The sequence below is a fragment of the Nitrosophilus alvini genome (genome assembly GCF_015100395.1).
Taxonomy (GTDB): Bacteria; Campylobacterota; Campylobacteria; order Campylobacterales; family Nitratiruptoraceae; genus Nitrosophilus; species Nitrosophilus alvini.
This window is the reverse complement of the sequence record NZ_AP022847.1, coordinates 400,803-458,473: the sequence shown is the minus strand read 5'-3', so window position 1 is coordinate 458,473 and position 57,671 is coordinate 400,803. Positions and strand designations below refer to the sequence as shown.

The 57,671-nt window shown below is 36.6% G+C and carries 54 protein-coding genes and 1 tRNA gene (2 of these 55 cut by a window edge); 30 read left to right on the top strand and 25 right to left on the bottom strand.

Features of this window, described 5'->3' with window-relative positions:
* From EPR_RS02450 to EPR_RS02440, 3 genes are all read left to right on the top strand, one after another.
* A protein-coding gene (locus EPR_RS02450; protein WP_200763700.1) for a hypothetical protein crosses the window boundary here: on the top strand, positions 1-116 show its 3' portion. The gene continues 214 nt to the left of window position 1, outside the view; 116 of the gene's 330 nt are visible here — the last part of the coding sequence; the start codon falls outside the window, past its left edge; it ends in the stop codon at positions 114-116.
* 89 nt (positions 117-205) lie between these two features.
* Complete coding sequence (locus EPR_RS02445; RefSeq protein WP_200763699.1) at positions 206-529, top strand: cytochrome C; 324 nt, start codon at positions 206-208, stop codon at positions 527-529.
* Positions 530-603: 74 nt separating this feature from the next.
* The gene (locus EPR_RS02440; protein ID WP_200763698.1) at positions 604-906 is read left to right on the top strand and encodes a c-type cytochrome; all 303 of its coding nucleotides are present in this window, start codon (positions 604-606) and stop codon (positions 904-906) included.
* Between the two features lie 15 nt (positions 907-921).
* Here the strand turns inward: EPR_RS02440 and trxC are convergent, their stop codons facing one another.
* Positions 922-1,359 carry a thioredoxin TrxC gene (trxC, locus tag EPR_RS02435; protein WP_200763697.1) on the bottom strand — a complete coding sequence of 146 codons (438 nt, stop codon included), beginning with the start codon at positions 1,357-1,359 and terminating at the stop codon, positions 922-924.
* Positions 1,360-1,500: 141 nt separating this feature from the next.
* Between trxC and EPR_RS02430 the strand changes: the two genes are divergently transcribed.
* The gene (locus EPR_RS02430) at positions 1,501-1,998 is read left to right on the top strand and encodes a c-type cytochrome (protein WP_200763696.1); all 498 of its coding nucleotides are present in this window, start codon (positions 1,501-1,503) and stop codon (positions 1,996-1,998) included.
* A 1-nt stretch (position 1,999) separates the two neighbouring features.
* Here the strand turns inward: EPR_RS02430 and pgaD are convergent, their stop codons facing one another.
* The 4 genes from pgaD to pgaA are packed head-to-tail and all read right to left on the bottom strand — an operon-like array spanning position 2,000 to position 8,099.
* Entirely contained in the window at positions 2,000-2,458 is a 459-nt protein-coding gene (pgaD, locus tag EPR_RS02425; RefSeq protein ID WP_200763695.1) for a poly-beta-1,6-N-acetyl-D-glucosamine biosynthesis protein PgaD, read from the bottom strand.
* Positions 2,451-3,734, bottom strand: coding sequence for a poly-beta-1,6-N-acetyl-D-glucosamine synthase (gene pgaC / locus EPR_RS02420; RefSeq protein WP_200763694.1), 1,284 nt, complete (start codon positions 3,732-3,734; stop codon positions 2,451-2,453). Before pgaC ends, pgaD begins: the two co-directional genes overlap by 8 nt.
* Positions 3,735-3,737: 3 nt before the next feature.
* Positions 3,738-5,663 carry a poly-beta-1,6-N-acetyl-D-glucosamine N-deacetylase PgaB gene (pgaB, locus tag EPR_RS02415; protein WP_200763693.1) on the bottom strand — a complete coding sequence of 642 codons (1,926 nt, stop codon included), beginning with the start codon at positions 5,661-5,663 and terminating at the stop codon, positions 3,738-3,740.
* A complete protein-coding gene (gene pgaA, locus EPR_RS02410) occupies positions 5,664-8,099 on the bottom strand; it encodes a poly-beta-1,6 N-acetyl-D-glucosamine export porin PgaA (protein WP_200763692.1) in 2,436 nt (811 codons plus the stop codon).
* 182 nt (positions 8,100-8,281) lie between these two features.
* On the opposite strand from pgaA, the gene EPR_RS02405 reads away from it, so the two are divergent.
* The 6 genes from EPR_RS02405 (at position 8,282) to EPR_RS02380 (ending at position 12,499) form a co-directional block, all read left to right on the top strand.
* Positions 8,282-8,452 (top strand): hypothetical protein, encoded by a 171-nt coding sequence (locus EPR_RS02405; RefSeq protein ID WP_200763691.1) that lies wholly within the window; start codon positions 8,282-8,284, stop codon positions 8,450-8,452.
* A gap of 75 nt (positions 8,453-8,527) precedes the next feature.
* On the top strand, positions 8,528-9,739 hold the full coding sequence (locus EPR_RS02400; protein ID WP_200763690.1) for a saccharopine dehydrogenase family protein: 1,212 nt from the start codon (positions 8,528-8,530) through the stop codon (positions 9,737-9,739).
* 87 nt (positions 9,740-9,826) lie between these two features.
* A complete protein-coding gene (gene nspC, locus EPR_RS02395; protein ID WP_200764137.1) occupies positions 9,827-10,981 on the top strand; it encodes a carboxynorspermidine decarboxylase in 1,155 nt (384 codons plus the stop codon).
* On the top strand, positions 10,978-11,763 hold the full coding sequence (locus EPR_RS02390) for an alpha/beta hydrolase (RefSeq protein ID WP_200763689.1): 786 nt from the start codon (positions 10,978-10,980) through the stop codon (positions 11,761-11,763). The genes nspC and EPR_RS02390 overlap by 4 nt, the downstream gene beginning before the upstream one ends.
* Positions 11,760-12,134, top strand: a complete 375-nt coding sequence (locus tag EPR_RS02385) for a hypothetical protein (protein WP_200763688.1) — start codon at positions 11,760-11,762, stop codon at positions 12,132-12,134. Before EPR_RS02390 ends, EPR_RS02385 begins: the two co-directional genes overlap by 4 nt.
* A 2-nt stretch (positions 12,135-12,136) precedes the next feature.
* A complete protein-coding gene (locus EPR_RS02380) occupies positions 12,137-12,499 on the top strand; it encodes a hypothetical protein (RefSeq protein WP_200763686.1) in 363 nt (120 codons plus the stop codon).
* Positions 12,500-12,514: 15 nt separating this feature from the next.
* Here EPR_RS02380 and EPR_RS02375 read toward each other — a convergent pair whose 3' ends face one another.
* From EPR_RS02375 to EPR_RS02365, 3 genes are read right to left on the bottom strand one after another with little or no spacing between them, the layout of a single operon-like run.
* On the bottom strand, positions 12,515-13,813 hold the full coding sequence (locus EPR_RS02375) for a sodium ion-translocating decarboxylase subunit beta (protein WP_200763684.1): 1,299 nt from the start codon (positions 13,811-13,813) through the stop codon (positions 12,515-12,517).
* 11 nt (positions 13,814-13,824) lie between these two features.
* Complete coding sequence (locus EPR_RS02370) at positions 13,825-15,612, bottom strand: biotin/lipoyl-containing protein (protein WP_200763682.1); 1,788 nt, start codon at positions 15,610-15,612, stop codon at positions 13,825-13,827.
* A gap of 10 nt (positions 15,613-15,622) precedes the next feature.
* Positions 15,623-15,862 (bottom strand): OadG family protein, encoded by a 240-nt coding sequence (locus tag EPR_RS02365; protein WP_200763680.1) that lies wholly within the window; start codon positions 15,860-15,862, stop codon positions 15,623-15,625.
* A 179-nt stretch (positions 15,863-16,041) separates the two neighbouring features.
* On the opposite strand from EPR_RS02365, the gene cmeU reads away from it, so the two are divergent.
* Genes cmeU through EPR_RS02340 form a run of 5 tightly spaced genes read left to right on the top strand, consistent with a single transcriptional unit; the run spans position 16,042 to position 19,126 of the window.
* The gene (gene cmeU, locus EPR_RS02360; RefSeq protein WP_200763678.1) at positions 16,042-16,272 is read left to right on the top strand and encodes a CmeU family protein; all 231 of its coding nucleotides are present in this window, start codon (positions 16,042-16,044) and stop codon (positions 16,270-16,272) included.
* The gene (locus tag EPR_RS02355) at positions 16,272-16,871 is read left to right on the top strand and encodes a class I SAM-dependent DNA methyltransferase (RefSeq protein ID WP_200763676.1); all 600 of its coding nucleotides are present in this window, start codon (positions 16,272-16,274) and stop codon (positions 16,869-16,871) included. Before cmeU ends, EPR_RS02355 begins: the two co-directional genes overlap by 1 nt.
* Before the next feature lies 1 nt (position 16,872).
* Positions 16,873-18,375: a DUF1538 domain-containing protein gene (locus EPR_RS02350; RefSeq protein WP_200763674.1), complete on the top strand. Its 1,503-nt coding sequence runs from the start codon at positions 16,873-16,875 to the stop codon at positions 18,373-18,375.
* Positions 18,372-18,719 carry a P-II family nitrogen regulator gene (locus EPR_RS02345; RefSeq protein WP_200763672.1) on the top strand — a complete coding sequence of 116 codons (348 nt, stop codon included), beginning with the start codon at positions 18,372-18,374 and terminating at the stop codon, positions 18,717-18,719. The genes EPR_RS02350 and EPR_RS02345 overlap by 4 nt, the downstream gene beginning before the upstream one ends.
* A gap of 8 nt (positions 18,720-18,727) precedes the next feature.
* Positions 18,728-19,126 carry a CBS domain-containing protein gene (locus EPR_RS02340; RefSeq protein WP_200763670.1) on the top strand — a complete coding sequence of 133 codons (399 nt, stop codon included), beginning with the start codon at positions 18,728-18,730 and terminating at the stop codon, positions 19,124-19,126.
* Here the strand turns inward: EPR_RS02340 and EPR_RS02335 are convergent.
* The 5 genes from EPR_RS02335 to EPR_RS02315 all read right to left on the bottom strand — a co-directional run bounded on the left by EPR_RS02335 (position 19,116) and on the right by EPR_RS02315 (position 25,512).
* Positions 19,116-19,859 (bottom strand): DUF72 domain-containing protein, encoded by a 744-nt coding sequence (locus EPR_RS02335; RefSeq protein WP_200763666.1) that lies wholly within the window; start codon positions 19,857-19,859, stop codon positions 19,116-19,118. The two genes, EPR_RS02340 and EPR_RS02335, sit on opposite strands and share 11 nt — an antisense overlap.
* Positions 19,849-20,301 carry a YbhB/YbcL family Raf kinase inhibitor-like protein gene (locus EPR_RS02330; protein WP_200763665.1) on the bottom strand — a complete coding sequence of 151 codons (453 nt, stop codon included), beginning with the start codon at positions 20,299-20,301 and terminating at the stop codon, positions 19,849-19,851. Before EPR_RS02330 ends, EPR_RS02335 begins: the two co-directional genes overlap by 11 nt.
* Before the next feature lie 239 nt (positions 20,302-20,540).
* A complete protein-coding gene (locus EPR_RS02325; protein ID WP_200763664.1) occupies positions 20,541-21,116 on the bottom strand; it encodes a hypothetical protein in 576 nt (191 codons plus the stop codon).
* The gene (locus tag EPR_RS02320) at positions 21,091-23,100 is read right to left on the bottom strand and encodes a TonB-dependent receptor plug domain-containing protein (protein WP_200763662.1); all 2,010 of its coding nucleotides are present in this window, start codon (positions 23,098-23,100) and stop codon (positions 21,091-21,093) included. Before EPR_RS02320 ends, EPR_RS02325 begins: the two co-directional genes overlap by 26 nt.
* 12 nt (positions 23,101-23,112) lie before the next feature.
* On the bottom strand, positions 23,113-25,512 hold the full coding sequence (locus EPR_RS02315; RefSeq protein ID WP_200763659.1) for a sensor domain-containing protein: 2,400 nt from the start codon (positions 25,510-25,512) through the stop codon (positions 23,113-23,115).
* A gap of 208 nt (positions 25,513-25,720) precedes the next feature.
* Here EPR_RS02315 and EPR_RS02310 point away from each other — a divergent pair, with 208 nt between their 5' ends.
* On the top strand, positions 25,721-27,634 hold the full coding sequence (locus EPR_RS02310; RefSeq protein WP_200763657.1) for an EAL domain-containing protein: 1,914 nt from the start codon (positions 25,721-25,723) through the stop codon (positions 27,632-27,634).
* On the opposite strand, the gene serB is transcribed toward EPR_RS02310, so the two are convergent.
* Positions 27,625-28,245, bottom strand: a complete 621-nt coding sequence (gene serB, locus EPR_RS02305; RefSeq protein ID WP_200763656.1) for a phosphoserine phosphatase SerB — start codon at positions 28,243-28,245, stop codon at positions 27,625-27,627. The genes EPR_RS02310 and serB overlap by 10 nt on opposite strands.
* A gap of 126 nt (positions 28,246-28,371) precedes the next feature.
* On the opposite strand from serB, the gene EPR_RS02300 reads away from it, so the two are divergent.
* Together EPR_RS02300 and EPR_RS02295 are read left to right on the top strand one after the other, a co-directional pair.
* Positions 28,372-29,286: a methylenetetrahydrofolate reductase gene (locus tag EPR_RS02300; RefSeq protein ID WP_200763654.1), complete on the top strand. Its 915-nt coding sequence runs from the start codon at positions 28,372-28,374 to the stop codon at positions 29,284-29,286.
* Positions 29,287-29,377: 91 nt separating this feature from the next.
* On the top strand, positions 29,378-31,885 hold the full coding sequence (locus tag EPR_RS02295; protein ID WP_200763652.1) for a response regulator: 2,508 nt from the start codon (positions 29,378-29,380) through the stop codon (positions 31,883-31,885).
* Positions 31,886-31,895: 10 nt separating this feature from the next.
* Here EPR_RS02295 and EPR_RS02290 read toward each other — a convergent pair whose 3' ends face one another.
* From EPR_RS02290 to EPR_RS02270, 5 genes are all read right to left on the bottom strand, one after another.
* On the bottom strand, positions 31,896-32,606 hold the full coding sequence (locus EPR_RS02290) for a UDP-2,3-diacylglucosamine diphosphatase (RefSeq protein WP_200763650.1): 711 nt from the start codon (positions 32,604-32,606) through the stop codon (positions 31,896-31,898).
* Positions 32,596-33,603, bottom strand: a complete 1,008-nt coding sequence (gene argC / locus EPR_RS02285) for an N-acetyl-gamma-glutamyl-phosphate reductase (RefSeq protein ID WP_200763649.1) — start codon at positions 33,601-33,603, stop codon at positions 32,596-32,598. The genes EPR_RS02290 and argC overlap by 11 nt, the downstream gene beginning before the upstream one ends.
* Before the next feature lie 35 nt (positions 33,604-33,638).
* Entirely contained in the window at positions 33,639-34,127 is a 489-nt protein-coding gene (gene greA / locus EPR_RS02280) for a transcription elongation factor GreA (protein ID WP_234697157.1), read from the bottom strand.
* A gap of 66 nt (positions 34,128-34,193) precedes the next feature.
* Positions 34,194-35,219, bottom strand: coding sequence for a lipid-A-disaccharide synthase (lpxB, locus tag EPR_RS02275; protein ID WP_200763647.1), 1,026 nt, complete (start codon positions 35,217-35,219; stop codon positions 34,194-34,196).
* On the bottom strand, positions 35,216-36,013 hold the full coding sequence (locus EPR_RS02270) for an NHL repeat-containing protein (RefSeq protein ID WP_200763645.1): 798 nt from the start codon (positions 36,011-36,013) through the stop codon (positions 35,216-35,218). The genes lpxB and EPR_RS02270 overlap by 4 nt, the downstream gene beginning before the upstream one ends.
* 84 nt (positions 36,014-36,097) lie before the next feature.
* On the opposite strand from EPR_RS02270, the gene EPR_RS02265 reads away from it, so the two are divergent.
* The 12 genes from EPR_RS02265 (at position 36,098) to EPR_RS02210 (ending at position 51,381) form a co-directional block, all read left to right on the top strand.
* Positions 36,098-37,021 (top strand): AEC family transporter, encoded by a 924-nt coding sequence (locus tag EPR_RS02265; RefSeq protein WP_200763643.1) that lies wholly within the window; start codon positions 36,098-36,100, stop codon positions 37,019-37,021.
* Positions 37,022-37,084: 63 nt separating this feature from the next.
* A complete protein-coding gene (gene surE, locus EPR_RS02260) occupies positions 37,085-37,864 on the top strand; it encodes a 5'/3'-nucleotidase SurE (protein ID WP_200763642.1) in 780 nt (259 codons plus the stop codon).
* Positions 37,861-38,496 carry a tRNA threonylcarbamoyladenosine dehydratase gene (locus EPR_RS02255; protein WP_200763640.1) on the top strand — a complete coding sequence of 212 codons (636 nt, stop codon included), beginning with the start codon at positions 37,861-37,863 and terminating at the stop codon, positions 38,494-38,496. The genes surE and EPR_RS02255 overlap by 4 nt, the downstream gene beginning before the upstream one ends.
* 84 nt (positions 38,497-38,580) lie before the next feature.
* Positions 38,581-39,120: a hypothetical protein gene (locus EPR_RS02250; protein WP_200763638.1), complete on the top strand. Its 540-nt coding sequence runs from the start codon at positions 38,581-38,583 to the stop codon at positions 39,118-39,120.
* A 27-nt stretch (positions 39,121-39,147) separates the two neighbouring features.
* A complete protein-coding gene (locus EPR_RS02245; RefSeq protein ID WP_200763636.1) occupies positions 39,148-40,413 on the top strand; it encodes a PelD GGDEF domain-containing protein in 1,266 nt (421 codons plus the stop codon).
* Positions 40,410-41,411 carry a tetratricopeptide repeat protein gene (locus EPR_RS02240; protein WP_200763635.1) on the top strand — a complete coding sequence of 334 codons (1,002 nt, stop codon included), beginning with the start codon at positions 40,410-40,412 and terminating at the stop codon, positions 41,409-41,411. Before EPR_RS02245 ends, EPR_RS02240 begins: the two co-directional genes overlap by 4 nt.
* Complete coding sequence (pelF, locus tag EPR_RS02235; RefSeq protein WP_234697156.1) at positions 41,408-42,925, top strand: GT4 family glycosyltransferase PelF; 1,518 nt, start codon at positions 41,408-41,410, stop codon at positions 42,923-42,925. The genes EPR_RS02240 and pelF overlap by 4 nt, the downstream gene beginning before the upstream one ends.
* Positions 42,913-44,280, top strand: a complete 1,368-nt coding sequence (gene pelG, locus EPR_RS02230; RefSeq protein ID WP_200763634.1) for an exopolysaccharide Pel transporter PelG — start codon at positions 42,913-42,915, stop codon at positions 44,278-44,280. The genes pelF and pelG overlap by 13 nt, the downstream gene beginning before the upstream one ends.
* Positions 44,258-46,987, top strand: coding sequence for an endo alpha-1,4 polygalactosaminidase (locus EPR_RS02225; protein WP_200763633.1), 2,730 nt, complete (start codon positions 44,258-44,260; stop codon positions 46,985-46,987). Before pelG ends, EPR_RS02225 begins: the two co-directional genes overlap by 23 nt.
* Positions 46,968-48,023: a tetratricopeptide repeat protein gene (locus EPR_RS02220; protein ID WP_200763632.1), complete on the top strand. Its 1,056-nt coding sequence runs from the start codon at positions 46,968-46,970 to the stop codon at positions 48,021-48,023. Before EPR_RS02225 ends, EPR_RS02220 begins: the two co-directional genes overlap by 20 nt.
* Positions 48,023-49,666: a tetratricopeptide repeat protein gene (locus tag EPR_RS02215; protein WP_234697187.1), complete on the top strand. Its 1,644-nt coding sequence runs from the start codon at positions 48,023-48,025 to the stop codon at positions 49,664-49,666. Before EPR_RS02220 ends, EPR_RS02215 begins: the two co-directional genes overlap by 1 nt.
* Positions 49,660-51,381 (top strand): hypothetical protein, encoded by a 1,722-nt coding sequence (locus EPR_RS02210; RefSeq protein WP_200763630.1) that lies wholly within the window; start codon positions 49,660-49,662, stop codon positions 51,379-51,381. The genes EPR_RS02215 and EPR_RS02210 overlap by 7 nt, the downstream gene beginning before the upstream one ends.
* A 35-nt stretch (positions 51,382-51,416) precedes the next feature.
* Here the strand turns inward: EPR_RS02210 and EPR_RS02205 are convergent, their stop codons facing one another.
* The 6 genes from EPR_RS02205 to EPR_RS02180 form a co-directional block, all read right to left on the bottom strand.
* Positions 51,417-52,736, bottom strand: a complete 1,320-nt coding sequence (locus EPR_RS02205; protein WP_200763629.1) for a M14 family metallopeptidase — start codon at positions 52,734-52,736, stop codon at positions 51,417-51,419.
* Positions 52,712-53,677 carry a L,D-transpeptidase family protein gene (locus EPR_RS02200; RefSeq protein ID WP_200763628.1) on the bottom strand — a complete coding sequence of 322 codons (966 nt, stop codon included), beginning with the start codon at positions 53,675-53,677 and terminating at the stop codon, positions 52,712-52,714. The genes EPR_RS02205 and EPR_RS02200 overlap by 25 nt, the downstream gene beginning before the upstream one ends.
* 60 nt (positions 53,678-53,737) lie before the next feature.
* Positions 53,738-55,729, bottom strand: coding sequence for an LTA synthase family protein (locus tag EPR_RS02195; RefSeq protein ID WP_200763627.1), 1,992 nt, complete (start codon positions 55,727-55,729; stop codon positions 53,738-53,740).
* A gap of 77 nt (positions 55,730-55,806) precedes the next feature.
* Positions 55,807-55,892 (bottom strand) — tRNA-Leu (locus EPR_RS02190).
* Between the two features lie 79 nt (positions 55,893-55,971).
* Complete coding sequence (locus EPR_RS02185) at positions 55,972-56,277, bottom strand: F0F1 ATP synthase subunit C (protein WP_200763625.1); 306 nt, start codon at positions 56,275-56,277, stop codon at positions 55,972-55,974.
* Between the two features lie 193 nt (positions 56,278-56,470).
* A protein-coding gene (locus EPR_RS02180; RefSeq protein WP_200763624.1) for a polyribonucleotide nucleotidyltransferase crosses the window boundary here: on the bottom strand, positions 56,471-57,671 show its 3' portion. Its footprint extends 995 nt past the window's final position; only the last 1,201 of its 2,196 coding nucleotides appear in the window; its start codon lies beyond the right edge, outside the window; it ends in the stop codon at positions 56,471-56,473.

The following is a 57,671-nucleotide window of genomic DNA, read 5'->3' as shown; positions in this document are numbered from 1 at the left end:
AAAGATACATATCGGTCTACGGTACAAAAAAGAGGTCGGACCTTTCCGATAAAGAACTCAAAAAAGCCATAGACATATACTGGGAAAAATACAAAGTTTTCGGCAAACTCAAATAATCTTTGAAAAAAATTCTCCATTTTCAATTACTACACAATCATTCCACAATTTTCTCCTACAATTTTCATATACAAAAAAGGAGGGAGAAATGAGAAAGATAGCAGGTATCATCCTGACGGCGATACTGATGACCGGCTTTGTTTCTACTGTAGCTTTTGCAGACGTCGCAAAAGGTCAAAAGCTTTATCAAAAGAAACTTAAAAAGCCGTGCGGTATGACCGGTGCAAAATTTGCCGCTATGCACACCCAGGATGAATGGGAAGAGATAAAAGAGAGTGGCAAATTTAAAGAAGAGATTCATAAAATCTGTCCAAAGGTAAAACCTGAATCCATAAAAGAGAAATGGATTCAGCATCTGTATGATTTCGTATACGAATATGCAAGTGACAGCGGCAATGTTCCGAGCTGTTAAAAAACAGGAACAAAAATTAGTTAATCAATAAAAGATGATTAACTCCCACACCAATCATAAACAAGGAGGATAAAATGAAAAAGATTGCGATTTTGGGACTTATAGCTGCAGGAGCAATAAGTCTGATGGCGGCTGACGGTGCTGCTCTATATAAAAAATGTGCCGGATGCCACGGTGCCAAAGGTGAGAAAAAAGCTCTTGGAAAAAGTGTGGCTATTGGCGGATGGGACAAAGCAAAAACAGTCGAAGCTCTTAAAGGATACAAAGAGGGAAAAAGAAACATATACGGAATGGGCGCACTTATGAAAGGTCAAGTTGTATCATATAGCGATGAAGATATTCAGGCTGTAGCAGAATATATAGAAAAATTAAAATAGAGGATAGGCTTTTGCCTATCCTAGATGAGAGTTTACCCAGTGAACAATCTGCTGCGAATTCAAAGCTCCCGACACTCTGTCTATTTCACGTCCTTTATGAAAAAGAATCATTGTTGGTATTCCTCTGATACCAAACTGTGCTGAAATTTCAGGATAATCTTCAGTATTTAGTTTGCCAAACCTTACTTTAAGAGCAAATGCACGTGCAGCCTCTTCAAAAGCAGGTGCCATCATTTGACACGGTCCGCACCAGGGTGCCCAGAAATCTACCAATACGGGAATATCATTTTTTGCAATATGTATATGAAAAGATTCGGGATTGAGATCAACAGGTTTTGTATCCAATAGATCATTTCCACATTTTCCACATTTTGCTTTACTATATCTGCTCTTTAAAGGCAGTCTGTTAACTCCGTTGCAATTTGGACACACTATATGAATATACTCTGCCATTTTTATTCTCCCGGTTTATTTTTATGATTTTAGCATAATAGAACATTTTATTTAACTATTTAATACTACAGACTAACATTATTCTAATTTATATTTATTATAATACATACAAATGAATTTTGTCTATATTCGGAGAATTTGATGAAAAAAATATTTATCTCTCTTCTTTTGGGGATTTTGGGAATAGTGATCAGCGGATGTAACGAAAAAGAGAAACAGATAAAAACAAATGTCATTGAAAATTCCGTCAAAATAGAAAACAAAAAAATAGATAAAGAAAAGCTAAAAAAAGAGCTTGCAAATATCGATACCGTAGAGTATCTTGAAAACTATATAATAGATGTTATAAACAACGGCTCAAACAGACTGGATTACAAAGCCGGCTCTATGGATGCGGGTTTTGCCTCAAAAGAGGATGCTCCCAAAATTGCCGCGTATGTTGTTACACTTTCAGGCAAAAAACCTTCCGTTCCAGAATACATAAAAGAGGGAAATATGCTATATAACGGTAACTGCGGAGGCTGCCACGGAGATGACGGGAAAGGACTCGGCGGCTCTTTTCCCGACCTTACAAAAAAAAGATTTTCAGGAATTGAAAAGAGAAAAAAAGAGCTCATGTTACTGCTGTCAAACAGATAAATCAATCCTGCAATATCTCTACTTCTTTTATCTCAGCTTTTCTTCCAAATTTCATTATAAGGTGTTTTGCATCTATCCATTTTTCCAATTTTTTTGAATCGACCTTAAAAAAACTGGCAATTTCAGCCGTTGTAACATGAGGAATAAATCTCCTTCTGTTCAGTTTTCCAAATGTTATCCAGTTATAAACCGCCCAAACAACAAATGCTGTACCCAAAACTGTAATAACCATGCTGTAATTGGTTATCACAAGTTTTATCTCATCATAAAGTTCAGGGGCAAAAGACTCCTTGCTAAATATGTGTAGTCCAAATATCCACCATAAAAAAGCGGCAACAAGAGGTCTGAAAAGATAGAGCCAAAAAACCCAGAACAGAAAAGTTATGATCCTGTCTCTGAATTTCAACTTTAGATCTCTGGCATCGGGGGTATCTATTATTATTTTTTTATAATCAATCATTTCTACTCCTCAATCCTCTATCAGGGCTCTCCCAGACTGCTCTTTTACCCGGTTCTTTTAAAACCGCTTTAACAAATCCGACAACTGTGGTAAAGGCATTTATAAGCCAAAAGGCTATAGGGTACCATATCATCCAGTAGTAATATTTTGCAATTCCTTTTTCATATCTAGAATCGATACCGAGACTAACGGCAAACTGTAGCATAAAAGTGATCCCGAGCAGCGTACCGTGCACGGAGGGAATAAGAGTCGGAACATTTACACCCTCTGGCAATTCAACAAATTTGCCCAAAATCCACAAAGATATAGTCAAAACTGCTGAATATGCCCAAAAAAGACTTAAAAAATATTCCATATATATACCCCACATACGCCTGCTTTTTATATCTTTCATTTTTGAGGCGTATTTCAACAGCACTTCGGCTCCTCCCTGAGCCCAGCGCAATCTCTGTTTCCAAAGGCCTTTCAGAGTTTCCGGCATCAAAATCCAGCATAGGGCGTTCGGCTCAAATCTTATATCCCAGTGACTAAGCTGTAATCTCCAACTTACATCAATATCTTCCGTAACCATATCGGTATGCCAGTACCCCACACTGTGCAATGCAGATTTTCTAAATGCTGCCACAACACCTGAAATTGTAAAAACTCTTCCGTAAATCCTCTGTGCCCGTTTTATCATTCCTACGATTGCTGAAAACTCTCCCACCTGAATTTTTCCCAATATAGTCGAACGGGTTCTTATCCTGGGATTTCCTGTAACCGCACCTACTCTTGGGCCTGTAAGAAAATGTGTCATTATCCAGGTTATGGCATCGGGATCTAAAATAGCATCGCCATCTATACAGACGAGATATTCGCCTTTTGATATCATAGCGGCCATGTTTAGCCCCATCGCTTTACCCTGATTTTCCTCAAATTCCAAAACTCTAAGTTCCGGAATTTCATGTTCGAGTTTTCTTAAAATTTCACCTGTTTTGTCACTGCTGCCGTCATTGACGGCTATTATTTCATAATGAGGATAATTTAGTTTTGTCAAATATTCTATAGTCTCTTCTATATGCTCTTCTTCATTATAACAGGGCACTATAACCGATACCATAGGATAGTCAGAAAGCTGAGGTGGTCTGTCGGGTCTGGTTTTTCTCTCCCAGTGATAGTAATAAAAAATCGCCCCGACCATCCATACATATGCCATAAAAAAGGGATAATAATATGAAAAGTTTATCAATCCCTCCGTAAAATTGACAAAAAAACTGCTAATTGTTTCAAAACTCATATATTATCTCCTATTAAAGGGAAAGGTCTGTAGCGACAAAATAGAATGAACCTCTGAGCTTTTTGGATGATTTTTTATAAAATCATCCGGATAATAACCGAAATTTATAGCCCTGTTAAACTGCAAAATCTTCATCTGCCTGACCAAAATCTCAGTATCGATCGGTTTCTTATGATTCCAGTCTATGCTTTGAAGTTCAAATACACTCTTTTTAAGTCCATTGGGATAACTTTTTACTTTTTCTATAAGTTTTTCAAGCCATATTTCCGGATTTTTCGCCTTCTCCATATACGGCATAGCCATAATCGCTGTATAATCATAGGCTTTTAGAAATTTCTCAAAAGATTGTGCGAACCACTCTTCGCTTTTCGGCTCAAGAACAGGCAGAGCATAAATATTCCTTGCACTTTTAAGGGTCGGTCTGTAAAGTTTTACAATACTTTCCAACTCTTTTGTGAATTTTATAATTTCATCTGTTTTAAAAGCCGTCCATTTCGCAAACAGTTTTTTATCTTCTATTATTCTCTTTACAGCAGAAGGAAAGCCTGCTCTCTCATAAACTTTGATCGCCTCTTCGCCGGCATCCTCAAAATCGCTCAAAAAAGCATCATCATGAAACAGAATACCGTTAAAATGAGAATATTTAGCCAAATCTTCATATATCTCTTTTATAATTTCTCTCGCTTCTTTATTAAAAATAGACAATCTTTTATATCTATCCGGATCTATAAAAACTTTCTCACTTTTTTTCTGCAAAGTTTTAACATAAAGATTCTTTTTCCCTTTGATATCAAATGCCAACACAGGCATCCAAGCATAAACCGATTCTACATTACATCTTGTTCTGATCTGCCATGCCACCCTGTTAAACAGATCAGCTCTAAGAGGCAAATGTCTATTTGGAAAATACAAAGCATCAGCTACACCGTCTCCGTCAGGATCCGCAAAAGCTTGAAGATAGACAGTGCTGATTTGATAATTTTTTATCCTGTCTAAAAGTATGCCGAGATTTTTTTCCTGCTGTTTAGGATCTGGATCGTAGATATAATCGAGATCTATATGTACAACTCTTTGAATTTTCTCTTTGTCGGGATTATAGAAACGCCAAACCAAATCACTCAAATCATCATTGGAAAATATTAGAATTCTTTTTAATCTATCACTATTTTTTAGACTATTTGAACCGTCATCAAGTGTAAAAGCTATATCCATTCCATATTTTTTTGCAATTTTAAGAGCTGCCTCGTTATATTCACCAAAAGGCCAGACTATAGCTTTCGGTTTTTTACCGATTTTCTCAAAAATCAGCTCCGAGCTCTTTTTTATATCCGCTTCCACTCTTTTTAAATAACTCTCGTCATCTTCATATGTTCCACTCTTAGGGTTATATATTCTCGTAGTAAGCGCAGGCTGAACATTTCCTTGCGGATTACCTAAAACTCCTTTGTGCATATCATAACTGTGTGAAGCGATCTCTACTAATCCGGAATCGCTCATCTCCTTTATCTCTTTCCAGGTAAGCAGCATGTTTCTGGGCTTTCTTTTGTCTCCATACATAAACGTTCCCTCTTCATCACTCTCCATCCACTTACCTACTACTGCAAGAACAGCCGGATAGTTGAAAGCCTTCAAAAGAGGATAGACCCTTGTATAAAAATTTTTATATGCATCGTCAAAAGTCAAAAGTATCGCTTTTTCGGGCAGAGGTTTTACTCCATTTTTAGCGGCTATCAAATCATCTATACTCACTGGATGATATCCGTGATTGCTTATCCAGTTTAACTGCTGAATAAACTTGTCTGTAGAAATACTCATTATGTCTCTATCTTTTGGATTGTCTTCAATATTGTGATAACAAAGAACCAAAAATCTGTCTGAAGCGCAAAGAGTTGCAAATAGTAGCAGAAAAACCGCCATTTTTTTTAACATTTAAAACCTCCAGTCCAGAGCGAGATAAAAAGAGGTATCATACTCTATGCCATTATCATAGAATGGAGTTTCTGTTATGCCGTAAAACATTCTACTTCTGGATATTCCGTAAATCAGGTCAAATCTGTCATCCGCTTCCCATCTGTGTTCATATCTTACAGCCCAAATTGTTTCCGAACCCGATCCTTTGACCCAATAATCGCCCAGAGTGATTCCTACCACATGCGAAAAAGCCTTTGAATATCTTCTGTAAAGATGCCACACATTTTCCAAATCAATACCCACATATCTGTCTCTTATGGGACTAAAATAGTAGACGTCATTTTCGGAGTTATATGAAATCGAATAATAAAAAGTTGAGTTTAGTTTATAATAGGGTCCTGTCACAATTCTCTCATAGTGTCTCAAACCAAAACTTTCTCTTCTGTTTGTGTCGTTAAAATCCATTCTTTCAAACTCTATATTTGTTTCTCGCGACTCATTGACTCGGTATGTGAGAACAAAATCGGCTCTGTCAGCATAAACACCGTTTTTCAAAGCTCTTAAAGGAGTGTTTTTACTATATTTTTCATAAGAACCATAAAATTTCCATTTGTCATTGAAACAGTAATCCGCATCGACAAACCATCCCGACTTGTCAATATTTTCATTTCTTACAAAACCTATATTACTCTTAATATCGTTTTTTCTATACTCAACAGCCATACCGTATCTGCTGTACTTTTCTAAACCCTCATAAACATCAGCTCTTGAGAAGTAACTCAAAACATATACTCTATAGTTATAGTTAATAGGTTTGGAGTATAGTTTTGTTTCAATATAAAAATGATCACTACCTATCTCTTTTCCGCTGCTTGATCCCACAGCGGTATCTACGGTCAGTTCATATCTGTTTTTATATATATCAAAAAATTTTTTTGCTCTTTTTACATGAATATCCTCCGGATAAGTGCGATAAAGTTTATAAATAACTTTTTCACTCTCCTTAAACCTTTGCAAATTGAGAAGAGATAAACCTTTGATAATATTCGCGTTTTTATGATTTATATCATATGAAAGAGCCATCTCTGCCTCTTCGTAGCTTTTTCTAGGCCAGCCCCTATCTTTATAAACATTGGAAAGTTCCGCTTTTATATCGATATTTGCCGGCGCTATCTTTGACAAATTTTCAAGCCTTTTTTGAGCCTCATCCATATAATCGCTGTAATACCTTGCAAGAGCAGCCGTTATAGCAGATATAGTTTTGTTAAAATTTGGTGTATCTCCTCTCCATGCAGGCTCTTTTTTGTCAACTTCATCTATCCATTTCATAGCTTCTTTGAGTTTAAACATCTCCACGTATGTATAGAAAACTGCAATTTTAATTTCGAAATTTTCCGGACTCTCGGGCATCGATTGTAAAACTTTCATATAAAGTTCTTGTGCTTTTTCCGGATTTTTAAGATAAAGATAAGCATCGGCAGCTGCAGCAAGAGTATAAAACGGCATTTTTATATCTTCCTTTTCTAACTTTTCATACTCTTTTATTGCATCTCTCATTTTAAATCTATCTCTTAGTGCCACCACTTTATCAAATCTTGCCTGTAAGATGTTTGGATTTTCCTCTTTCAAAGAGCGGGCTTTAGACTCTGCGATAATTGCATCAAGCATCCGAATCGCTTCATCCGTTTCTATAAATCTCTTCTCTTCATCAGCTTGCAAAAGCTCTCCCCATCTGACCTTGAATGCAGCTTTATCCTTTCTTACTCTATACCAGTCATTTTTACTAAATAGTTCCGGTCTCTTTTTCATATATTTTTCCGCGAGATAAGGTAAACCCACCATATCAAGCATTCTTGCATAACCTTTCAATCCCTCAGCGTGGTTACTATTTTTCTCCAAAACTTTCTGATAAAGCACAAAAGCCTCAAAATATCTTTTCGACGCTTCCAAAGCATAAGCAAGTGCAAATATCAGATCGGTATAGTTTGAAAATTTTTTTCTATAATTTTTTACTCTTTCTATCGCTTCTCTTAACTTTCCTTCATCGGTAAGAGTAAGTACAAGCCCTGTATGAAACTTGGGATTATCAGGAAACCTTACTGTTCCAAGTTTATATAGAAATTCAGCTTTTTTGAACTCTTGTTTGTTTCTGTAGGATTTTGCCAATGCATCGAGAGTATAAAAAGGCATTTTTAAAGGATCCAGACCGATTGACAAAGCTATAGCCTCATCATCGCGCCCTCCCCATCCAAGAACCGTAATATAGTCATATAAAATCGGCTTGAAATCAGGATTTCTTTTATAAAGCTTTTCCAGCTCTTTTATCGCCTGAGCTATTTTTCCGCTTCTGGCCATCTGAATTGCATATTCATAATTTAATGCAATCTCTGCCTTTGCCCTTTCAGTTACTGCAGTAAAACATAGTAAAAGAAAAATAAACAGAAGATTTCTCATTATCAAACCCTCTTTATCTGTATAGCAACATTTTAGACGATATTGCTTTATAGAAATATTAATCCATATTAAATTTTATAAATTAATATAGAGAAAACACTTTTGTCAAAACTATTACCTAAAAATTTTTATTAAATCGCCGATTATGTTAAAATGAAAAAGGTACATTAAAAGGATCTGCCATGGCATTTTCTGTCGAAGATATTCTGAAAGCTATGCCTGTTTCCGACCAGAGACATTTGAAACAGATGTGGATACTTCGCAAACTGAAGAAAAAAAAGAAGAAAGAGGAAGAGAAAAAAGAGGAAAAGAGAAAAAAACCAAAAGACGGACATATAGATATATATGCCTGATATTTTCTCCTGTTTTTCTTCACTTAAAGCCGTTTACTGCTATAATTTTCAGAAAATTTCATCAAGGATTACAATATGAAAACAGCACTCATTATAGGCGCAGGCGGCGTTGGAAGAGTTGTAGCGCATAAATGTGCCCAAAACAGCGATATTTTTGAAAGAATAGTACTTGCCAGCAGAACACTGGCAAAATGTGAGGAGATACAGCAAGAAATCAAAATAAAATATAACAAAGATATAGAAGTTGCAAGAGTCGATGCGGACAATGTAAATGAACTGATAGATTTGATAACTCTTGTAAAACCCGATATTGTGATTAACGTAGCGCTTCCGTATCAAGACCTGACAATTATGGAAGCTTGTATGGAAACAAGAGTTGATTACCTTGATACTGCAAATTATGAACATCCCGATACGGCAAAATTCGAATACAAAGAGCAGTGGGCGCTACACGAGCCATTCAGGCAAAGAGATATCATGGGACTTCTGGGAAGCGGATTTGATCCTGGAGTTACAAACGTTTTCGTTGCCTATGCTCAAAAACACTATTTTGACGAAATCCACTATATAGATATTTTGGACTGCAATGCAGGAGACCACGGATACGCCTTTGCAACAAATTTCAATCCGGAAATCAACATAAGAGAGGTCAACTCAAAAGGTAAATACTGGGAAAATGGAAAATGGATAGAGACAGAACCTATGGAGATAAAAATGGTCTGGGACTATCCTAAAATCGGTCCCAAAGAGAGCTATCTTCTATATCATGAAGAGGAAGAGTCTCTGGTAAAACATATAAAAGGGCTCAAAAGAATAAGATTTTGGATGACATTCAGCGAAAGCTATCTTACACACCTGAAAGTCCTCGACAATGTGGGACTAACAAGGATAGATCCGATAGAAGTAGACGGGTGCAAAGTAGTGCCCCTGCATGTTTTGAAAGCTCTGCTTCCTGATCCTGCTAGCCTCGGCCCTAGAACAAAAGGAAAAACCAACATTGGTGTGGTATGCGAAGGTATAAAAGAGGGAAAGAGAAGAAAAATATACATATACAACATATGTCAGCATGAAAAAGCTTACGAAGAGGTTTATAGCCAGTGTATAAGCTACACTACCGGTGTTCCGGCGATGATAGGAGCAAAACTGATGCTTGAAAAGAGATGGCACAAACCGGGTGTCTGGAACATGGAACAGTTCGACCCGGACCCTTTTATGGAAGAACTGATGAAACAGGGACTTCCATGGGAAGTTATCGAGATGGATCCGGATGAGACGAGAGAGTGTTAGTGTTACTGTGGGTGTGAGTGTTAGTGTGGGTGTGAGTGTGAGTGCCAATCACCAATCACGAATCACGAACAAAGGAGCTTTTTGAAAATAGAGAGAATCAGCAAAATAGAGACAGTTTTGGACCAAATTCCTACACCCTGCTATGCGTGTGAAGAGCATCTTTTGGAAGAGAATCTAAAGCTTTTGCGTTATGTAAAAGAAAAAAGCGGCGCGAAGATTCTTCTGGCTCTCAAAGGCTTTGCCATGTGGAGCACTTTTCATCTAGTTAAAGAGTATCTCGACGGTGCATGTGCAAGCGGCCTTTGGGAAGCAAAACTGGCGTATGAGGAGATAGGAAAAGAGGTACATACATACTCTCCGGCTTTCAAAGATGACGAGATAGAAGAGATAGCCTCTATCAGTAATCATATCGTTTTCAACTCCTTAAACCAACTGAAAAGATATAAAAATATTGTCAAAAAAATAAATCCCAATATCTCTGTAGGAGTTAGAGTCAATCCTGAATATTCCGCAGCTCCTGTTGATCTATATAATCCCTGCGGTGCATATAGCCGTTTGGGAATTGTTAGAAGCGAATTTAAAGAGAGTGAATTAGATGGTGTAGAGGGTATGCATTTTCATGCCCTTTGTGAAGAGAGTGCAGATGCTCTGGAGGCTGTCTTGAAAGCTTTTGAAGAAAAATTCGGCAAATTCATACCAAGATGCAAATGGATAAACTTCGGTGGCGGACACCACATAACCAGAGAAGACTACGAAGTAGAAAAACTCATATCTATAATAAAAGATTTCAAAAACAGATACGGCGTTGAAGTTTATCTCGAACCTGGAGAAGCCGTTGGATGGAAAACCGGCCCTCTGATCGCGACAGTTGTGGATATAGTTTACAACGGTATGGATATAGCCATACTCGATACTTCGGCTGAAGCGCATATGCCAGATGTCCTGGCTATGCCTTACCGTCCTGAAGTCCGATACGCAGGAAAACCCGGAGAAAAAAGATATACTTACAGACTGGGAGGAAACAGCTGTCTTGCCGGAGACATCATAGGCGATTACTCCTTTGATACTCCGTTAGAAACGGGACAAAAACTTATATTTGAAGATATGATACACTACACTTTTGTAAAAAATACCACGTTCAACGGTATCAGACTTCCCTCAATTGCACTTTTGACAAAAGAGGGAGAGTTTAAAATAGTAAGAGAATTTTCATACGAAGATTATAAAAACAGGCTCTCATGATTATACAAACTATATTGTTTCTTGTACTGCTTTATCTTCTATTGGTTTTAAGACTCTATCTCACTCAAGACAGAAAAATATTTCATCCGGAACTAGCTCCCAAAGAGATAAAATTACCTAAAAATGCAAAAAAAATATACTATAAAACTTCTGACGGGATCACTTTGGAAGGGGCTTTTTTAAAAAACAGGGAAACAAATCCCCTGGTACTCTATTTTGGAGGCAATGCCAATAATGCACTGATGTTTTTGGATATTGCTCAAAATATCAAAGATTTCAATTTTTTGGTTTTCAACTACAGAGGGTATGCAAACTCCACCGGAAAACCGAGCCAAAAGGCTATTTTCAAAGACGCTTTGGAAATCTATGACAACTTTGCCAAAAATAAAGAAGTCTATATTGTCGGAAGAAGTCTGGGATCATCTGTTGCAGCCTACCTCGCAAGCAGACGCAAATCAAAAGGGGTGCTGCTTATCACACCTTTTGATTCGATTCTTGCAATGGCAAAAGAGAAATATCCCTATCTGCCGGTATCATTGATACTCAAACACCCATTTGAAACATGTAAATATGTGCAAAATATAGACGAACCTATTGCTGTTATCGAAGCACACAACGACGAAGTTATACCAGATATTCATATAGAAAATCTTAAAAAAAATATCAAAAATCTGGTCTTCGACAAAGTTATTCATGATACTACACACAACAATATTCTAATCAATCCAGATTTTTTGATAATATTAAAAGATGCGCTTAAGACACTTAGGAGCGAAACATGAAAAAAGTTCTCACTGTTTTTCTGTTTGCCTTGCTGCTGTCAGCTCAGGAATCAAACTACTCCAATATTTTGATAGATGCCTATGCCAACGCTGCCAAATATATCAAAAAACTCTCTGGCATCGAAAAACCTGATCCAAGTGTTATGAAGATAGTTAAAATTTTAAAGGGCTCCGTATCTGAAGAGAAAAACGTGGAAGATATTTTGAAAAAGTTTACAAAATACAATCAAAAAGAACATATCCTCTCTCCGGAAGAGATCAAAGAACTAAGAGAGACGATAGATATTTTACTGCGATATAAGTATCCTTCGGTTGCATCTGCAAGTACATTTGTATTTGCTACAATATACATAAAGCAGCAGAAAGGTTGACTTTGAAAACAGAAAAAAAACATGAAAAATATAAACGGATAAAATATATCAGAGAGCTTGAAAGATTCGTTAACAAAAGTGTAAATTACCTGGGACAAAAAGATATAACTAAAAAGAGTTTCGCCGATTTTATAGATAAAATTTTCAAAAATCTTGAAGAGATAGACAAAGTGATACTCAGCAGTGAATATCTCAGTGAATTGGAACAGTTCGCAGAAAAAATCGCTAATATTCCTGGAAGTGAAAAAAGTATTGAAGAGATAAAAAACGAAATATTGTATGAAGCAAACAGATTAAGAAAACTGAAAAGAAAAAAGAGCTACTCCAAAGATAAATATAAAAATTTAACTGATGATTGGGAATAGGGGTAACCCCCCTATTTAAAACAGTGACAAAAGCACACCTGCTGCTACAGCAGATCCTATAACCCCTGCCACATTCGGTCCCATTGCATGCATCAAAAGAACATTGCTTGGATTCTCTTTCATCCCTTCTTTATTGGCAACCCTTGCAGCCATAGGCACAGCCGATACTCCAGCCGCTCCTATAAGCGGGTTCACTTTGTGTTTACTGAACCTATTCATAACTTTTGCCATTAAAACGCCTGCCGCAGTTCCAATGGAAAAGGCAACAAGGCCGAGCAACAAAATACCTAGAGTTTCAGATACCAAGAACTTCTCTGCCGCAAGCTTAGCACCAACAGCAAGACCCAGGAAAATTGTAGCGATATTGATAAGTGCATTCTGTAATGTATCTGAAAGTCTTTCTACAACTCCTGACTCTCTAACAAAGTTTCCAAATGTCAATGCACCTATCAACGGTGAAGCTTCGGGAACTATCAAAATAGTTAACAAAAGAACAGTAATAGGAAACAGTATCTTTTCTAGTTTTGGAACTGTTCTTAACTGTTCCATTTTTATACTTCGTTCCTCTTTTGTTGTAAGTGCCCTCATTATCGGTGGCTGAATGATTGGAACAAGCGCCATATATGAGTAGGCGGCAACAGCAATAGCACCAAGCATATCCGGTGCGAGCTTTGAGGCTATAAATATAGACGTAGGGCCGTCAGCACCGCCTATTATACTTATGGCAGCTGCCTCTTTGAGACTAAAGTCAAATATTCCCGTATATTGCGATAGCGCAAGAGCACCCACTAATGTTCCGAATATTCCAAACTGCGCGGCTCCTCCCAAAAGAGCAACTTTTGGATTTGCAAGCAGAGGACCAAAATCGGTCATAGCCCCCACTCCCATGAAAATGATAAGAGGAAAAAGTTCGTTTGCAATACCGGCATTATATAAAACCCCTAAAAATCCGTGAGGACCTGCAATATCTGCAATCGGTATATTTGCGAGAAGTCCGCCAAAACCTATGGGAATGAGCAACAAAGGTTCAAATCCCTTTGCAATAGCCAGATAAAAAAGAACCAGTGAGACGCCTATCATGATTATGCGTCCCCACGTATGAACAAAATCATCCCCTTTTTTACCGTGGGCTTCTTTCTCTTCACCATATATAAAAGCATGTATTCCTGTTGTTTTATAAAAATTTGTTAAAATCTGAGTAAAACTTTTGCTCTCATACTCTTCTTTTTGTACCTCTTTTGTTTCCGCCGCATTTAGAGCTAGTGAAAAAAAGAGCAAAAAAACAGTCAACGTTTTTATTAAAACTTTTGCCATTTGACTCCCTCTTATTCTATAACTGCCAGAAGCTGTCCTGACTCTACGGTATCACCTACATTTACGTTTATACTTTTTACTACCCCGTCTTTGGGAGAGTTTACCTCTATCTCCATTTTCATTGCTTCAAGTATAATAACAGGCTCGCCTTCTTTGACCTTTTGTCCTTCATGTGCCAATATTTTAAATACAGACCCGGGAACAGAAGCTTCCACTTTTACACCTTCAGATGAGGATGGTTTTGAAGATGAAGAATCTTTTTTCACCTCTTTTATCTCAAAATCGCCGCCTTCACCTTCCATAACCTGCACACTGTATTTTTCCCCGTCAACAATTACCGTATAGCTTTCAAGCTCGCCTGCTTTTGCAACCGCTTTTTGCTCTTTTTCCATATCACTTTTTTTTCGGACCATAACTTTACCGTTTCCTTTCAGAAACTCTATCCCTTTAACATCACAAATAGCGGCTATAAATATATTTTCATCTGTTACCGGAACTCCTGCGTCTTTGAGCATTCTTTTGGCATGTTCAACACTCTTGTTCGGATCTTCGTTTGCAAGTTCGAGCGGATTTTTGTCAGTAGGTTCGAGATTTAGCTGTTCAGATGCTATTTTTACAATTTCCGGATCGGGCTGGACTGGAGTTTTTCCAAAATATCCAAGAACCATCCTTCCATATCCTTCAGCAATTTTTTTCCATTTTCCAAACATTACATTATTGAATGCCTGCTGAAAATAGAACTGGCTTACAGGCGTCACAGATGTTCCGAAGCCGCCTTTTTCGACAACTTCTCTCATCTCTTTTATGACTTCCGGATATTTATCAAGCATATTGTTGTCTCTCATCATCTGCGTATTTGCAGTAAGTGCACCTCCCGGCATAGGCGAAAAAGGAATCAGTGCTGATACGGCCTTTGCCTCCGGCGGGATAAAATAATCATGCAGACACTCTTCAAGAGTCTGCTCATATGAGAGTATCTTTTCAGGATCAAATCCCAGGTCAAAATTCTTTCCTTTCAAAGCGTGCCACATTGTAAGAAAATCGGGCTGTGAGGTACCTCCTGATACAGGCGAAACGGCAAGATCAATACCGTCGGCTCCGGCTTCCAATGCCGCCAGATAACATGCCACACTTGCTCCGGCTGTCTCATGGGTATGTAGTCTCAAGTGAGTATTCTCAGGCAGCTTTTTTCTCGCCATTTTTATCGTTTCATAAACTTTTTGCGGATTTGCAGTACCTGACGCATCTTTGAAACAGAATGAATCAAAATATATCTCTTTTTCAAGTATCTTATCCAGTATTTTCTCGTAGAACTCTACATCGTGCGCACCGCTACATCCGGGAGGAAGATCCATTATAGTTATGACAACCTCGTGTTTAAGTCCGTGTTTTATGATAAACTCTGAACTTGCTTTGAGATTATCCACATCATTCAGTGCGTCAAAGTTCCTGATAGTGGTTACTCCGTGTTTTTTAAAAAGTTTCGCATGCAAGTCGAGTATATCACTGGATACGGTATCGAGCGCTATACAGCTGATTCCGCGGGCGAGTGTCTGAAGATTTGCTTCAGGTCCTGCCACCTCTTTGAACCTGTCCATCATTTCAAAAGCGTTTTCATTCAGATAGAAAAAGAGAGTCTGAAACCTTGCACCTCCTCCCATCTCAAAATGTCTTATACCCGCTTCTTTTGCAGCTTCAACAGCAGGTAGAAAATCATTCATCAAAACACGTCCGCCAAAAACAGACTGAAACCCGTCCCTAAACGTTGTATCCATTACTTCTACAATTTTTTTAGCCATATAAAATCCTCTATCGATGTTTTTTTCTATATGTATGCAGCGCAGCAGATATTACAGCTGTTATTTTGCTTTCATCTTTTTTGTTACTTTTCTTTTGTGTTGTTACAGTTGACACTGTTTTTGATGCTATTTTTTCTATAATTTTTGCCTGAATTTGAAGAACAAAAATAAGCGTTACGAGAAATAGAAAAACTATTCCCATACCCAAAAACATAAATTTAAAACCTTCAAGTGTCAGATTAAGCTCCATTTAACTACCTTTAAACAAAATAGTTACGTATTTTATAAAAAAAGTGCTATCAAACTTATAAAAGAGAGTAAAAAAGATTATATACGGATAAAATGTTTAGTTTATAAACAGTAACATACCTCAAACAGGAAAAAAAATTATATAATATTCTGTAAAACTTTTAAGGCAAGGGGGTTGTATTGGATAAAGAAAAAGCTATGAAAGAGTTAAAGGCATATGAAAAAATAAGAAATGAATTTTACTCTTATCTCGATTCCAAAATACCTAAAAAAGAGAACGGCATGTTTGACTTTGAAAATGCTGAACAGCTTGATGCCAAAGAGATATACGAACTTTTTTATAAATTAGATTACCAGGCAAGGAAAATAAGAGGAATGGTTGTAAACCTTTTGGGTTTAAAGGCTGAATAGTGAGTAATCTATTTGACGAAGCCGCAAAAGAGTGGGACAATAACCCCAAACGTCAGGCTATAGCAAAAGCTGTTGCAGAGTCTATAAAAAAGGTTGTTAAGCTTCCCAAAGAGATTGACGTGCTTGATTTTGGCTGCGGAACCGGACTGCTCTCTTTTCTATTGGCAAACGAGGTAAAATCTATAACAGGAATAGACACTTCACAAAAGATGCTAGAAGCATTTTCGCAAAAATCATTAAAATATCCCAATGCTAAAGCACTCTTTATGGATATAGAACAAAAACTTCCTAAACAGAATTTTGACCTTATCGTAAGTTCAATGACTCTTCATCATATTAAAGAACCTGAAAATCTCTTCAAAAGACTGAAAAATATTTTAAAACCAGGCGGACTCTTATGTATAGCCGATCTTGAAAAAGAGGACGGCACTTTTCATGACAACGGCAATGAAGGAGTGTGGCACTTCGGCTTCGAAAAAAAAGAAATTGAAAAATATCTGAACAAAAGTGCACTCTCATTGGTCTATTATGATACGATACATATCGTAAAAAAAACAAAAGAGTATCCTATATTTTTAATGTGTGCAAAACGGTTCTAAAATGAAAAAACAATTTTCTATTTTAATAAAAGGGCTCAAAGATTCTTTCAAAGATCTTCTTCCCATAATTGCCGTTATAGCTTTCTTTCAAATCGCCATTTTGCATCAGATACCAGAAAATATCATCTCGACAGCGATAGGCCTGGGTATAGTCGCATTCGGATTAGCCGTTTTCATTTACGGACTCGATATTGCCATATTTCCCCTGGGTGAAAACCTGGCACATGAATTTGTCAAAAAAGGTTCTCTTTTTTGGCTTCTCTTTTTTGCCTTTTTGATCGGCTTTTCCACAACTGTAGCAGAACCGGCACTCATAGCGATAGCTCAAAAAGCGGAAATCATCTCTTCAGGCAGACTTGATGCTTTCTGGCTGCGGATAGTTGTGGCATTGTCTGTCGGTACTGCGATAACTCTCGGAATATTTCGCATAATACTCGGTCATCCTATACATATCTACATAATATTTGGCTACATCATAGCGGTTTTGATAACATTTTTTGCTCCAAAAGAGATAGTCGGACTCGCTTATGACTCAGGAGGCGTTACGACTTCTACCGTTACCGTACCTCTGGTCACTGCACTTGGCGTTGGTATAGCATCCAATATCAAAGGAAGAAATCCGGTGATCGACGGTTTCGGTCTCATTGCATTTGCATCTTTGACACCTATGATATTCGTTCAGCTTTACGGAGTAGCAGTCTACAATTTCAGTGAACCTGTCGAAACCGCCACAGCAGCCATTGCGGCAAAAGAGATCATAGAAACTAGCATAAATATCCATCCGCTTATGGCGATGCTGTATGATTTTCTCAGTATTGCAAAAGATGTTATACCGATAATTGCAGTTATTCTTTTTTTCCAATATTTCATCATAAAAAAACCGCTATCAAACCTGCACAAAATAGCAGGCGGGGTGTTTATGGTCATACTTGGACTATACGCCTTTATGGTAGGTCTGGATATGGGACTTTTTCCTCTGGGCGAGTCAATGGCTTTGCAGTTGACGGAAAAAGGGAATATATATCTGGTGTATCTCTTCGGTTTTTTGATAGGTTTTTCAACTACTATGGCCGAACCTGCACTCATTGTTGTAGCTGCAAAAGCAAAAGAGATAAGCAGCGGCAAGATAAACGATTTTTGGCTTAGGATCTTCGTAGCTCTCGGAGTTGCAGCAGGTATTGCTCTTGGGTGCTATCGGATAGTCCAGGGCGATCCTATTCACTACTATCTCATAGCAGGATATATTGTTGTTATAATAATCACATATTTTGCGCCGAAACATATCATACCTATCGCTTATGACTCGGGAGGCGTTACAACTTCTACCGTTACCGTGCCGCTGGTAGCCGCACTTGGGCTTGGGCTTGCAACAAATATAGAAGGACGCGATCCTTTGATAGACGGTTTCGGTCTTATCGCTTTTGCATCGCTTTTTCCGATGATAACAGTCATGGGATACGGAATAGCCGCACAGAAAATCATCAAAAAAGAGGAGCCGAAATGAAATTTTCCGTACTTGTAGCCATAGTAGACAACGAACTGGAAGAGAAAGCTATAGAGATAGCTAAACAAAACGGTGCCGGAGGAGTAACAATTCTAAACGGAAGAGGCAGGGGACTCAAAGAAAAAAAGATCTTTTTCGGCCTTACATATGAGGGAACCCAAAGTATACTGCTCTTTATCCTTGAAAAAAAGATATCTGTAGATGTAATGAAAGCCATGATAAAAGAACTGGAACTAAAAAAAGAGGGAAACGGCATAGTGTTCAGCCTTCCTGTAGAACACATCGCAGGTATTGATGTAAGCCAGCTATCAAAATTTAAAGATTATGTCATAAACGATATATAGGAGAAACCATGGTAGTAAAAGAGATAATGAAAAAAGAGGTTGCAACCATATCCCCGCTAGCAAGCCTCAAAGAAGCTCTGCAAAAAATGAAAGATTTGAAAGTAAAGTCCCTTGTAGTAGAAAAAGTAAAAAAGAGTGATGCTTACGGTATCATAACCTATTCTGACATCATCAAAGCTATCATCGCGGAAGAGGGAGGGATAGACCTTTTCAACGTTTATGATATATATTCCAAACCTGTCATTACAATAAGTGAAGAGATCGATGTAAAATATGCTGCACAGATGATGATAAAATACCATGTGCGCAGACTCCTGATAACAAACGGCGAAGAGATTAGGGGAATTTTATCTATGAGTGATATGCTTGATGCTTTATGGGAAGAGATGGTAGAACTTAAAGATTAGAATCTTTATTTAACAACTCTATCAGCCTTTTAGCATTTTTAGGAGCATTGCCTTCATAATCGTTGTCAAAATAACAGAAGATCTTTTTGCCTTTATTTGTTGCATTTTTTATAAATCCGGCCCATTCCAAAAGGGACTCTTCACTGTAGCATCCCCTGTAGGGCCCGTCGGGACCGTGAAGCCTGATATATACAAATTCTGCAGTTATCTCTTTAGGAGATTCTCTTTTGTTGAAGTCGTATATACAGAAAGCTGCATTGTATCTTCTTAAAAGCTCATATACCTCTTCTTCAAACCATGTAGCGTTTCTAAACTCAAAAGCAAATCTGTATCCCACTGGCAAAATATGCAGAAACGCGGCAAGAAGGTCTATATCGATTTTAAGCGAAGGAGGAAGCTGAAACAAAACGGCTCCCAGTTTAGCTTTCATAGGCTTAATCAGATGCAAAAATGCATAAAGATCGTTTTTACAGTTTTTGAGTTTTTTATAATGGGTGATAGAACGATTGGCTTTTAAAGAAAAAACAAAATTGTCCGGGGATTTTTCAATCCAATGCTCAATCGTTTTTGATTTTGGCATATGGTAAAAAGTACTGTTTATTTCGAGTGTATCAAATTTTTTTATATAGTAATCAAAAAATTTCGTTTTCGAAAGATCGGCTGGATAAAAAACCCCTTTCCAGTGTTCGTAGTAAAATCCGGATGTTCCTATAAAAACAGCTCTATCTGGCATATCTTCCCATCAACACGGCCTCTCCTATTATATGTCCCCTCATCGCATTTAAAAGATCTGCTTTGGTTATTCCAGGATCTAACTCCATTTTCGTATCTAGAGCATAAAGCTTTATAAAGTACCTATGAACTCCGCCGGGTGGACATGGACCTTTATATCCTATCTGTGAAAAGTCATTTACACCTTGTCTTATATCCATATCAAGATATGGAGCTTTGGGTACATCTTCCGGCAGACCTTCAAGATTCGGAGGAATATTGTATATTACCCAGTGGACAAATGTACCCATCGGTGCATCCGGATCATCCATTATAATGGCAAGACTTTGCGCACTTTGCGGTATGTTTTCAAAAATAAGCTCAGGAGAGACATCTGCTCCGTCACAAGTATATTTTGTAGGTATAAAACCGCCGTTATCAAACGCCGGGGAAAATATATTCATCTCGTTTCCTTCCCCTGCCGTCACATCGGCAGTTGATAAAAATAGCAGACAAACCAAAACAGATAACCAGCGCATTTCTCTTTTCGGTACCTTTTTCTGACTCTTTTAAACTGTTCCATTCTCTGCAAAGAGAGACAGATTGTTTATATTATGTAATAATAAATATTAATCGAGACTTAATTAAAACCAATCAAGAGACAACTTTCATAAAAACGGAGTCAGAAAATTATATCTATCTTTTATCTTTTATATATTTTGCATATAGAGACAAAATCCGCCTTAAGCCTTATACCGGCTTCTTTCACGGCACAGGCATTTAATAGCGGTTTTATATCTCTTCCTATATTAAGGGAAATCATTGCACCGTATTTAAGATAGAGAGGGTCATATACAAAAGAGAGGATTTTTTTTAATTTCGCTATTTTTGCAGCTCTGATTAACTCTTTTTTGGGACCACTGAGAAAAATCACAGCTGTTGCAGGGATGTCAACTGTAAAAATTCTGTATTCATACATTTTAACTTTCAGAGGATATTCCAAAATCCTTTTTCCATAGTTTTTTTCTATAAATTTTTTCATCTTTCTTGCGATATAAAGATCTTTTTTCTCATATAAAATAGCCAATATCACAGTTTTGTTTACTAGTTTCTTTTCATAGTCTTTGTCAAAAAAAATGATTTTGGGATAGACTTTGGCTTCAATTTCAACTACGGTATCGTTATAGTAGTACGCATTGGCATATGAGACAAAAAAGAGAAGTAAAACTGTAATAACCTTTTTTAATACGTTTTTACCAGTTTTTGATGAATTTGACATAAAAAGTTCTGCCTTCCCTATGATAATCGTCCATATATGTTCCCTTTTTTGCAGGATAAACAACATCCGCATCGAAAAGATTTTTAACACTCAGTACAAGTTCGCTTTTTTCACCAAACTTCCAATCTACAACCTGATCAAATACTACATATCCTCTTAGACTATCTCTTGTATCATCAGTTGCTCTTTTTCTCTCCGAAACATATTTTATTACAGATGAGAGTCCAATTCTTTTGCTTGGCCTGTATATTAATGCCCCTTTTGCTAAATGCTTGGCAATATCAGGAAGAGCTCTTCCTTTTTCATCTTCCGCATCAACAAAGGCATAGCTGGCAATTGCCGTTATACCGGAAGAATATCTTTTCTTATATTCAGCTTCAATCCCTTTATGTATACACTTTCCTTCTACATTTTTATATATATTTTCTATCAACTCTATACTATCTATCTGTTCCATATAATAGAAGTTGATATTGAATCTTCCGCTTAAACCCTCTTTGTATACCCATCCTATCTCAAAAGTATCCGTTTTTTCGGGATCTAGATTTTCGTTTCCTATGATTTCCGGGATTTTTTTGCTGTATAATTCCATCCAAGATGGTGCCCTGAATGCTTTCTGGTAAAGCGCCTTTATGTTATTCGACTCGTCTACTCTATATACAAGAGATACTCTCGGATTGAAACTGGAACCGAAATCGGAATAAAAATCTGCTCTTGCACCAAGAGATATATCGAGATTTTTTGCTGCTGAAATTATATCCTGAAAATAGAAGGCTTTGACTCTTCTTCCTATATTTTCTTTTATAAAATTCTCCTCCCCTGTGTATTTTGTATACACTTCCGTAAAAGGCGCACTGTACTCTTTATAAGAATCAATATCGTGACTATAGCTCAAAAATGCTCCGAAAACGATATCGTGGTTATCAAAAAAACTACTTCTTGCCATAGCATCGGCATAAAAGGTCTCCTCTTCGAAATATGCTCCGGCAAGAACATCATTTTTATATGTGTATCCGCTGTAAATATCATACCAGCCGGCAGGATAGAGCATATACTCAACATCGATGGTATATCTTCGGTACCCTGCTTTAAAAGAGTAATCCAAATAATTGTTGATTATATCTTTATATTCCATCTGGGAAAATAGAATAGAATGGGAACTTTTTCTGTCATAATCTCCTTCCAGAATATTCGCAAATCCATAAAAATTGCCATGCTCATAATATTTGTAGCGGGAATTAAAAGAGATCTTCCCTTTCCTCAGAAATAGTCCAGCAGAATACCCCTCTTTGTCTTCATCAGTTTTTCCGGGCGAATAGGAGTTTGCTTCGAGATATGTCCCGTAAAGCGCATCCCTTCCGCTATCAAGACCCTTTTTCTCTCTTGTAAAATAAAAATCGAGTCCTGCAGAAAAATCATCTTTTATATATCTTTTAACAAAACCGGTAGATCTGTTTTTATAAGAGCCGGTCTGAAGAAAAAACAATGCTCCTTTATCATGACGGCTCGCTTTCGTAACTACATTTATTACACCCATATAGGCGTTCGTTCCGTAAAGGGCGGAGCCGGGCCCTCTGATGATCTCTACTCTCTCTATAAGCTCTGCGGGAAAATCAAGATAGTAATAGATAAGCCCGTAAAATGTATCTGTCACCTCTACACCGTCGATCATAAGTTTTATCTTCTCTTTTGTTTCGACTCTAGTTCCTCTGATGATAACGATATCTGCTCCCCCAGAGCCTATGGATATCTCTATACCGGGAACGAAACTGAGAAGATCAAGCAGATTTCTCGCTCCGAGCTCTTTTATCTCTTCATAGGTATAAACACTCATTACAGAGGGTACATCACTAAGATTTATTTTTGTTCTAGTAGCAAGAGTAGTTGCCTCTTCCAGATCTTGTAGAAAGTTTTCAATATTTTGCGAAAAAACTGAAGTATATATTAAGCCCAGACATATTACCTTTTTAACTATCTCTCCCAACCGGACTCCTTATCATGAATAGACTCTAAAAAGCGTTATTTTGCTACTTTTTTCACTCTCCTTAAGAAACTCTTCAAAATCTTTCGCACACATCGGCTCTCCAATATAGTTACCCTGGGCTATATCGCATCCATATTTCTTTAAAAATTCAAGCTGAGCGGCAGTTTCGACACCTTCGGCGACAACTTTGAAACCGAGTCCATGCCCCATAGCTATGATAGTCTGCACAAGCATCGCATCATCAAGATCATTGGGTGTATCCTTAACAAAAGAGCGGTCTACTTTGATTGTATCTATCGGAAACTGTTTCAATATAGAAAGAGAAGAGTATCCTGTTCCAAAATCATCAATAGAAATACTCACTCCCATTTTTTTCAATTTTTTTATTATTTCTATACTTTTCGTTTCATATTTCATCGAGATGTTTTCAGTAATCTCAAGATCTAGACAGCAAGGCTCTATTTTGGTCTGTTCCAAAACCTTTTCAATGGTTTTTGCCAGATTCGCATGCTGGAACTGTCTACCGGAAAGATTTACTGAAACTTTTATCTTTGTCAATCCTTTCTTCTGCCACTCTATATTCTGCCTACAGGCTTCATGCAATATCCACTCACCTATTTTTATAATTGTTCCGGTATTTTCAGCCAGTTTTATAAATTTTCCCGGGCTTATAATACCCAGAACAGGATGCTTCCATCTCAAAAGTACTTCTGCACCTGTAACTTCACCCGTTGCAAGACTGATTTGCGGTTGATAGTATAGAACAAATTCATTATTGCTGAGAGCTTGATGAAGATCGCTCTCGAGTCTTAACTGTTCTCTTATTTTTTTATTCAGTTCGGAGGTATAAAGCTGATAATTGTTTCTTCCCTGCTCTTTTGCATGATACATTGCCGTATCCGCATTTTTTATAAGTTCATCAGCACTTACAGAATCATCCGGAAATATACTTATTCCTATACTTGCAGAGGTATAAAACTCTTTGTTTTCGATAATCCATTTTCTGTTTATGGTTTCGATGATTTTTTCTGCCACATTTACCGCATCGTCAATTTTATCTATCTCCGGAAGCAGAAGAATAAACTCATCTCCCCCCACTCTTGCCAGTGTATCACCATCTCTTATGCATTTCAAAAGCTCGCTGCTTACAGATTTTAAAAATTTATCGCCAATCTCATGCCCCAGCGTATCGTTTATAAGTTTAAAATGGTCAAGATCCATAAAAAGAACAGCCAATCTATACCCGTGTCTTTTTGCCATAGATATGGCGAGATTGAGGTGGTCTTTGAGCAGAAATCTGTTGGGAAGTCCTGTCAAAGCATCATGAAAAGCCTGAAACCTGATGGTTTCTTCCGCTTTTATCTGTGCTGTTATATCGAGAGCAGTTCCGATCAAAAGAGGTTTTCTGTCATACTCCCTTTTGCCGTGTATGTTAAGATACTTTATTTTATCCCCCACTTTGATTTTACATACAATATCAAAATATTCACCCTTGGTGATCGCATTTTTGAGTGCTTTGACAAAAGTTTTTCTGCTACTTATATCGATATAGCCGAGCATCTCCTTGACAGTTACTCTTTTTTTACCTATTTTGAGCCCTGTTATATTGAAAAGTTCCTCACTCCAATAGATATTTTTACTTTTTATATCATACTCCCAACTACCGATATGTGCGATTCTCTGTGCGTTTAGAAGATGTTTTCTGCTTCTTTGAAGTGTCTCATTGAGTTGCTTAAGCCTCTTTGTGTAGTTAATAATCTTGTCAACAAGATGCTTGGAGGCGTTGTTTATTATTACTATCTCATCGGACCCCTCAATTTCTGTAAAAACATTTTTCGGATTTTCCGGATCGAACTGTTCAAGTTTACGAGCAAGCGATTTTAACGGTTTAAGAAGTTTTGCCAGAATAGAGAGTATCAAAACCACAATCAAAACAAAAAATAGAATAGAAACCGCTATAAATTTATAATAATCGTTTATCATTTCTTTATAGTGTTTGTTTGAATAAACTATCTCAAGATAACCAAGATGCTTGTTTGTAAGAGGATCTGTCAGCTTTATCCTTTTGCTAAAGCCGTCCAAATTTTCATTATCCGATTTTACGCCCTCATTTGAACTTATACGAATCATCTCTTTTTCAAATCTGTCAAGTATGCTAAATGATAGGATATTCCCATTCAGTTCCTGCATCTTTTTGAGTATCTCTCTTGCCCCGTCCCAAAAACCGAGACTTACATTCATAGCTAAAGATGTAGAGTGGGATTTAAGTATCTGCTCAATTTTGTCCTGTTCTGCATTTATAAAATTTTTCTGAGCAATTTTTATGTTTGAAACATTAAGATAGATAATATATATAGATGACATTAGAATAATAATAAAAGAGAGTTTGAAAAAAATGGAATGTCGATTCATCAGCCTGCCTGTTGAAAAGCTAAAAAGTCAAAGGAAATTTTTTATTTTTCACTAAAATGTCATACTTAAAATAACAGTATCATATAAAAAAAAGTTTTAAATTGTCATAAAACCTGTTTGTTTAAGAAAGCCGCAGTTTTTTTAAAAAACCCTAAAGGATAATTTTTATAAAATAATACTCAGCAACAAAAGCGCTCTAAGGTAAATAATGAGATTTTTATTATTTTTTATACTTATTTTTACTGCTACTCTTCTATTTTTTGAAAAACCCTTTGACAGCGACTCTCTTTTTGAAAAATTTATATACATTCATTCACTGGCAACAGCTTTTTTAATAAATCTATTTTCAAATACAAAAGATTTATATTTTTCAATGAAACATGACTATATTTATATCTCTATTTGCATATTCTTTCTTTTTACAACATCAGTTTTTTACAAAAGAAAATATAAAGATGCCAAAACCAAATATCTTAAACTGAAAGAAGCTTCAAATAATATTTCCGAAGGTATTCTTTTTTTTGACAAAGATGGAAATATAAAAGAGATAAACAGTGCCGCAGAAAAAATTCTCACTCTTGACAAAAATCCAAAACATCCCCACTGCCTAAATAAAACTGTAAAGATAGTTTCTGAAAAAAAGATAAAAGAACCTTTCGTTAAATTTCTATTGAAAGAGTACGATAAAACAGATCAAATTAGAAAAGAGTTTAAAGGCACACTTGATATATACGGCAAAAAGATTACATGCGACTTTGTTTTAATAAAATTTGAAAGCAAAGAGAAGTATTGTCTAATAATCAAAAAAGACTCAAATCTTGTAAACCTTTCAGCAAACAGTCCTTTTTATGATCCTTTAACCTCACTTCCTAATCGTACCAATTTTCTGAATCATTTACAACACGCGGTCATAACAGCAAAATTAAAAGAGGCAAATTTTGCTGTTCTTTTTATAGATCTGGATTTTTTTAAACTGATAAACGACACCCTTGGGCACCATTTCGGCGATAAGGTATTAAAAGAGGTGGCAACAAGAATTCGACTCTCACTTCCTTCAAACGCAATACTTGCAAGATGGGGCGGAGATGAGTTTACAGCACTTATACCGGAATATAAAAACATAGCACAGATATCATCTATCTGCAGAAAAATCATCGAAAGTATATGCAAACCGTTCAATATAGAAGGACATGAATTTCATCTATCTTCCAGTATAGGAATAAGCATTTTCCCCATAGCGGCAAAAGACCCGCAGTCTCTTATAACCAATGCTGATATTGCCATGTACAGGGCAAAAGAGAGTGGAAAAAGCACTTTCAGTTTTTACACCGAAGAGTTGAACAAAGAGATAAACGAAGATATTCTCATAAAAAACGCCATAAGAAAAAGTATAGAAAATGAAGATTTTATGCTCTATTATCAGCCTCAAATAAATCTTGAAAACAAAAAGATAGTAGGAGCGGAAGTTCTTCTAAGATGGATGCATCCCAAACTAGGCTTTATTTCTCCGGAAAGATTTATACCCATAGCTGAAAATATGGGAACAATTCTAAGTCTGGGCGAATATGTTCTGAAAAAGAGTTGCGAACAGATAAAAAAATGGCAAAAAGAGGGACTTGTTCCCGTAAAACTGGGCGTGAATGTCTCTTTTAAACAATTTCAAAATCAGAATATCGCAAAAAATATTGACGATATCTTAAGAAAGTATGAGGTCAGTCCCAACCTGCTCAAAATAGAGATAACCGAAAGCATAGCTATGGAGAACGAAAGCCTCACTATAAAAAAGATTCATGAACTCAAAGAGCTTGGTCTGGAGATCTCGCTAGATGATTTCGGAACCGGATATTCATCTCTGTTCTATCTGAAAAAACTCCCTATCGACACTTTAAAAATCGATAAAGCTTTCGTAAAAGGTCTGCCACAGAGCCATGAAGATATGACGATAATCAGTTCCATTTCACAGATAGCCCGTACACTCGGCTTTACTCTTGTTGCAGAAGGAATCGAGACAAAAGAGCAATACAGTTTTATCAAAAAGCTTGGGTGCGATACGGGACAGGGCTTTTATTTCGGTCGCCCTATGCCGGCTGAAAAATTTAAAGATTTTCTTCTTTACGCATAATCGAGCAATAATGTAAGGTCTTTTTTCTCTATTTTTACATTTGCCTCTTTTTTAAGTATCTCTTTCGCACAAAATGCCACACGCGTTTTAGCATGTTTGAACATGCTTCTGTCATTGGCACCGTCACCTACAGCTATAGTGTTCTCTTCGGATATACCAAGAAGACCCTGAAGTCTTGCAAGCATATCTCCTTTGCTGAAATCAAACATCATATCGCCACCGACAAGCCCCGTAAGTATTCCATCTTTCGAGTGAAGTATATTTGAAAAATCTGCATCAAATTCTAGAATCTCTTTTGCATATGTGGTGGCGTTTCTAAATCCGCCACTGAAAACCACTACTTTATACCCTCTCTTTTTAAGCTCTTTTATTGTCTCTTTAGCTCCCGGCATATATGGAAGGTTATGACAAATCTCATCCACTTTACTCAGTTCCAACCCTTCCAAAAGTCTCACTCTCGTTGTCAAACTCTCAAAAAAATCGAGCTCTCCTTTCATAGCCATTTCAGTAATAGCAGCCACTTTTTCTTTTAATCCCAAAGCATCTGCCAAAAAATCTATAGTTTCCCCATCCATTAAAGTGGAGTCAAAATCAAATACGCATAGTTTCATTTTGTTCCTTGGTATTTCTTTTTGCGTTTATTTTTGTACTCTAATAGTTCCGATATTTGCCGAAACTGACACCAACCCTCAATCTGATTTGGTATAATACAAAAAATTTCGTAATATGAGGATAAAATGTTTGATACGCTCGTGAAAAAACTTAGAGAGGGCAAGTATATAACGCTTGAAACCACTCCTGCACACCTGCCTACGTTCAACCCTATTATTGAAAAAATAAAAAATCTGAAAATCGCAAATCAAATAGACGGATTTACTACTACAGACAACCCTTTGGCAAGACTCAAATACAACTCTATCCTTGCAGCTATAAAACTGCAGAACGAATTTAAAAAACCAGCCATTGCCACAATAAGTATGAGAGACAGAAATAAACTTGCTCTACAATCCGACCTTCTTGGGGCAAACGATTTTGATATAAGAGCTATCCTCGCCCTTACCGGCGACAGTGCAAAGATAAGCGACCAACCGAATACAAAAGGGGTTTTTGAAGGGGACAGTACCCTTCTGCTCGATATCATAAAATGTTTCAACGCCGGAATCGACTACAGCGGCAAACCATTTAAAATAAAACCAAAAAAAATTTATCCGTTTGCTGTGAGCAATGCATATGCCAAAAATCCAAAAACTCTTTTCAAAAAATTTCAAAAAAAGATCGACTACGGAGCAGTAGGAATAATAACACAACCGGTGTTCGCCAAAGATAATGCAAGAATGCTTATAGAACTTTTTTATGATGCAAGAGAAGAGTTCAATAACGAAAAGGCAAAGTCCGAACTTATTTTGGGATTTTTCCCGATCACAAAACTTCGCACCGCACAGTTTCTCTCTTCCCATGTACCAGGTATAAATGTTCCGAAAGAGTGGATAGACCATCTTTACAAAGCGAATAAAATTTCGGAAGAGGAAGAGAACAGAGTGGGGTTGGAAATGAGTAAAAATCTTTTTAAAGAAATTTTGGAACTGCACCCCAAAATACATATAATGACTGCAAACAGATTCGATCTTGCAAAAAAGATTCTTGAAGAGTAAGTTTTTGTAAAAATTTTTTTTATATATTTTAGGTATAATCGCTTAGTTTAACCTATTTTCCTATAGTAAATTATTGTTAGCAAGGTCATAGATGCTTCTTTTTCGTCTGACAATAGCAGCAGCACTTCTTTTTATACCCGCTTTTTCAAGTCCAGGCAAATATAAAATAATAGTCGCATCATATCTGAAAAAAGAGGATGCAGACAGAGCTTTGCAAAAAGTGAAAAAATTTCTGGAGCAAAACAGTAGTGTTTCAAATCTGAAAAAAAAACAAAACTTTAAGATACTTAGCCGCGCCTCCGGAAAATATTACATTGTCTCGATTGAGCCTTTCATAGAAAAAGATGCTATGCTTTCGGTCCTTGGAGTTGTAAAAAAGCTTTTCCCGGACGCTTTTTGGAACAGATATACTCCATCGTTGACGACAACGGCAAACAACAAAGTTCCCTCAAAAACACCTAAAACAAAAATAGAACAAAAACAGCCTGCAAAAACAGATAAAACAGAAACTGAAAAAAAACCGATATCTGTAGAAACCAAAAAGATACCCCCGCTACAAACACAAACACAAACACAAACAAAAGCAAACACCGAAAATGACAAAGCCGCTTTATGGGGATTTATATTTTCAGCTCTCATAATATTCATATTTCTACTTATTATCCTCGAAACAAGAAAAAAGAATAAAATTCTTTCAAAAGAGAATAGAGAGTTAAAAGAGACTCTTAAAAACAAAGAAGAGTTTCTGGCAAGATTTAGCCATGAACTTCGAACACCTCTAAATGCAATTATAGGATTTACCCATATCGTTTTGAAAAACAACCGCGACCGCGAACTTCACGACAATATAAAAAAGATAGAAAATTCTGCGGAACTTCTTTTAAATCTTATAAACGATATTCTTGATTTTTCGAAAATAAGAGCCGGAAAACTGAATCTGGAAAATAGAGATTTCAATCTTAACGACCTTCTTGAGAATGTTGCCGATATTATATCCATCATAGCAAAAGAGAAGGGTCTCGAATTTGTTTACGATATAGAAAAAGGGATACCCCCTCACCTTGTAGGTGACCCTTTGCGTATAAAACAGATTTTGATAAATCTTCTCAGTAATGCGGTTAAATTTACAGAAAAAGGGGAAGTGGTCTTAAAAATTCGAAAGCTGGAGAATACAGGCAAAAATATTATCCTGGAGTTTGAAGTAAAAGATACCGGCATAGGAATGACGCCAGATCAGATAAAAAAACTTTTCAAATCTTTTTCGCAGGCCGGAAACAGTCTGCCGGGCAGATATTCGGGAACAGGACTCGGGCTTGTGATAACAAAAGAGCTTGTTGAAATTATGGAAGGGAAAATCGACGTAAAAAGTGAATATCTCAAAGGCAGCTCTTTTATATTTGATATTAAACTCAAAGTTCAGGAGAATATAGATAGAAGAATCTACAGACTTCCTTCCAGCACCATGCTTAACAAAAAAATTCTGGTAATCGACAATGAGACAAATATACATGCAATTTCAAATATTCTTGAATATTTCCATTTTCACTTACAGCCTGCATCGACTTTTGAAAAGGCGAAACATCTCATATCTCAAACCGATTTTGATATAGTTTTTGTCGATGAAGATATGATCGATGAAAACGTACTTAATGAACTTGGTATAGTAAAAAAAGAGAGAGGTATAAAAACAGTACTGATAAAAAACCCTTACTGCAAAAACAGAGATGAAGATTATAAAAAATTTTTCGATGCATTTTTGGAAAAACCTTTTACCCATAAATCGGTTTTTGATATTCTGGTAAAAATTCTGCAAGAAAACAAAAATGCGGAAAGAAGATTCGAAACCGAAAGAGTGAATTTTACAGGAGAAAAGATAGTTGTGGCTGAAGATAATGAAATAAACAGGGAACTTATAAAAGGCCTGCTTAGAAACAGCGGTTTAAAAATATATTTTGCAAAAAACGGAAAAGAAGCAGTTGAAGCGGTAAGAGAAGATGATGAGATAAGACTTGTTCTGATGGATTTAAATATGCCCGTTATGGACGGCTACGAAGCGGCCAGAGCCATACGTAGTTTTAAAAGTGAGGATTTTCCCATTATCGCACTCTCTGCAAATACGGCTGAAGATGAAATCCAAAAAATCAGTGATGCGGGTATGCAGGCATATCTAGGCAAACCCATAGATGTTACCACTTTTTTTCAAACACTCTCGAAATATCTCAACAACAAAGATATATCGTCTAAAAAAAGAGTTAACGAAAATATCCAAAAAACTCTCTTTTTGGACGACAGGCTCTCTCTTGAAGGCGAAGAGGGAGAGTTTTTCAAAAATATTTTGAACGATTTTATTGAAATGTTCAAGGATGCAAAAACCGACCTGCAACATTTTGCAAAGAGCGGCAGATTTGAGGAAGGAGAAAGACTTTCGCATGAAATAAAAGGGGTATGTGCAAATATCGGCGCACATGAACTGACCATCATATGCAAAAAACTGGAAAGCGCATTCAAAAAACATGATAGTGAGGAGATCTTTATACTTTTACCGTTTTTTGATATCGAATTTGAAAAGATAGCGAAAAGAAAAGAAGAGTTCAGCTGATTTTATAGCTTTAAAGCCTGTATATTCTTAAAACGCCTTTTTCAAAAACAGCATACTCCCCTTTGCATACAAAAGCGGGAAGATTATAATAAAGACTGTTTTGAATTTTAAAACTTCGGTTTTGGTGAAAATGCCCCTCTATTATAATATCCGCTCCTTTATAGTTTACGGCTCTTTTTTCTATTATTTTCTCAAACCTTTCGATTTTTCTGCAGAGATTTTTGGAATTGTTGTAACACTCTATCCTCCTGACAATAGCATTGTTTGAAATTCTGTTTAAAAATGAAAGAAAATTGAGCACCAATGGATTTTGAATAGTGTTTATATATAATTCATATCTTTTTGTTGTCCATCTGTCTCCATGAGAGATGGCAACTCTCTTTTTTTGCGAAAAGAAATACTGCGGCTGCTCTCTTCTTTTGAAAACTTTTATATTTTTGAAAATCTTTTCCAAAGCAAAGTCATGATTTCCTTCGAAATAAAACGACTGAATATTTAGAGCAATTTTATCCATCAGCCTGAGTATATCTGAATTCTCATCAACCGTTTGTCTGACAGGAGCTACAAGAAGATCGAAAATATCGCCCATCCAGAAAATCTGTGAAGGATTGAACTCTTTTTTTTCTATTTTTTCAAGAAGAGTTTTAAGTCTCTCTTTATTGTTGTTGCGCAGATGCGCATCGGATATAAAAAGCGCACCTTCTTTTAACTCAAGGGACATAGGCAATTTTCGGTATCCCCAAATCTTCAGGAAATGAGTGCATGATGTTGGCATTGACTACCGCCTGCGCACTTGCACCTCTTAATAGATTGTCTATAGCGGAAGATACAAAAAGAGTTTTTCCGTTAGCCATTGAAAATATATCGCAAAAGTTCGTACCAGATACCGATTTTACATCGGGAAGAGTTTCTCTTACTCTTACAAATATCTCATCGGCATAAAACTCTTCCAAAATCTCATTTGCATCTATCTCTTTTTTCAAGGTGGCATAACAGCTTACCAGCATACCCCTTGTAATAGGAAGCAGATGTGGAACAAAAGTAACGTCAAAGTCTTCCTGGGCCAAAAGAGCGGCTTTTTCTTTTATCTCTATCGAGTGTCTATGCTTTATAGGATTGTAAGCAAATATATTTTCGTTTATCGTTACATAGTGGGTCTTTTGGGTACACTTTTTGCCGGCTCCCGATACTCCGCTTTTTGCATCTATTATCAAAGGATGGGAGCTCTCAAGATATGGAAGAAAAGGTACTATCGCTAAAAGCGCAGCCGTAGGGTAACATCCGGGATTTGCTACAAGATCCGCACTCTCGATATTTTGCCTGTAAAACTCGGGAAGCCCGTAAACAGCATCTTTCAAATGCTTTTTATCGATATGGGGGCAGTAGTATTTTTCATAATTTTCCAGGCTCAGTCTGTAGTCAGCAGAAAGATCAACCACTCTAACACCAAGGTCCAGCAACTCTTTTGCAAATCCCATAGATGTTTTATGGGGAAGCGCTAAAAATGCCAGATCACATCTCTTTGCTATCTCTTTGGCATCCGCTTTTTCAACGCTTTTGGCAAATACCTCTTTAAAAGCGGGATGCATAGTCTCGATATCTTCTCCCCCTTCGCTAGTAGCGAGATAAGATATTTCAAATTTGGGATGATTTAAGAGTATCTTTATAAGTTCTAGTCCAGTATATCCGCTGGCCCCGACTATTGCACACCTTATCAAGAAAATCCTTTCGCTGTTAAAAATGGATAAAATTTTTACTTTTCAAACTCAATAGGCTTGTAATAAACCTCTTCTATTTCAAAGTCCATCTCGCCTTTGGGTAGTTTTACCGTAACCTCATCACCCTCTTCTTTGCCTATAAGCTGTCTTGCCAAGGGAGAGTTGAATGATATCAACCCTTTTTGCGGATTGCTTTCGCTAGCTCCAACTATCGTATATTCTATCTCTTCGTCCGCATCCAAATCTATAAGCTTTACGGTAGAACCGAAACTTACTTTGTCATGCGGAAGTTTTGAAGGATCTATCACCTGGGCACGGCTCAATATGTCGCTGATCTCTGCTATCCTTGCATCCGTAAAGGCAAGTTTTTCTCTTGCGGCATGATATTCTGCATTCTCTTTGAGATCTCCATGCTCTTTGGCTTTTTCTATCTCTTTTACTATCAAAGGTCTTTCGTTTTTAAGTCTTTCAAGTTCATTTTGAAGTTTTTCGTAACCGAATACGGTCATAGGCTCTTTTTGCAATTTGACTCCTTGTGTCAAAAAGTTTCAAATCATTATAAAATTATATCCAACTTTAAGCGGCTTTTGCTACCGCAACATATCCGCCACTCTTTTCGCACTTCCGTGCTTCAAAACAGTTCTAAGCCTCAAAGAGTTTTCGAGAAACTTTTCGCGGTCAAGCTCTTTATAATATTTCAGTAGGTTTTGCACATTTACCTCTTCTTGCAAAAGTTCAGGATGCACACTCTCCTCGTTCAAAAAATCCATTATGATATTTGCAAGCCCTACATGTTTTAGTTTCACAAACATTTTTGCAATCATATAATCTATAGCTTTTGCTTTGTATACAAGTACAAAAGGCGTTCCTATAATAGCAGCTTCCAATGTTGCCGTTCCGCTGCACACATATGCAAAACTGCTCCTTAAAAGTACCTCTTTAGCATCTGTGATAATTTCAAAACCGCTCAAATCTCCATATATTTCATCAATCTCTTTTTTTGAAAAATATGAAGGTACGGCAATAAGTTTTTCACCATCCAACTTTGCCGCAACCTCTCTGAATACAGGCATGAGTTTTTTTATCTCGCTTTTTCTGCTTCCGGGCAGAAATGCCGTTATTTTATCTTCAGATACGCTTTTTTTGACATCCTTTATCTCATCCAAAAGAGGATTTCCCACATATACTGCTTTGTTGTAAAATTTGGGCTCAAAAGGCAAAATAGAGGCGAGATTGTTGCAGTTTGCTTCAACCACTTTTACCCTTTTTCGCTTCCATGCCCATACCTGCGGAAGGATATAGTATGTTATCTCTTTTTCGGGATATTTTTTCTTTATCGCTTTTGCCAAAGGAATATTAAACGCCGGGGAGTCCATAAGCAGTACTTTATCCACGTCACCGGCCAAAAAAGCCATCTCATCGATAGCCTCTTTTGCTTTCATTATTTTTGGAATTACATCCAAAAAACCCATCACCCCGAACTCTTTCGAAGAGTATAGAGGCTCTCCCAGACTATCGTCAAATATCCCGGAAATCTCCACGTCTCCAAGCTCTTTTAGCACCTCTTTGAGGTGAATATTTGCAGATGGTTCCAGCGCGGATACAAGAAGTTTCATAAAAGTTCCTGTTCTGTTTCAACGATTTTACAGTTTTCGATATAGTTTAAAGAGAGTTCTTCTCTTTCAAAGCTTTTTAGGTCAAGATGAACTATCGTTCCTTCCTCTGCTATATAGATATCACACTCTTTTTTGGCAATCGCTCTTGGATTTTTGAGATTTTGTAAAATTGTTCGAACATCTTTCGATACGGGGTCGAAAACTTTCAGCTCACCCTTTTTCATATCCGTTATAAAAACCCTGTAGGCTCCGCATCCCCCTTGCCCAGCTGCGATCCCGCCAAAGATACCTGCTTTCAAATCGCCTGTATCTATCACAATCTTTTCGTTTTCAATATGACACAATCTGCCTTCAGTATCGGCAAAATAGAGATCATCGGACAAAAAAGCCATCAGGATTTTGCCTTTGCTTTCCACAACGGCGAAAAGCTCCGTTTTTCTGTTTTGTGTATTGAACGAAAATATTTTATTGTCGGCTGTTGCTATATATAAAATACCATCTTTGAAAGCCATATTGAAAGGACGGTTTATGCCATCCGTTATCGTCGATTTTTTTGAAAATCTGTCACTTATCCTTATGACTCTCTCCTCTTTGATATCGCTTATATAAAGATCCTCGTTAACAAACAGAAGCGATGCAATCGTACCAAATCCTGCTATTATATATTTCACATTTCCATTGAAGTCAGATAACAAAACCGTTGATCTGCTCCTATCGGAAATGGCAATATATCTGCTGTTTACAGCAATAGTTTCAGAAGAAAACTCTGCTGTATTCTTTTTTTGTTTTTTCATCTTTTTAAAACATCCTTTTGGATAAAATAGACATATACGTCAAAAAACACACGATAAGCATATCAAAACAGCAAAAGGTGACAGTTGTCTGCGATACTCTCTTTGCTTTCAATCTACTTCTTTATTTTAGTTGGCTATTTTAGCAAAAAATTTCTGCGCAATAAAATAGACGAAAAGACTCTTATTGTAATTTCTGTCTATATCCTGCAGCCTTTTTTGACATTTTGGGGACTCCTGAAAAGAGATATCGACCTCTCGCTTATCGCAACTCCTGCTGCATTTGCGACGATTACTATTACTGTAATGATTTTTCTATTGATCGCTTCAAAAAGACTTTTTTCAGACCCGAAAGAGCGATCCATCTTTATCATAGCTTCCGTAGTCGGAAATACCGGAAATTTGGGTATCCCTTTGGGAATCGCACTTTTCGGCGAAGAGTCGGTCCCATTTACCACCATGATAAATCTGGCAAACATTTTTATCGTTTATACATTCGGTGTATATTTCTACTCGAGAGGAAATTTCAGCATAAAGGAGTCTATCAAAAATATTTTCAGACTTCCGATTTTATGGTTTGCGATTCTTGCCATTATTTTTAACGTTCTTCACATAGAAGTTTTGCCACAGATAGAGAAAATGCTTCTGATGGGTGCGTATGCGAGTATAGTCATTCAATTACTTATTTTCGGCATATATCTCTATGCTGTAAAAATAAAAGAGATAAATATAAAACTTATAATATCAGTCAATAGCGTAAAGTTTATTTTCCTTCCCGTTTTTGCCTATTTTGTTATCTTTCTGCTGCCGATCGAACCTTTGGCAAAAGCTGTTCTGTTTATGGAGATAATGATGCCTATTGCCGTTACAAACGTAAATCTAGCCGCTCTTTACGACTCAAAACCAAAAGAGGTCACTGCTCTTGTATTTATAACTTCGATTCTTTTTTTGATTTTGATATTCGCCTACTTTCCTCTCATCAATTCACTCCTCGGCAGAAGCGCTTTTTGATATAATTCCAAAAAAGTTTATCTTCTTGCAAATTGTTACATCAACCGATAAAGGAAACGTTTCTTGAAAAAAATATTTATAACAAATGATGACGGATTTGAATCTCTGGGACTTAGAGCCTTGATTGATGCGGTGAAAGATATGGGGGAAGTTCTTATTGTCGCTCCGACTACAGAAAAATCTGCATGCGGACACAGTCTGACGCTTACCAGACCTCTTAGATTTATAGAAATTGACGACAACTTCTACAAACTCGACGACGGAACTCCCAGCGACTGCGTATATCTTGCTCTCAATGCGCTATACAAAGAGGGAGTCAAACCGGACCTTGTTATCAGCGGAATAAACAAGGGTGCCAATATGGGAGAAGATATCACATATTCCGGAACCGCCAGTGCAGCAATGGAAGCTGCTTTGCACGGCATACCCTCTTTTGCCATAAGCCAGGTATGCAAAAGCAGATGCCAGGATGTCGAACTGTTGGGTTACGAACTTGCAAAAAAAGTTGCAAAAGAATTAGCCGAAAAAATTTTAAATGGAGGCTTTCCCATTGGGCACAGAAGATTTTTGAATGTCAATATACCGCCGATAAGACCTGAAGAGTGTAAAGGATATAAAATAACAAAAGCCGGATACAGACTCTACGGAAACGATGCGCATCTTCACAGAAATCCACGAGGAGAGGAGTACTACTGGCTGGGTCTTCATCCTTTGGAGTGGAAGCCCTCAAACGACAGGATGTGCGACTTTGAGGCAATTAACCAGAACTTTGTATCGATTACTCCTATAAAAGCCGATCTTACGGCACATGAAGAGATAAAAAAACTTGAGGAGTGGATTTGAGATATCAAAGATGCAGAATGCTTTTCAAGGATGACTTTGAAAAGCTTCAAAATGCCAAAATACTTCTTTTGGGAGTAGGAGGAGTAGGCAGTTTCTGTCTTGACTGTCTTTACAGAAGCGGCGTAAAAGATATAACCATAGTAGACTTTGACATATACGATATCACTAACCAGAACAGACAGATAGGAAGCGAAAACGTGGGAGAGATAAAAGTGGAGGTCCTTTCGAAACTATACCCCGGTGTAAAAGCGATTCATGCCAAAATAGATAAGGAGTGGATAGAAAATTTCGATTTTTCAAAATACGACCTTGTTTTGGATGCGATAGACGATGTAAAAGCGAAAGTTGAAATTGCAAAAAAAGTCTCAAACAAACTTATTTCCTCTACAGGCTCTGCAAGAAAATGCGACCCGACAAAACTTCAAAGCGCTTCTATATGGAAAACATACGGTGACCCTTTTGCGAAAAAGATAAGATATGAACTGAAAAAAGCCGGATTCAAAGGTGATTTTACTGCTCTTTTCAGTCCTGAACCTACTCTATGCAAAGAAAAAGGAAGTTTTGTGGGCGTCACGGGCTCCTTTGGTCTCGCTCTTTGCTCGGAAGCTGTAAAAAGAATACTGAAAAAATAGAAAAAAACTCTTGTCGTCACTCTTTTGATATATAGATTAAGAATAAGTGTTATATAATCTTGACAAATACAAAAAGGAGTGACAATGCTCAGAATTACTTCATTTTTTCTTATGCTCTTCTTTTTTAGTGGTTGCTCTCTTGTATATAACACGGAAGCTCCAAAAATTACTAAAACTGAAAAATTCGTAATCTTGCCATTTGCAAATTTTACACAGACACCCATGGCCGGGTACAGAGTCGCCGGAATAGCAGAGGGAGTTTTTAAATCCTACGGTCTTGTTATAAAGGGAAGTTTGTGGGATATCGATGAGAGGGACTACACTTTAAAAGAGATAAGAGAAATGATCAAAAAGATGGAGAAAAATGATACAGCATACATTATAACTGGGTATGTAAATGAGTACAGGTACAAAACCGGTATAGACGGTGAACCTGCAGTAAGTATAACACTTAAAATATACGATACTGTACAAAAAAAATATATCTGGGGAAGTGTGGCCTCAAAAACCGGCTGGAGCTATCAGTCTGTAAGCACAATAGCACATGAACTTCTAAACGAGATGGCGTATGATATGATAAAAAGAGACAAAGAGAGAAAAAAATTATCTTTCCTCTTTTTTTAAATATTTTTACCAAAAAGAAAAATTTTTATGAAGTTTATAAATTTTTTCGGGAACGGGAAGCTTAGGTCATATTTTGAAGTTTTTCTTATCAGCACTGTATCGATAGCAATAGGATGGTATATTAACCGAGAAGATCCGCTGCTTCTCCAGAAACATTTTTCATACTATCTTCTGCTTCTTTCTATAATTTCACTCTATTACGGTTTTGGTACGGCAATTCTATGTATGACGATTTTTGCTGTATCTCTTTTAATTTTTTACGAGACGTTTCCTTATGAAATATTTTCCATGTATCTGCTTATGGCTTTTATATTGAGCGAGTTTCATTATTACTGGAAAAGAAAACTCCAGGAGTATGATGAAGTAAATGATTATTTGAAAGAAAAACTGGAAGAGACCGCAACAAACCTTTTCATTCTCAAAACTTCTCACGACCAGCTGGAAAAAAACTATATACTTAAACCTCTGAGTATCAGAGAGACTCTCAAAGAGATAAAAGAGATGCTTTATGAAAACGAAAAAAACTATTTCGAAGAGTTTTTAAAACTCACAGGAAGAGTCTGCGGTATAGAGTCCGCATCTTTATATATAAAAGATAAAGAGGGGAATTTTAATCCGGTTTCTACTTTAGGCAAAGAGAACATTCCATTTCACATAAATGATCCTCTGCTAAAAAGTGCACTTGAAGAGAAGTCAACGGCATATTTTACGGTTGCACATGCTATGAAAAATACAGAATATATTGCAGTTATTCCCGCTGTAACCAGTCAAAACAGTGTAAAAGGCATTCTTCTTGTTAAAGAGATCCCTTTTTTAAATCTAAACAAAGATAATCTTTTGACAATAAGCCTTTTTCTTTCATATTTTATAAATACATACGAAACAGCAAGAGACTACTCCTATCTAAACAAAAAATTCCCCACAATACCGGAAGTTTTTATAAAAGAACTTGACAAAATAGTAGCACTTAAAAACAGGTTTAAAACTCAAAGCAGTATCGTGATATTCGCATATGAGAACAACAGCATGGGAGAACTGATAGCGGCAAATATTGAGAAATCTCTCAGAGGAATAGACACACTCTATACCTCTATCAACTCAAATAGATATAAAGTAGTCGTACTGCTTCCCCTTACACCCAATATTGGTGCTATGGAATTTATCAAAAGAATAAGAAGAAACATCTCATCAGACTTTGGAAAAGAGTATGAAGAAAATATCTCATCTACCCTGCTGACACTTATAGATAAGGACATAGAAAACATTTTGGCAAAAATGGAGTCTGTAAAATGAGCGCATCTGTATACAAAGCTGCAGGAACATCGATTTTCTTAGAAATAGGAGCATTGGGTGCACTTAAAAGTACAAGTGCTGCGGCGCAGATGGCAGGTTTTTTCACATTTCATTCATTGGCAAGCGCTCTTATAGCATATGCAGTCTGGATTTTGTTGCCAAAAAAATATAAAAATCCAAAGTTTTACTCTTTCTCTCTTATATTTATCGTATGTTTTGTTATGCCGCTATTTTCTTATATCGGATTTATTGTTTACAACATTATCCTAAGAACACAAAAAGAGACTAAACCTCTGCCAATAAATAAAGCGAATTTTTCCGATATAATCGCAGAAAAAATAGTAGTACATAAAAGGAATTACGGAGAGAGTTCTTTAAAAGTTTTTGCATTGAAAAAAGAGCTGCCAACAGAACTCAGACTCAAAGCTTTTTTACTACTGACAGAACTCAAAACCCCGGAAAGCATACAGCTTATCAAAAGCGGACTTAAAGACCCGAACGACGAAATAAGACTTCTATCTTTCAGTGTTATAAACAGACTTGAAAAGGAGTTGAGCACTCAGATACACGACAAAATCTCTCTCATAGAAAAAACAAAAGATAAAAGACAAAAAGCAAAAGCCCACAAGGAACTGGCCAGATTATACTGGGAGTATATCTATATCGGACTTGCGGACAGCGAATATAAAAAATTTATTTTGCAGGAAATCGAAAAACATGCGCTGAGTGCACTTGACGAACTGAAAACTGATCCATTCATACTCATAACACTGGGCCGTCTGTGTCTTATAAAAAAAGATATAGATTCTGCATATGAACTGTTCAAAAAAGCTGTATATATCGGCTCTCCGGAATACAAAACCGTACCGTTTCTCGCCGAAATACATTTTTATAGAAAAGAGTTTGCAAAAGTAAGAAAAATATTTTCAAATCATCCTCATATGCGTTATGATCCGCAACTTTATCCCATTATTGCACTTTGGGAGGAAAAAGTTTGATAAATTTTTTCAAAAAAAAAGAGATAGACGTGCTTATAGTGGCAGAAGGCACATATCCTTATATCAGAGGAGGTGTTTCTACATGGATACATCAACTTATAACAGGTATGCCGGATATTAATTTCGGTATTGTTTTTCTGGGAAGCAAAAAAGAGGATTACGGTGATATTGTATACGATCTTCCCAAAAATCTGGTTTACCTTGAAACAGAGTATCTGTTTGGCAATAGCCACAGGTTTGAGCCGGAAATTATGAACGGCAGCAATAAAAAATTTGAAGATATAATAAAACTTCAAAACTGGTTTAGAAAAAAAGAGCTATCCCCAATGCCGCAAAATATAAAAAATATAGATTTTTATTTGAAACATATAACTAAAAAAGAGTTTTTGTACAGCAAAAATTCATGGGACATTATACAGTCCGAATACCTCTCGTTTACTCCAGAGAGCGCATTTATCGACTATTTCTGGACGGTTAGAAATATGCATTCTCCAATATGGAATGTTGCATCCATTGCATCGAAAATAAAATGTTTCAAAATAGTCCATTCGCCCTCTACGGGCTATGCAGGTTTCCTGGGAGCACTGCTTGGTTTCAATTACAAAAAACCTTTTATTCTTACCGAACACGGTATATATACCAGAGAGAGAAAAATCGATATGCTCAATGCCGACTGGCTTATAGACAACAGAACAATTTTTCAAAAAGAATTGGGAACTATAAGCCATATAAAAAATATGTGGATTAAATTTTTCGAAGGTATAGGAAAAATCTCCTATGAAGCCGCAAACCCCATAATATCCCTTTTTGAAAATGCGAGAAAAATTCAGATAGCGTACGGGGCAGCACCGGAAAAAACAAAAGTAGTTCCAAACGGAATAGACATTGAAAAATTCAAAAAACTGCGCCACTTGCGAAAAGAGAAGATTCCAAAAGTCATAACCCTCATAGGTAGGGTCGTTCCTATAAAAGATATCAAAACATTTATAAAAGCGATGCGTATAGCAGCAAACCGTATCAAAGATATAGAAGGCTGGATAGTGGGTCCCGAAAACGAAGATCCCGACTATGCAAAAGAGTGCAGGCTTTTGGTAGAGACTCTGGGACTAAAAAACCATATCAAATTTTTGGGATTCCAAAGAGTAGAAGATATACTGCCCAAAACCGGAATTTTAACCCTGAGCTCCATCAGCGAAGGTATGCCTCTTGTGGTAATAGAGGGTTTTGGAGCGGGTGTTCCTGCAGTTACCACCGATGTAGGCTCATGCTCTCAGCTTATCTACGGGGGAATAGACGAAGAAGATAGAAAAATAGGCAGTGCCGGCGAAGTTGTCCCCATTGCAAACCCATCCAAACTGGCTCAGGCCTACATAAAACTGTTCGAAAACGAAAATCTCTGGGAAAAATGTCAAAGTAACGCAATAAAAAGAGTCGAAACATATTACACTATGGAGGTTTTTCTAAATAACTACAAAAACATATACACGGAGGCTATTCAAAATTGGCAGGTATAGGATTTGAACTTAGAAAGATTTTAAGCGAAAAAAGACTCTTCTCCATACTGAAAGCTTACGGCTACTCCGCAGCGGTCAGCTCCGGTCCCTGGCTAATATCCATAATAAGCATTCTGATTGCTGGATTCATTGCAAAAATATATCTAAAAGACCAGCAGATCGTAACACAGTTTCAGGTAACGATTACCTATCTTATAGCTATCAGTCTGATATTTACAAGCTTTTTCCAACTCTCTTTTACAAGATATATAGCCGACAGGATATTTGAGAAGAAGATAAACAAAATCCTTCCCAATCTTCTCGGAGCAATCGGATTTAATATGGTTTTCGGATTTTTTTTCATCTTTCCTTTTGCACTGATTTTCATTAATAGCGCAGGGGTTCTTTACTCTCTTCTTTTTACATTTTCATTTACAGTTCTTTGCGGTATCTGGATAGCAAATGTTGTACTTTCCGGACTTAAAAACTATAAATTCATAATTCTTTCTTTTTTTCTCTCCTATTTTTTGATTTTGGTACTTGTTTTTACTTTCGGCAAACTTGGGCTCAATGCACTTTTGGCATCTTTTTTTGCCGGACATGCTATGCTCTTTTTTCTTCTGGCGGGACTTATTATAAAAAAATACCCTTCCGATAAACTTGTAGAATTCGATTTCCTGAACGGCAAAATGTTCCGTTCTTTGATATTTACCGGATTTTTTTATAACGCAGCAGTCTGGGCCGATAAATTCATCTTTTGGTTTCATCCACAAACCAGCGGCCATGTTTTAGGCTTTTTAAGAGACTCTGCCATATACGATCTGCCCATTTTTCTTGCATATCTGGCGATTGCGCCCGGAATGGCAGTTTTTTTACTTAGAGTTGAGACAGATTTTGCGCAAAAGTACGAAGAGTACTATTCTGCTGCAAGAGAAGGTGCAACACTTGCTCATATCTATAAAAGCGGAAATGAGATGATAGAAGCTGCAAGAACGGCACTAATCGAAATAATAAGAATACAAAGTATCATAACAATTATGCTAATAATATTTAGTGAACCCATCTTTAAAATGCTCGATATGCCGCTTCTGTATCTGCCGCTTTTTTATATAGACCTTGTTGCCACGCAGCTACAGCTCTTTTTTATGTCTTTGCTTGCTATAATGTTTTATCTTGATAGGAAAAGAAGTGTTTTTATTCTTACTTTCTTCTTTTTGGTTCTGAATGTGGGGTTGACTTTTCTTTCCATAGAACTTGGCCCCTATTTCTTCGGTTACGGATTTGCTCTATCACTGCTTATCGTCTCAACTGCAGGCATGTACCTTTTAAACAAAGATTTCGAAAGGCTTCATTATGAAACGTTTATGCTGCAGTAAACTATTTATTGCTTTTTTCCTCCTGGCAGCATACGCACTGGCAGCACAAAGAGCTGTTCCCTCGTCTGTTGCACTCTATTATGATCAAAATCCGCCCAGAGAGATATTCAGACTTTTTGACTGGATAGTTGTCGACCCAGACGCAACAGCTATAAAGAAAAATAGAAAAGAAGCCGTAATTTTTGCATATGTAAGTATAGGAGAAGTTGAAAAAGAGAGAAAATATTTCAGCAAAATAAAAAAAGAGTGGATTATAGGCCAAAACAGGGACTGGAAAAGTTTTATAACAGATATAAGAAAAAAAGAGTACAGAGATTTTCTAATAGAGACTGTTTTGAAAAAACTTAATGATTATGACGGATTTATGTTCGATACACTTGACTCATATCAGCTTGTACTAAAAGATAAAAAAGAGCGAAAAGAGTATGAAAAAGCTCTTGAAATTTTTATAAAAGATGTCAAAACAAAATTCCCCGAAAAAAAGATTATAGTAAACAGAGGTTTTGAAATACTGGAAAATATCAAAGAAGAGATTGACGCGGTTTTGGCAGAGTCTCTTTTCAGCGGAATTGATACAAAAAATATGCAGGTCAAAAAGATCGGTGCCGAAGATACAAAATGGCTAAAAAAAAGGCTAGACAGAGTAAAAAAACTCGGCTTGCCGGTTATAGTTGTAGATTATGTGGAGCCAAAAAACAGAAAAGAGGCAAAAGAGATAGCAAAAAAGATAGAAAATAACGGTTTCATTCCTTATGTTACAGACAAACACCTTTCAACCGTAGGAATAAGTACTATAGAGCCTATTCCAAGAAAAGTACTTATCCTCTTTTACGGCAGTGAAAAAGAAAAATGGAAATATGATGCACACCTACTCTTTTCCATGCCTCTTGAGTATCTCGGCTTCATTCCGGAACTTTGGAATATTAAAGAAAAAGGTCTGCCTGATACTTTTTTGGCCGACAGATATGCCGGTGTGATTGTTGCACTGGAAGGAACGGTACCGGAAAATCAGGATGAATTTTTCAATTGGATTTTACAAAAGAAAAAGGAGGGCATAAAGATACTTTTTCTAAACGATTTCGGATTTTCGGATAACTCCTATTTAAAAAAACTTAATATAAAAGTTTCAAAAAATCTTTCAACTCCATTTGAAAAATACCGTATCTTACATAAAGACAAAATCGCAAACTTTGAAACCGAACCTCTTATTGAGCATACCTACTATCTTCTATATCCACAAAAAGGAGAGGTTCTTATAGAAGCTGAAAATTCAAAGGGGCAGAAGTTTGCAACTGCCGCAATTACGCCATGGGGAGGATATGCACTTCAGGGGAGTTGTACGGTAGAGCTTTTCGGTGATACTCTTTGGGTTTTAAACCCGTTCCAGTTTTTCAAAAGAGCCCTAAGACTGCCGGATATTCCAACTCCCGATACCACAACTGAAAACGGCAGCAGAATAATGTTTGTCCATATAGATGGTGACGGTTTTATGGAAAGGGCTGTTTGGGATCAGAAAAAATTTGCATCTCAGATACTATATGAAGAGATTTTAAAAAAGTACAAAATTCCTCACTCTGTATCGGTTATTGAAGGAGAAATCGCCCCATACGGGCTTTATCCCGAAATATCGCCAAAACTTGAAAAAATTGCCCGCAAGATATTTTCTTTACCTAATGTTGAAGCGGCAAGTCACAGCTTTTCACATCCTTTTATATGGGAATTTGCACAAGCAGAAAAAGATGGATATACTCTCTCTTTGAAAAATTATAGATTTAATCTTAAAAGAGAGATACTTGGTTCTATAGATTATATAAACAGACAACTTTTAAAAAACAAGAAAACTCGCCTTTTTTTCTGGACCGGTGACTGTCTGCCAAACAAAGAGGCACTTAAAATATGCTATGAAAACCAAATTTTGAATATAAACGGAGGAGATACGATCATAACGGATGAACATCCCTGGCTTATATATATATCGCCGCTTGGACTATATAGAGGAGAGTTTTTCCAGATATATGCCCCGATACAGAACGAAAACATTTTTACCGACGGCTGGACAAACTACGCCGGTTTTAAAAAAGTTTTGCAAACATTCAGACTTACCGGCTATCCCAGAAGAATCAAACCGATTAATATCTATTACCATTTTTATTCTGCCTCAAAGCAATCTTCTCTTAAAAGTCTGAAAGAGATTTATCTATGGGCTATGAATCAGAAAACGATTCCGATATATACATCCGAATGGATAAAAAAAGTATTGGACTTTGAAAATATAGCCATTGCGATCAAAAAGGACAAATGGATAATAAAAGGTGACGGTCATCTAAAAACTCTGAGACTTGAAGGCTTCAAAAACATCGATTTTGCTGCATCAAAAAATATTGTCGGGGAAAAGTATGATATAGGCTCTACTTACGTACATTTAAATGATTCCGGGGATTATGAACTTAAACTTGGCAAAGAAGAGAACGCTTTTTCTTACATCATAGAAGCAAACTCTTTATTGAAAGATTTCAAACGAAACAAAAGAGGCTTCAAGGCTGTTTTTAAAGGGTATATTCCCATCAAAGTCAAAATTAGGAAAAGAGAAGAGTGTTCCTATAAAGTGATTGGACCAAAAGACTACAGAGTTTCTGAAAAAGAGAATATGATTATTTTTGAATTTGAAAAAAGCAAAGAGGCGACAATTGAAACCGAATGCAGATAAAAACAGCGTAAAACAGCAGAAACTTTTTGAGTGGTATGAGATAGCCGGTTTTTTTGTTATTGTTATGGCTGTGCTGTTGCTGCTGTTTCCTGAAGATAAAATTTTGCAGCTTTTAAAAAAAGAGACATCTAACAACACTCTTACTATACAATATATAGAAAATATAAGAAAATTCTATAAAGCGGATTATCGCTTTCTTTTTTTGCTTGTTGAAAAATATCTGCAATCCGGTGAAATAGAAAAAGCCCGAAAAGTCATAGATGACCTTAAAGAGAACTATTTCGATACAGAAACAAAAAAAATACTCCTACTTGAATACAATCTCGAAAAAACGAAATATTTCTCAAGCAGGAAAGATAGAGACAAAACAAGAAAAAATCTGAAAAAAATTCTTTACACCTTTTATAAAAATGCAGAAAAAAAAGAGGATTACAGATTTGTTTACAAAGAAGCACTCTCTTTCTCTTTTTTTGATATCGCAATGAAAGCCGTTGAGAGACTGATAGAGTCTGGAAACAAAATTTTCTGGCTCAATCAGGCTGCATCGATTGCACTTCAAAATTCTGATTTCAATAAAAGCGAAGAGTTTTACAAAGAGCTTCTAAAAATTGATCCGAAAAACAGAAAAAAATATCTAAAGAGACTTGCCTCTTTAATGGTCCAGACATCAAAACACAAAAGAGCAACTGAATATTATGAGAAACTGGCCGCACTAGATAGAGAAAAAAGCCTCTTATGGTATGAAAAAGGCGCATTAACCGCTCTTGCCGGAGGGCTCTATGGAAAAGCGTCAAAACTATATATTGAAGCGATGAAACAGAGTAAAAAAGGTGCCAGAAAAATATATTTTCTAAAGGCTTTAAACTCTTTATTATCCGGAAACAGAACAAAAATGGCCGCAAACCTTATAAAGCGGTACGGAATGGAATTTGCAAATGACAAAGAGACGGCAAAAAGTATGATAAAAGCGGCTCTTGGCGCAGGTGAAACAAAACTGGCACGAAAAATTTCAGTCAAATTGATGGAGAAGTATTGATGAAGTCCGTTTTTGCAATACTCTTTTTATCTTTTTTTCTCTTTTTTTTACCGAATCTGTCTGCACAAAATATCAATTTGGCAAATGCATCGAAAAAAGATGAGAGCTTTAATCTAATGTTAAGAGCATTTTTGGACAGCAACGACCTGGAAAGCGCTTACAGACTTGTGAAAAAAATTGTCAAAAAATATGAACCGAACAATATCTACTACAGAGAGTGGCTCGCAAAACTCTCATTGTGGACCGACAGAGGCAATGAAGCTCTTGAAAACTACTACTATATTTTTAAAAAAAGTGGCAAAAAAGAGCTAAAAAAACAGATACTCGACCTCTCTCTTTCTCTAAAAAGATATGACATAGCAGAAGAGATTTTAAAGAGTATGATACAAAAGGGGGATTTATCAAAAATCAAAGATTTGACATACGTATTCAAAATGAACGCTCACAGTAAAGATGGAATAGCTTTCTTTAAAAAGATATATAAAAAAACTGGCTCCCAAGAAGTGCTTTTTGAGATTCTGCATCTTTTTGAGTCTGAAGGAGATGTGGAAGGAATGTTGAAAACAGCCGAACTTTTATATAAAAAACAGCGGTTTTTTCCTACTGGTACCGCTTTAAAAGTAGCACGTACACTCTATTCAAAAAGAAAAATCAAAGAAGCATACAGAGTATTGCTACAAGCAAAACCGTATACCAAAGATGATAACTATCTTTTTTGGAAAACTCTTTTGCAGCTATCTTTGGTTTTACAGGAGTTTGAGAGTGCCTATGAAGCGTTAAAAAAAATAGAGAAAAGCAAAAAAGCCGATATAGATGATATTACGAAACTGATTGTTTTTTATGAGAAAAAAGGGAAGAATAAAGAGGCAATGAAACTTGCATATAAAAACTGGATAAAATACAAAAATCCAACTCTCTTTTTTCATTTTGTGCGTATCGCTTCCAATCTAAAAAAATGGAACAAAATCATATCTGCCTGTCAGGATATAAAAAATGAACGACTATTAGAAAATCCGTATTTTTGGATCGTTTTATCGAAAGCTTATCAGGAAATCCAAGATATAGAAAATGCAAAAGAGACCTATAAAAGAGGTTTAAAATATACAGATTTTTCAAATGATCTTTTCACATCTTTTATCTGGTTTTTGATAGATACAAAAGAGATAAAAGAGCTCAAACACTATATCTCAAAATTTGAACGTATTGCCAAAAATGGTCATACCAACGCTCTTTTATCAGCATATATAGCACTCAAAAAACATCTAAAAGCGATGGAAATTATAAAAAAAGAACTATCCAAAGAGCCGGATAATATCTCTTTACTTATCCTCTACTCGGATATTCTTCAGATGTATGGAAAGTTTGATGAAGCTAAGTTTGTCAGATTCAAAGCGTATAAACTATCTTTGGCGGCAATGAAAAGAGACAGGAATATCTTAGGCAATAGAGAATTTTTTGAAAATCATCTCAGGCTAGCTTTCTTTTTTGAGCCGGCATACAAAATATCAAAACTTATAAAACTAGGAGAAAATCGTTTTGGAAAAGAAGCAGTTTTACCATACATAATATCTTTGCATCTGTCGAGAAACAGTTATGAATCTGCACAATTTATAATCGAAAGATATGGGGTCAAAAAATGGTAAGATTTTTCTTTATAATTTTTTTAGCCGTTTTTTCTCTTTATGCCCAGGAAAACAGGGTTTACTCTATTCAGCTTTTAACTTCAACAGACAAAGAAGCTGTAAAAAAGATATATGAAAATCTTCCGGACAACATAAAAGATTTTAGTATCATCTACAAAACAGAGAGAAATCTGTCAACTATCAGATATATGATAGATAAAAAAACAACACCCCTCAAAAGATTGGTACGAACTATCGATTTTAAAAAAATTAAAAAACTGCCAGGAGACTACAGTATAGTAAATACAGACCCGCAAAAGGCTAAAAATCTCTTTTTGAAAAAGCTCTTTTACCTTAAAAAAGAAGGCAAAGAGAAAAAAGCAAAAAAACTTTTTAAGATTCTGAAAAATGTTTTCAATGATATTGATATTTTGAAAGAAGAAAAAGAGAAAGAAAAATTACCACAAAAGGTTGCATCTGGCAAAGAAAAAAGTATGAAAACAATCTCTTTAAAATTTCCGGATGACGAGCCGGTTAAAAAAGCAAAGACAGATATCAAAAAATTTGAAAAAAGAGCTGAAAAAAAAGAAATCTCTTTTTTGCCGGAACCATGGATGGAACTAAATATCGCTCTTCACGATTATAATAAGGAAAAACTGCATAAAATTTTACAAAATTATATGGGTATGCTGCCACACAGAGACGAGGTGGAAGCACTTAACAGACTCAAAAGATATGATGAGGCATTGAGCAGAGCTTACGGCTATATGGATAAATACAGATATGATTATCTGCTTTACAAACAGTATAATGACCTTTTATCGGAAAATTCTTCAAAAGTATCAAATACTTTGGATTATACAAAGAGAGGCTCTTTGAAACAGATAACGGATAAAATTTTTGTTAAAAAGAGAGTTTCTCAGACAATTTTTGTTAGTTCTGGTTTTATTTTTTCCAAAAACAAAACACTGGATACCAGTGAGATAAAAAATATTCCCACATCGGAAAAAGAGGCGTTTATAAGAGTAAAAAAACTGTTGCACAGAGGCTATATCTACGCAGAGGCCGGATATAGAAAATCTGTTGAGAATTTCGGCACTGCAAAAATACAATATTTTTCAAAATGTACTGATAAGATAGATACTTCCATAAAAGCTGCCATCGGCAGTAAAGCTGATGAGACTCTTTTTACACTGCTTGGTGGCAAAAAAAATCTCATAGGAATCGATTTTATTTATAGAGTTTCAAATAGACACAACATCAGTGTGTATATGGAAAATGCCTATTACTATTCTCAGGATGACAAAAAGACGGGCAGCGGTAAAAAAATAGAGATAGAAGGCCTTTACAGGCTAAGAAACTCTTATCCTGATTTCACATTTCGTTCATATTTAACAAGTGCCCGTTTCAGCGAAAAAAGCGAAAAAGGTGTAATGAAACCTCTTTCTCCTTATTCAGATTTCAAAGCACTGCCGGAGTCTTACCATGAAGCAGGCATCGGTTTTCTTTTCGGATATGACCAAAAGTACATATATACAAGAAGATGGAGACCCTTTTTGAGTTCCTATTTATCTTTCAACAGCGTTACAGATACAGGATTTGCCATTGAGACAGGAATGGGCGGTCCGCTTTTTAGAAAAGACAACCTGAGTTTCAGTATCGGGTATTCGCAAAACTTTCAGGGAACCGCACAAGATTATGTTAAAACATTGCTTTACTATTTTTATATTTTTTAGAGATGTCCTCAGTTGTCACGAATATCACGAGTTCCTTAATCAAAATAGACTATAACTGAACCGCAAAAACTTTTATCTTTATAAAATTCGACTCTATACATTTTATGAAAACTATCAATAGAGTATCTATCCTGACACTCTTTTTTCTCTATCTCAATATTGTTCTCATTCAAAACACCTTTTTTACTGAAACCGATAACATTTACCCTTATATCATCGGATGCCAAAACTTTAAAATTTTTTTTGACTTTTACAACAGATGGGATCTGTACATATTCTTTTTTGCCGTCGATTACAAACTCCATGCCTCTCTTTTCACAACCTGACTTGAAATATTGGGGATAGAGAGCTGTCAGTTTCTTATAACCCCTGTAAATCACATAGTTTTTGCCACGCTCCACTACTGTTACCAACGGATCGTCGCAAATAAAACTTATTTTTCTCTCGGTTAAAGGGAAGAATCTTATACTTTTTTTGATATTTTTTAAAGGAAGCACTATATTGTCGTTTATTACTATATAATCCAAATCATTTTTTAAAAGATTATTTATAGTTTCGATACTCAGCTCAAACTCTCTTTCAAATTCAATTTCCAAAATCTTCATAAACTCCTCTATCGCATTTAACTGATAATATATCTTAGTTGCAAGATCGTTTATATTTTTGCTGGTTTCGATAGCAAGAGCCGGTTTGTTATGTGTAATTGCAAAATATGTCAAAGAGAGCTTCATCTGTTCATCTTTGAACTTCGTTTTTGTATTTTTAATATGAAAAGCGTGATGGTTTTTTTTCAGTTTTTTGTTGTTAAGTGCACTGTTAACTTTTTGGGCAATTTTATTAAGATCGCCGAATTTACAGCCGTCAATCTCTTCCTGGTCTATTATACATGCCTGTCCCCATGCAAAAGGATTAAATATAGTATTTTCCCACTTTTCTCTATAATAGCCTCTTCCGTCATGCAGATTCAAAATAAGATCTACTTGTTCGTTCAAAATGATTTTTTTTATATCGTTTACTATAGTGTAGTCCGGATCGCTTTTTTTTATAGAAGCAAATTTTCTATTCATATCGCCGTATATACCACGTCTAAATCTTATAATAGAATCAAAATTCAGATTTGGTACAACCCATAGCGCTCCTTTTTTAATATCGTAATATTTTACGAGGAAAGAGGCCGCAAAATATCCTCCGGGCTCATCTCCGTGTACTCCTCCGATAACCAAAAGGGTATGTGACGGATTTGACGACTCTTTTTTATAAAGATCAAAATGAAGCTCTGCACCCCAAACCGAGCAGACGATAAAAAGTGACAGCAAAAGAAGTCTCAAAGCTATCTCTCCACCAAAATTTTCCATCCATCGGCCGTCTTTGAGATATAAAGCTCTTTATCCCCTTCAAACCTGTAACTTCTTGAACGATATTTTTCATGAAAGTTTACTCTATATACTCTTTCGTCTCCGGGCATCTGATAAGGAATGACATTTATATTCTCAAAAATTATTTCTATTTTATCTCCTTTTTTTGATGCAAAAATTCTTTGTTTCATTTTAGAAAACTCTTTGAGATTCTTTCCGTCAAACCTGACAAAATTGGAATGATAAAATCGAAGGTAATTTTTTATATCGCTGTTTTTCCAGGCATATCTCCATTTGTAAAGCATAGATAAAATCTGTACAATTTCCTCTTTGTTAGCGGTATCAGGTTTATCTTCATTAATAAGAAGGATTGTTTTCTTGAGATTGAGCATATCGTCAAGTCTTTGCAGTTCATCGTTCTCCATTGCTATACAGCCTTTTGTATCAGGCTCTCTTTCACAATTTTGAGGCATTCCGTGTATCCAGATACCGTGGCCGTTTTTACCCCTTATTCTGTCAAAAAGATTTGGATATGTTGTTGTAAAAGCAAAAGGACCGTAGTAATCATCAAGACCTGTAAGCTTTCTTGTAAGTCTATAGACCCCTACAGGTGTTCTCAGGTCACCCTCTTTTATTTTATCGCCACTGTTCTTTCCTACAATCACTTTTATTCTTTTAAGCTTTTTAAGATCATTTCCGGCTATTTTGTATATGTCCAATTCCTTTCTTTTTTTACTGCAGACAAGTATATACTCTATATTGCTATAGTATCCGAAACGGACATCTCTATCACCTATTACCCCTTTCCAATAACTCTCTTTTTGAAGTTCCTTATCGAGTACCCTCGCTACAGCATCTATACCTTCCTGCCTGTAAATATCGATAATATTTGCAAAAACAAAAGTTAAAGATACAATAGACCACAAAAAAACTTTTCTCATAAAACCTCCGAAAAATCAGAAAGTAGGAAAGATTATATCAAAGGAAACTTTTAAGCATGTTTATTGTTTTAGGTGAGATTTAACAAGATAGTCTGTTACCGCAAGTGTGGCACGGTACTGCTTTTCGCACTCTTTTTGAACTTCGTTTACAGCTTTTCCTAGCTTAAAAGCACCTGCTTCGGAGACAACAATACCTTTGTCATTGAATCCGCAATGCAAAAACTCTTTGTCCAACAGATTTGTACCTACGGCCATATATTCGGTATTTGATAGAGTCAAATTGTAAAGAGTGGGCATAATATCTTTGTGGGAGCCGGGTACTGATGTGTCAATATGCTCAGGTTTGAAATTTTCCGGCATATAGATATAGAAAGGTATCAATTTGGATTCGGCAAGGTAGTCGTCGTAACTCATAGCCCCTTCTATCGTATTGTTGTCTGCAGTTATGACAACCACACTGTTTTTAGCCAAAGGAGAGGATTTTATGGCATCAAGAAACTTTCCGGCCATATCAAGAGCGTACTGATAGTCATACAGCCTCTTTTCAATAAGTTCCAAATCGCCTCTTAGATGTTTTTTAAGCTCTTCGCTGAAGTAAAGCTTTTTTGATTTGTAATCAGAAGGAACAGTATAAGGAGGATGATTATTTGTAGTCATAGCAAATATAAACTGGGGCTTTTTACTGTTTTGAAGTTTTTTAAGTATATAGCTGTAGAGATGTTCGTCATATACTCCCCAGTCATGTGTCTCTTTTTTGGCGTCAAGATGCAGCTCTTTTAAAACTTTTGCTTTTCCTTCAACATTGTCAAACCCCTGTTTTGCAAAAAATGCTCCCACATTTCTCCATGACAAGTCACCGCCATAAAGAAATGTAGTTTCATATCCTTTTTTTTGATACACTTTTGCCGCTGCCTGCCTAAAGGAGACATTTTGATACATACTCTGCCCATAAGGTACGCTTTTTGGCCTGGCCATTAGGTTCAGCAGCATAGGTTCCATTGATACTATTGTACCGTTGGCCGTAGATATAAAGTTTGTAAACAGAATATCTTCATCGAAATGTTTTTTCAGACTTCTCATTATGTCAAACCGGGTATTTTGATATTTAAGAATGGGCATACCAAAACTCTCTACCATTATGACTACCACATTTAAAGGGTTTTTCTGAAGTTTTTCATTGTAAGGTGTTTTGTAGACAAGATTTTGCAACAGATCTGAACTGTTGATATCGCTTTTGCGGCAATGGATTTTAAAGGCATCTTCGATATTTGACTCAAATCCGGCCTCTTTTATATAATCTCTGTCATTTGTTTTACTCTTTTTATACTGTTTGACTGACTGTACAAAAAGATATATGCTGTTTTTCGATACTTTATTTAAGAAATTGTCAGCTGCTATATCTTTTGTCCAGTGGTATATAGGAAACATCCCCAGTGTTCCTCTTATAGCAAGAAAGGTAATAAGTATAAAAGAGAAAAAGAGAATGGTCTGTTTGATAAAACCGAAATTTTTCAAATTCAGAGGAGAGACTTTAAAAACAAAAAAAGCTACAAGCCTGTAAATAAAATATGTATACAAAGCGGCACCCGAAAAAATAAGCCACAGATTGTAGTTTTTCTTGGCTATCTCCCAAAGCGCTGCAGTATCGTCGTCTATGATACCGAATATCATGATATTTATATGGTCGTTAAAATAAGAAAAAAATCCTATATCGGCAGCCAAAATGAGTGAAATAAAAAGATAAAAAACCAAAAAATATACAAAAAGAACTTTTTTCAACACTTCAAATGATATAAATTTTCTGAATATATACGCAAAAATTATCAACAAAAGAGGTATGGCAAAAACATAACCTAAAATGGACAGATCAAGTCTCAGCCCAAGTAAAAAGGCATTGAAATATTCTACTGCGCTGGCGTCAAAAGATGAGATGGGAGCAAACTTGAAAAACAGATAAAGCCTGAAAAGAGACATAATAACTAAAAAAATAGCCTGAAGCAGTATAAGATTTTTCAGAAGCCCGACAATATATGGAAAAGTTCTATTATACAAACAAATTCCTTTTCAATCAAAGGACTATTTTCAACCCTTTAAAACATGCAGTATTTGCAGTCCAGGCAGTTGGAGAATGGTGCGACGGGCGGGACTTGAACCCGCACGGCCAGAAGCCACTACCCCCTCAAGATAGCGTGTCTACCAGTTCCACCACCGTCGCGTTTAAATTTAAAACAGCTGAAATTTTCTGTGGATTATATCAAAAAAGGTTGCCAAAGGCAAGAGCCTTCGGCAGAAAATTATCCGAGGAATGGATTAGCGTAAAGAGCGATAAGAGCGATAACAAGAGTATAGATAACCTGTGCTTCGATCATCGCAAGTGCAATAAACATCGTAGTCATCAGCTTTCCGCCAAGACCAGGGTTTCTTGCAGTTCCTGCAATTGTAGCCGCTGCAGTATGTCCCATACCAAGACCACCGCCCGCTGCTGCGATACCAAGACCAACACCGGCTGCTACAACAGAGTACGCCTGAATCATGCTTTCGCCTTCACCGGCAAACGCAAAACCAACAAATGCTACCATAAGCAAAAATAGCTTTTTCATAAAAAACCTCCTGAAAATTTGGGCAAAGCCCTTTCCTTGCAAAGTCCGTTCGGCTTGCGTATCCCTACTTATCACTTTGCAGGTGAAATTGTAGAAAAACTTTCGTTAAAAAGAGATAAATTTGGTTATAGAAAAAGGCGAAAAGATTAAAATGCTAAACTGTTTTCACCTTTTTATCATAATTTTTATATAACTACTTTATTACCTCTTTTAGAGCAAGCTCTATCTTGTGTCCTTTTTGCGAAAGAACTTCTACCTCCACTTCATCGCCCTCTTTGACGATATCTTCAACTCTATTAACTCGTCCTTTGGCAAGCTTTGAGATATGTATCAGGCCGTCGATTCCACCCGGAAGCTCGACAAATGCGCCAAAGTCTACAACTCTTTTTACTTTTCCTGTAAACACATCGCCTTCTTTGAATTTAGGAATTTCACGTGCCGGTTTTTCGGCAATAGTTTTTATATGTTCACAGGCAGCAACCACTTTGGGTTTGCTTTTCCCTGTAACTTTGACTTTTCCTTTCTCTTTTTCTATATCAATACTCACTTCAAATTTTTCTATTATCTCTTTTATGGTTTTGCCCGCCTGTCCGATAATCTCGGCAATTTTACTCGGATGTACAGTCAAAGTTTCGCTGCTCGGAAGATTTTCCTCATTTACAACAATCTCCTGCGCGGCTTTTTCCATAATTTCCAGTATATGGATCCTGGCCTCTTTTGCCTGATAGAGGGCCTCTTTCAAAATCCCGGCCTCTATGCCACCTAGTTTTATATCCATCTGCATGGCAGTAATCCCCTCTTTTGTGCCTGCAACTTTAAAGTCCATATCTCCGTCATGGTCTTCCAACCCCATAATATCTGTCAATATTGCGTATTCGCCGCCCTCTATGACCAGCCCCATTGCAACACCTGCTACAAGATCGATTAAAGGAATGTTTGCAGCCTTCAAAGCCAAAGCTCCGCCGCAGACCGTTGCCATGGAAGATGATCCGTTTGATTCGAGTATCTCTGAAACCAGTCTTATGGTTTTATCTTCCTCCACATCCACAACAGGCTCGAGCGCTCTTTTTGCAAGATTTCCGTGACCTAGCTCTCTTCTTCCCGGAGGTCCAATCGGTCTGGCTTCTCCTACACTGAACGAAGGAAAGTTGTAATGAACCATAAAATGTTCGTATTTCGGCCCCTTTCCGGTAAGCAGTTCATACATCTGTGCATCTGTTCTTTCGCCTATGGTAACCGCAACCAGTGCCTGTGTCTGCCCTCTCGTAAAGAGGCATGAGCCGTGGGCCGAAGGAAGAATGTTTGTCTCTATAGTTATAGGTCTTACATCTTTGAGCCCTCTTCCGTCTGCTCTTTTTCTCTCTTTGAGTATCATCTCTCTGACGACACTTCTT

Bases quoted from the DNA above. Each gene is read 5' to 3' on its own strand.
- EPR_RS02375 (WP_200763684.1), bottom strand. From the start codon at position 13,813: ATGGCAAAAGTTTTAATAAAAACGTTGACTGTTTTTTTGCTCTTTTTT.
- EPR_RS02350 (WP_200763674.1), top strand. From the start codon at position 16,873: ATGAAAAAACAATTTTCTATTTTAATAAAAGGGCTCAAAGATTCTTTC.
- pgaB (WP_200763693.1), bottom strand. From the start codon at position 5,663: ATGTTAAAAAAAATGGCGGTTTTTCTGCTACTATTTGCAACTCTTTGC.
- EPR_RS02445 (WP_200763699.1), top strand. From the start codon at position 206: ATGAGAAAGATAGCAGGTATCATCCTGACGGCGATACTGATGACCGGC.
- pgaD (WP_200763695.1), bottom strand. From the start codon at position 2,458: ATGATTGATTATAAAAAAATAATAATAGATACCCCCGATGCCAGAGAT.
- EPR_RS02185 (WP_200763625.1), bottom strand. From the start codon at position 56,277: ATGAAAAAGCTATTTTTGCTTATGGTAGCATTTGTTGGTTTTGCGTTT.
- EPR_RS02225 (WP_200763633.1), top strand. From the start codon at position 44,258: ATGAAACGTTTATGCTGCAGTAAACTATTTATTGCTTTTTTCCTCCTG.
- EPR_RS02340 (WP_200763670.1), top strand. From the start codon at position 18,728: ATGGTAGTAAAAGAGATAATGAAAAAAGAGGTTGCAACCATATCCCCG.
- EPR_RS02205 (WP_200763629.1), bottom strand. From the start codon at position 52,736: ATGGAAAATTTTGGTGGAGAGATAGCTTTGAGACTTCTTTTGCTGTCA.
- EPR_RS02405 (WP_200763691.1), top strand. From the start codon at position 8,282: ATGGCATTTTCTGTCGAAGATATTCTGAAAGCTATGCCTGTTTCCGAC.
- EPR_RS02200 (WP_200763628.1), bottom strand. From the start codon at position 53,677: ATGAGAAAAGTTTTTTTGTGGTCTATTGTATCTTTAACTTTTGTTTTT.
- EPR_RS02215 (WP_234697187.1), top strand. From the start codon at position 48,023: ATGAAGTCCGTTTTTGCAATACTCTTTTTATCTTTTTTTCTCTTTTTT.
- EPR_RS02300 (WP_200763654.1), top strand. From the start codon at position 28,372: ATGTTTGATACGCTCGTGAAAAAACTTAGAGAGGGCAAGTATATAACG.
- EPR_RS02335 (WP_200763666.1), bottom strand. From the start codon at position 19,859: ATGCCAGATAGAGCTGTTTTTATAGGAACATCCGGATTTTACTACGAA.
- EPR_RS02370 (WP_200763682.1), bottom strand. From the start codon at position 15,612: ATGGCTAAAAAAATTGTAGAAGTAATGGATACAACGTTTAGGGACGGG.
- EPR_RS02245 (WP_200763636.1), top strand. From the start codon at position 39,148: ATGAAGTTTATAAATTTTTTCGGGAACGGGAAGCTTAGGTCATATTTT.
- EPR_RS02250 (WP_200763638.1), top strand. From the start codon at position 38,581: ATGCTCAGAATTACTTCATTTTTTCTTATGCTCTTCTTTTTTAGTGGT.
- EPR_RS02295 (WP_200763652.1), top strand. From the start codon at position 29,378: ATGCTTCTTTTTCGTCTGACAATAGCAGCAGCACTTCTTTTTATACCC.
- trxC (WP_200763697.1), bottom strand. From the start codon at position 1,359: ATGGCAGAGTATATTCATATAGTGTGTCCAAATTGCAACGGAGTTAAC.
- EPR_RS02400 (WP_200763690.1), top strand. From the start codon at position 8,528: ATGAAAACAGCACTCATTATAGGCGCAGGCGGCGTTGGAAGAGTTGTA.
- EPR_RS02270 (WP_200763645.1), bottom strand. From the start codon at position 36,013: ATGAAAAAACAAAAAAAGAATACAGCAGAGTTTTCTTCTGAAACTATT.
- EPR_RS02315 (WP_200763659.1), bottom strand. From the start codon at position 25,512: ATGAATCGACATTCCATTTTTTTCAAACTCTCTTTTATTATTATTCTA.
- EPR_RS02430 (WP_200763696.1), top strand. From the start codon at position 1,501: ATGAAAAAAATATTTATCTCTCTTCTTTTGGGGATTTTGGGAATAGTG.
- EPR_RS02240 (WP_200763635.1), top strand. From the start codon at position 40,410: ATGAGCGCATCTGTATACAAAGCTGCAGGAACATCGATTTTCTTAGAA.
- EPR_RS02390 (WP_200763689.1), top strand. From the start codon at position 10,978: ATGATTATACAAACTATATTGTTTCTTGTACTGCTTTATCTTCTATTG.
- pgaA (WP_200763692.1), bottom strand. From the start codon at position 8,099: ATGAGAAATCTTCTGTTTATTTTTCTTTTACTATGTTTTACTGCAGTA.
- EPR_RS02440 (WP_200763698.1), top strand. From the start codon at position 604: ATGAAAAAGATTGCGATTTTGGGACTTATAGCTGCAGGAGCAATAAGT.
- EPR_RS02330 (WP_200763665.1), bottom strand. From the start codon at position 20,301: ATGAATATATTTTCCCCGGCGTTTGATAACGGCGGTTTTATACCTACA.
- pgaC (WP_200763694.1), bottom strand. From the start codon at position 3,734: ATGAGTTTTGAAACAATTAGCAGTTTTTTTGTCAATTTTACGGAGGGA.
- EPR_RS02210 (WP_200763630.1), top strand. From the start codon at position 49,660: ATGGTAAGATTTTTCTTTATAATTTTTTTAGCCGTTTTTTCTCTTTAT.
- EPR_RS02385 (WP_200763688.1), top strand. From the start codon at position 11,760: ATGAAAAAAGTTCTCACTGTTTTTCTGTTTGCCTTGCTGCTGTCAGCT.
- EPR_RS02310 (WP_200763657.1), top strand. From the start codon at position 25,721: ATGAGATTTTTATTATTTTTTATACTTATTTTTACTGCTACTCTTCTA.
- serB (WP_200763656.1), bottom strand. From the start codon at position 28,245: ATGAAACTATGCGTATTTGATTTTGACTCCACTTTAATGGATGGGGAA.
- EPR_RS02365 (WP_200763680.1), bottom strand. From the start codon at position 15,862: ATGGAGCTTAATCTGACACTTGAAGGTTTTAAATTTATGTTTTTGGGT.
- lpxB (WP_200763647.1), bottom strand. From the start codon at position 35,219: ATGAAACTTCTTGTATCCGCGCTGGAACCATCTGCAAATATTCACCTC.
- EPR_RS02290 (WP_200763650.1), bottom strand. From the start codon at position 32,606: ATGTCCCTTGAGTTAAAAGAAGGTGCGCTTTTTATATCCGATGCGCAT.
- EPR_RS02325 (WP_200763664.1), bottom strand. From the start codon at position 21,116: ATGTCAAATTCATCAAAAACTGGTAAAAACGTATTAAAAAAGGTTATT.
- EPR_RS02345 (WP_200763672.1), top strand. From the start codon at position 18,372: ATGAAATTTTCCGTACTTGTAGCCATAGTAGACAACGAACTGGAAGAG.